The sequence below is a fragment of the Streptomyces canus genome (genome assembly GCF_041435015.1).
Taxonomy (GTDB): Bacteria; Actinomycetota; Actinomycetes; order Streptomycetales; family Streptomycetaceae; genus Streptomyces; species Streptomyces canus_G.
In genome coordinates, this window is sequence record NZ_CP107989.1 from 6,497,206 (window position 1) to 6,554,876 (window position 57,671).

Annotated in this window: 48 protein-coding genes, 1 tRNA gene and 1 pseudogene (2 of these 50 only partly in view); 24 read left to right on the plus strand and 26 right to left on the minus strand. The window is 71.2% G+C overall.

Annotated elements, in window-relative coordinates; all coding sequences use genetic code 11:
* On the minus strand, positions 1-100 hold the 5' portion of the coding sequence (locus OG841_RS29810; RefSeq protein ID WP_328638699.1) for a hypothetical protein. 521 nt of this gene lie to the left of the window's left edge; the window shows 100 of its 621 coding nt (coding positions 1-100); the start codon lies at positions 98-100; its stop codon lies off the left edge, out of view.
* A 600-nt stretch (positions 101-700) separates the two neighbouring features.
* Here OG841_RS29810 and OG841_RS29815 point away from each other — a divergent pair.
* From OG841_RS29815 to OG841_RS29835, 5 genes are all read left to right on the plus strand, one after another.
* Positions 701-1,468 (plus strand): transposase, encoded by a 768-nt coding sequence (locus OG841_RS29815; protein ID WP_328638698.1) that lies wholly within the window; start codon positions 701-703, stop codon positions 1,466-1,468.
* Positions 1,469-1,617: 149 nt separating this feature from the next.
* A complete protein-coding gene (locus tag OG841_RS29820; RefSeq protein WP_266697342.1) occupies positions 1,618-2,994 on the plus strand; it encodes an IS1380 family transposase in 1,377 nt (458 codons plus the stop codon).
* Between the two features lie 225 nt (positions 2,995-3,219).
* Positions 3,220-4,089, plus strand: coding sequence for a hypothetical protein (locus OG841_RS29825; protein ID WP_328638697.1), 870 nt, complete (start codon positions 3,220-3,222; stop codon positions 4,087-4,089).
* Between the two features lie 78 nt (positions 4,090-4,167).
* A complete protein-coding gene (locus tag OG841_RS29830) occupies positions 4,168-4,557 on the plus strand; it encodes a TIR domain-containing protein (protein ID WP_328638696.1) in 390 nt (129 codons plus the stop codon).
* A gap of 3 nt (positions 4,558-4,560) precedes the next feature.
* Positions 4,561-5,364: a RipA family octameric membrane protein gene (locus tag OG841_RS29835; protein ID WP_328638695.1), complete on the plus strand. Its 804-nt coding sequence runs from the start codon at positions 4,561-4,563 to the stop codon at positions 5,362-5,364.
* Positions 5,365-5,695: 331 nt separating this feature from the next.
* Here the strand turns inward: OG841_RS29835 and OG841_RS29840 are convergent.
* Positions 5,696-6,909: pseudogene (locus OG841_RS29840) on the minus strand (IS110 family transposase).
* Between the two features lie 575 nt (positions 6,910-7,484).
* On the opposite strand from OG841_RS29840, the gene OG841_RS29845 reads away from it, so the two are divergent.
* A complete protein-coding gene (locus OG841_RS29845; protein ID WP_365115090.1) occupies positions 7,485-8,039 on the plus strand; it encodes a hypothetical protein in 555 nt (184 codons plus the stop codon).
* A 178-nt stretch (positions 8,040-8,217) separates the two neighbouring features.
* Here the strand turns inward: OG841_RS29845 and OG841_RS29850 are convergent.
* Positions 8,218-8,290: transfer RNA gene (locus OG841_RS29850), tRNA-Arg, on the minus strand.
* A gap of 323 nt (positions 8,291-8,613) precedes the next feature.
* Here OG841_RS29850 and OG841_RS29855 point away from each other — a divergent pair.
* The 9 genes from OG841_RS29855 to OG841_RS29895 all read left to right on the plus strand — a co-directional run bounded on the left by OG841_RS29855 (position 8,614) and on the right by OG841_RS29895 (position 18,553).
* Positions 8,614-10,221: a dynamin family protein gene (locus tag OG841_RS29855; RefSeq protein WP_365115092.1), complete on the plus strand. Its 1,608-nt coding sequence runs from the start codon at positions 8,614-8,616 to the stop codon at positions 10,219-10,221.
* 3 nt (positions 10,222-10,224) lie between these two features.
* A complete protein-coding gene (locus tag OG841_RS29860; protein WP_365115094.1) occupies positions 10,225-12,249 on the plus strand; it encodes a GTP-binding protein in 2,025 nt (674 codons plus the stop codon).
* Positions 12,250-12,490: 241 nt separating this feature from the next.
* On the plus strand, positions 12,491-12,952 hold the full coding sequence (locus tag OG841_RS29865; RefSeq protein ID WP_365115096.1) for a single-stranded DNA-binding protein: 462 nt from the start codon (positions 12,491-12,493) through the stop codon (positions 12,950-12,952).
* A 266-nt stretch (positions 12,953-13,218) separates the two neighbouring features.
* The gene (locus OG841_RS29870; RefSeq protein ID WP_328638690.1) at positions 13,219-14,631 is read left to right on the plus strand and encodes a TQXA domain-containing protein; all 1,413 of its coding nucleotides are present in this window, start codon (positions 13,219-13,221) and stop codon (positions 14,629-14,631) included.
* 33 nt (positions 14,632-14,664) lie between these two features.
* Complete coding sequence (locus tag OG841_RS29875; RefSeq protein WP_371567198.1) at positions 14,665-15,048, plus strand: hypothetical protein; 384 nt, start codon at positions 14,665-14,667, stop codon at positions 15,046-15,048.
* A gap of 189 nt (positions 15,049-15,237) precedes the next feature.
* On the plus strand, positions 15,238-15,573 hold the full coding sequence (locus tag OG841_RS29880; protein WP_371567200.1) for a hypothetical protein: 336 nt from the start codon (positions 15,238-15,240) through the stop codon (positions 15,571-15,573).
* Positions 15,574-15,803: 230 nt separating this feature from the next.
* Positions 15,804-17,468 carry an energy-dependent translational throttle protein EttA gene (gene ettA, locus OG841_RS29885; protein WP_328638688.1) on the plus strand — a complete coding sequence of 555 codons (1,665 nt, stop codon included), beginning with the start codon at positions 15,804-15,806 and terminating at the stop codon, positions 17,466-17,468.
* 6 nt (positions 17,469-17,474) lie between these two features.
* On the plus strand, positions 17,475-17,888 hold the full coding sequence (locus OG841_RS29890) for an acyl-CoA thioesterase (protein ID WP_328638687.1): 414 nt from the start codon (positions 17,475-17,477) through the stop codon (positions 17,886-17,888).
* Positions 17,885-18,553 (plus strand): hypothetical protein, encoded by a 669-nt coding sequence (locus OG841_RS29895; RefSeq protein ID WP_328638686.1) that lies wholly within the window; start codon positions 17,885-17,887, stop codon positions 18,551-18,553. Before OG841_RS29890 ends, OG841_RS29895 begins: the two co-directional genes overlap by 4 nt.
* Positions 18,554-18,560: 7 nt before the next feature.
* Here OG841_RS29895 and OG841_RS29900 read toward each other — a convergent pair whose 3' ends face one another.
* The 4 genes from OG841_RS29900 to OG841_RS29915 all read right to left on the minus strand — a co-directional run bounded on the left by OG841_RS29900 (position 18,561) and on the right by OG841_RS29915 (position 26,164).
* Entirely contained in the window at positions 18,561-19,517 is a 957-nt protein-coding gene (locus OG841_RS29900; RefSeq protein WP_328638685.1) for an ABC transporter ATP-binding protein, read from the minus strand.
* Between the two features lie 64 nt (positions 19,518-19,581).
* A complete protein-coding gene (locus OG841_RS29905) occupies positions 19,582-22,368 on the minus strand; it encodes an FtsX-like permease family protein (protein WP_371567203.1) in 2,787 nt (928 codons plus the stop codon).
* Position 22,369: 1 nt separating this feature from the next.
* Entirely contained in the window at positions 22,370-25,594 is a 3,225-nt protein-coding gene (locus OG841_RS29910) for an FtsX-like permease family protein (protein ID WP_328638683.1), read from the minus strand.
* Positions 25,595-25,750: 156 nt separating this feature from the next.
* Positions 25,751-26,164, minus strand: a complete 414-nt coding sequence (locus OG841_RS29915; protein ID WP_266523589.1) for a globin — start codon at positions 26,162-26,164, stop codon at positions 25,751-25,753.
* A 68-nt stretch (positions 26,165-26,232) separates the two neighbouring features.
* Between OG841_RS29915 and OG841_RS29920 the strand changes: the two genes are divergently transcribed.
* The gene (locus tag OG841_RS29920) at positions 26,233-27,213 is read left to right on the plus strand and encodes a methyltransferase domain-containing protein (RefSeq protein WP_365115104.1); all 981 of its coding nucleotides are present in this window, start codon (positions 26,233-26,235) and stop codon (positions 27,211-27,213) included.
* A gap of 12 nt (positions 27,214-27,225) precedes the next feature.
* Here OG841_RS29920 and OG841_RS29925 read toward each other — a convergent pair whose 3' ends face one another.
* The 7 genes from OG841_RS29925 to OG841_RS29955 form a co-directional block, all read right to left on the minus strand.
* The gene (locus OG841_RS29925) at positions 27,226-28,980 is read right to left on the minus strand and encodes an FHA domain-containing protein (RefSeq protein WP_328638681.1); all 1,755 of its coding nucleotides are present in this window, start codon (positions 28,978-28,980) and stop codon (positions 27,226-27,228) included.
* A gap of 38 nt (positions 28,981-29,018) precedes the next feature.
* Positions 29,019-30,365, minus strand: coding sequence for a vWA domain-containing protein (locus OG841_RS29930; protein ID WP_371567206.1), 1,347 nt, complete (start codon positions 30,363-30,365; stop codon positions 29,019-29,021).
* Between the two features lie 110 nt (positions 30,366-30,475).
* Positions 30,476-31,783 carry a PP2C family serine/threonine-protein phosphatase gene (locus OG841_RS29935; RefSeq protein ID WP_371567208.1) on the minus strand — a complete coding sequence of 436 codons (1,308 nt, stop codon included), beginning with the start codon at positions 31,781-31,783 and terminating at the stop codon, positions 30,476-30,478.
* Between the two features lie 3 nt (positions 31,784-31,786).
* Positions 31,787-34,321 carry a serine/threonine-protein kinase gene (locus OG841_RS29940; protein ID WP_371567210.1) on the minus strand — a complete coding sequence of 845 codons (2,535 nt, stop codon included), beginning with the start codon at positions 34,319-34,321 and terminating at the stop codon, positions 31,787-31,789.
* A gap of 25 nt (positions 34,322-34,346) precedes the next feature.
* Positions 34,347-35,678 (minus strand): hypothetical protein, encoded by a 1,332-nt coding sequence (locus OG841_RS29945; RefSeq protein WP_371567213.1) that lies wholly within the window; start codon positions 35,676-35,678, stop codon positions 34,347-34,349.
* A gap of 56 nt (positions 35,679-35,734) precedes the next feature.
* Positions 35,735-36,799: a glutamate ABC transporter substrate-binding protein gene (locus OG841_RS29950; RefSeq protein ID WP_371567217.1), complete on the minus strand. Its 1,065-nt coding sequence runs from the start codon at positions 36,797-36,799 to the stop codon at positions 35,735-35,737.
* 14 nt (positions 36,800-36,813) lie between these two features.
* Entirely contained in the window at positions 36,814-38,223 is a 1,410-nt protein-coding gene (locus OG841_RS29955) for a hypothetical protein (protein ID WP_365115339.1), read from the minus strand.
* Between the two features lie 272 nt (positions 38,224-38,495).
* Between OG841_RS29955 and OG841_RS29960 the strand changes: the two genes are divergently transcribed.
* Positions 38,496-39,065, plus strand: coding sequence for an AAA family ATPase (locus OG841_RS29960; RefSeq protein WP_328643545.1), 570 nt, complete (start codon positions 38,496-38,498; stop codon positions 39,063-39,065).
* Here OG841_RS29960 and OG841_RS29965 read toward each other — a convergent pair.
* The 7 genes from OG841_RS29965 to OG841_RS29995 all read right to left on the minus strand — a co-directional run bounded on the left by OG841_RS29965 (position 39,053) and on the right by OG841_RS29995 (position 47,063).
* Positions 39,053-40,024: an N-acetylglucosamine kinase gene (locus OG841_RS29965; RefSeq protein ID WP_328638675.1), complete on the minus strand. Its 972-nt coding sequence runs from the start codon at positions 40,022-40,024 to the stop codon at positions 39,053-39,055. The two genes, OG841_RS29960 and OG841_RS29965, sit on opposite strands and share 13 nt — an antisense overlap.
* On the minus strand, positions 40,015-41,280 hold the full coding sequence (locus OG841_RS29970; protein ID WP_328638674.1) for a 6-phospho-beta-glucosidase: 1,266 nt from the start codon (positions 41,278-41,280) through the stop codon (positions 40,015-40,017). Before OG841_RS29970 ends, OG841_RS29965 begins: the two co-directional genes overlap by 10 nt.
* Before the next feature lie 6 nt (positions 41,281-41,286).
* On the minus strand, positions 41,287-42,180 hold the full coding sequence (locus OG841_RS29975; protein ID WP_328638673.1) for a carbohydrate ABC transporter permease: 894 nt from the start codon (positions 42,178-42,180) through the stop codon (positions 41,287-41,289).
* A gap of 2 nt (positions 42,181-42,182) precedes the next feature.
* On the minus strand, positions 42,183-43,151 hold the full coding sequence (locus tag OG841_RS29980) for a carbohydrate ABC transporter permease (protein ID WP_328638672.1): 969 nt from the start codon (positions 43,149-43,151) through the stop codon (positions 42,183-42,185).
* Between the two features lie 2 nt (positions 43,152-43,153).
* The gene (locus OG841_RS29985; protein WP_371567221.1) at positions 43,154-44,497 is read right to left on the minus strand and encodes an ABC transporter substrate-binding protein; all 1,344 of its coding nucleotides are present in this window, start codon (positions 44,495-44,497) and stop codon (positions 43,154-43,156) included.
* A gap of 54 nt (positions 44,498-44,551) precedes the next feature.
* Positions 44,552-45,745: an ROK family transcriptional regulator gene (locus tag OG841_RS29990; protein WP_328638670.1), complete on the minus strand. Its 1,194-nt coding sequence runs from the start codon at positions 45,743-45,745 to the stop codon at positions 44,552-44,554.
* Between the two features lie 214 nt (positions 45,746-45,959).
* Positions 45,960-47,063, minus strand: coding sequence for a mechanosensitive ion channel family protein (locus OG841_RS29995; protein WP_328638669.1), 1,104 nt, complete (start codon positions 47,061-47,063; stop codon positions 45,960-45,962).
* Between the two features lie 282 nt (positions 47,064-47,345).
* On the opposite strand from OG841_RS29995, the gene OG841_RS30000 reads away from it, so the two are divergent.
* A complete protein-coding gene (locus OG841_RS30000; RefSeq protein ID WP_328638668.1) occupies positions 47,346-47,882 on the plus strand; it encodes an HNH endonuclease in 537 nt (178 codons plus the stop codon).
* 89 nt (positions 47,883-47,971) lie between these two features.
* Here OG841_RS30000 and OG841_RS30005 read toward each other — a convergent pair whose 3' ends face one another.
* From OG841_RS30005 to OG841_RS30015, 3 genes are read right to left on the minus strand one after another with little or no spacing between them, the layout of a single operon-like run.
* On the minus strand, positions 47,972-49,360 hold the full coding sequence (locus tag OG841_RS30005) for an FtsX-like permease family protein (protein ID WP_365115118.1): 1,389 nt from the start codon (positions 49,358-49,360) through the stop codon (positions 47,972-47,974).
* Positions 49,357-50,055 (minus strand): ABC transporter ATP-binding protein, encoded by a 699-nt coding sequence (locus tag OG841_RS30010; RefSeq protein WP_365115120.1) that lies wholly within the window; start codon positions 50,053-50,055, stop codon positions 49,357-49,359. The genes OG841_RS30005 and OG841_RS30010 overlap by 4 nt, the downstream gene beginning before the upstream one ends.
* Positions 50,052-50,585 (minus strand): PadR family transcriptional regulator, encoded by a 534-nt coding sequence (locus OG841_RS30015; protein ID WP_328638665.1) that lies wholly within the window; start codon positions 50,583-50,585, stop codon positions 50,052-50,054. Before OG841_RS30015 ends, OG841_RS30010 begins: the two co-directional genes overlap by 4 nt.
* A gap of 152 nt (positions 50,586-50,737) precedes the next feature.
* Between OG841_RS30015 and OG841_RS30020 the strand changes: the two genes are divergently transcribed.
* The 3 genes from OG841_RS30020 (at position 50,738) to OG841_RS30030 (ending at position 53,402) form a co-directional block, all read left to right on the plus strand.
* Positions 50,738-50,950 carry a hypothetical protein gene (locus OG841_RS30020; protein ID WP_328638664.1) on the plus strand — a complete coding sequence of 71 codons (213 nt, stop codon included), beginning with the start codon at positions 50,738-50,740 and terminating at the stop codon, positions 50,948-50,950.
* Positions 50,951-53,005 (plus strand): 4-alpha-glucanotransferase, encoded by a 2,055-nt coding sequence (gene malQ / locus OG841_RS30025; RefSeq protein ID WP_328638663.1) that lies wholly within the window; start codon positions 50,951-50,953, stop codon positions 53,003-53,005.
* 121 nt (positions 53,006-53,126) lie between these two features.
* The gene (locus OG841_RS30030) at positions 53,127-53,402 is read left to right on the plus strand and encodes a hypothetical protein (RefSeq protein WP_266564602.1); all 276 of its coding nucleotides are present in this window, start codon (positions 53,127-53,129) and stop codon (positions 53,400-53,402) included.
* Between the two features lie 103 nt (positions 53,403-53,505).
* Here OG841_RS30030 and OG841_RS30035 read toward each other — a convergent pair whose 3' ends face one another.
* The gene (locus tag OG841_RS30035) at positions 53,506-54,099 is read right to left on the minus strand and encodes a TetR/AcrR family transcriptional regulator (RefSeq protein WP_328638662.1); all 594 of its coding nucleotides are present in this window, start codon (positions 54,097-54,099) and stop codon (positions 53,506-53,508) included.
* A gap of 113 nt (positions 54,100-54,212) precedes the next feature.
* On the opposite strand from OG841_RS30035, the gene OG841_RS30040 reads away from it, so the two are divergent.
* The gene (locus OG841_RS30040) at positions 54,213-55,652 is read left to right on the plus strand and encodes an FAD-dependent monooxygenase (RefSeq protein WP_371567226.1); all 1,440 of its coding nucleotides are present in this window, start codon (positions 54,213-54,215) and stop codon (positions 55,650-55,652) included.
* Here the strand turns inward: OG841_RS30040 and OG841_RS30045 are convergent.
* Positions 55,649-56,161 carry a MarR family winged helix-turn-helix transcriptional regulator gene (locus OG841_RS30045; protein WP_328638660.1) on the minus strand — a complete coding sequence of 171 codons (513 nt, stop codon included), beginning with the start codon at positions 56,159-56,161 and terminating at the stop codon, positions 55,649-55,651. The genes OG841_RS30040 and OG841_RS30045 overlap by 4 nt on opposite strands.
* A 105-nt stretch (positions 56,162-56,266) precedes the next feature.
* Between OG841_RS30045 and OG841_RS30050 the strand changes: the two genes are divergently transcribed.
* A complete protein-coding gene (locus OG841_RS30050; RefSeq protein ID WP_371567228.1) occupies positions 56,267-57,247 on the plus strand; it encodes an EamA family transporter in 981 nt (326 codons plus the stop codon).
* A 261-nt stretch (positions 57,248-57,508) separates the two neighbouring features.
* Positions 57,509-57,671 carry the 5' end (the start) of a sigma-70 family RNA polymerase sigma factor gene (locus OG841_RS30055; protein WP_371567230.1) on the plus strand. It continues 1,148 nt past the right edge of the window, so the window shows 163 of its 1,311 coding nt (coding positions 1-163); the start codon lies at positions 57,509-57,511; the stop codon falls past the right edge of the window.

Genomic DNA, 57,671 nt, shown 5'->3' on the forward strand with positions numbered 1-57,671 from the left:
AGCCTCGAACCTCCTCCCTGAACCCGTACGCGACGGCAAGGAGCACGGCCGGCCACACAAGCACCTTGAGGAAGTCCAGAACCAAACGGGCTATCTCCACCAGATCATCTTGGCTTCCGGGGGAAACGCTGTAAGGCGTTTGGGCAACTTAGTCATAAGGTGCGACGGTCCAGAGGTGGGCGAGAGTCGCGCTATCTGGCCAAACATGCAGGTAGGGGCCCCGTTGCTGCCGACACTGCCAGTTCTCCGGGTGCAGGCATAACCCCTCCAGTGTGGCAGATCAACTCGGGGAGCCCAGGCCAGAGCGGGGTGGGGGTGGTCACCCGTGGGTGCCGTCTGTCAGCGTTGGTCGGCTTCGCACGGCCCAGGGACGGCCCAGGGCTCAACCATCGCGGCCATTGCTGAGTTCGCGGTGCTGCTTCACACGCGGACCTCACTGAGACGGCTGCCCTCATGGACCCACTCGTCGAGTGCGCCTGATCCAGCGGGACAGAAAGAAACACCCCATCTCGTCTGACCGCCAGCCTTGGTTGGTAACCCGTGAGGCAGGGAGCGATTGCTTGCGGCTTCGCCGGTGGCGGCTGTGGCTCGTCTGTACGACGACCCATCGGATCAGATCGCGCTGGTCACCTACCTGCGGCAGCATCTCCGACTAGAGGTTGTCCCGTAACCGGTGGGGTGGTTGGTGCGTTGGCTGGGCATGGGTGGGGTGATTTCAGCTGATGATCCGAAGTGGATCGAGCCGTTCTCCGGGTTGAGCGAGGTGCAGTTCGCCAGGCTGGTGGCGTTGGTGCGGCGTCGCGGGGGTGACGTTCAGCGGGGCCGTCCCTGGCGGTTGCCGCTGGAGGACCGGGTGTTGCTGGTGGCGACGTACTGGCGCACGAACCTGACGTTGCGGCAGGTGGCACCGTTGTTCGGGGTCTCGAAGTCCGCGGCCGACCGTATCCTCGATCACCTGGCACCGCTGTTGGCCATCGCGCCGGCCCGACGTCCGCGCAGGGACACTGTCTACATCGTCGACGGCACCTTGGTGCCTACCCGGGACCGCAGCGTCGCCGCGTCCAGCAAGAACTATCGGTACTCGACGAATCTGCAGGTCGTCATCGACGCCAACAGCCGCCTGGTGGTGGCGATCGGCTTGCCGCTGCCCGGCAGTCGCAACGACTGCCGGGCGTTCACCGAATCCGGTGTGGACCGGGTCTGCCGCGGTGCCCCGACCATCGCCGACGGTGGCTACCAGGGCACTGGCCTTCTCATCCCGCACCGCAGGCGACGAGGCCAGAGACACCTCAGCCCGCAACAGGAAGCAGAGAACGCCGTCCACCGCCGGGCACGGGCACGAGTCGAACACGCCCTATCCCGGCTGAAGAACTGGAAGATCCTTCGGGACTGCCGCCTCAAGGGCAACGGCGTTCACCAGGCCATGCTCGGCATCGCCCGGCTCCACAACCTGGCCCTCACCGGATAGCTCACGCCCCATACGGGACAACCTCTAGCCTCGCGCTTTCACGTGGCAGGGCGTCCGGTAGGTGATCAGAAACGCGGAGAGTGCTCCTGACCTGCAACGATGGGACTTGTCTAGGGTCCAGGTCGTCGCGTGAAAGAAGCACTCTCCAGGTGAAGAAGCGTATCGGGTCCTACCCGTGTGTCCGTACCGAAGGTGGTGGTCGCGGGGTGGTCTCCCAGGCCGGCGGTGTGCTGCTGGTGGAGACGATCCGCAAGACTGGCCTGGACAGGGCGATATCGGCGGCGTTGGCGCCGTGGCGCAAGTCGCGGGCGGTGCATGATCCGGGCAAGGTCCTGCTGGATGTGGCGCTGGCGGTCGCGCTGGGCGGGGACTGCCTGGCAGATGTGGGCATGCTTCGGGCCGAGCCAGCCGTGTTCGGGCCGGTCGCCTCCGACCCGACAGTCTCCCGCCTGATCGACACCCTTGCCGCCTCGGGCGAGAAGGCACTGACCGCAATCCGCACAGCCCGGTCCGAAGTCCGTTGCCGGGTCTGGAAGTTGGCCCGCGACGGGGCTCCGGACGCTGGTGGGCAGGTGACCGTGGATCTGGACGGAGTGCTGGTCATCGCCCACTCGGACAAGCAGGACGCCGCCCCGACCTGGAAGAAGACCTACGGTCACCACCCGCTGATGGGTTTCGTCGATCACGGCTCCGGTGGCACCGGTGAACCTGTCGCGTCCCTTCTCAGGGCGGGCAACGCGGGCTCGAACACGGCCGCCGACCACATCGAGGCCGCCCGCCTCGCCCTCGCTCAGCTGCCCACGAAGTACCGGCGGGGGCGACAGACCTTGATCCGCTGCGATTCCGCGGGCGGCACCCACGAGTTCGTCGCCTGGATCGCCCAGCGCGGGCGCTGGCTGTCCTACTCGGTCGGCATGGTGATCACCGAAGCCATTCACCAGCACGTCCTGAAGATCCCGGCATCGGCATGGACGCCGGCCGTCGAGACCGGCGGCGAGGTCCGCGACGGGGCCTGGGTCGCCGAGCTCACCGGCGACCTGCTTGAGGGCTGGCCGAAGGGCATGCGGCTGATCGTCCGCAAGGAACGGCCGCATCCCGGGGCCCAGTTGAGGATCACCGATGCGGACGGCATGCGGATCACCTGCTTTGCTACCAACACCGCCGGCCGTCCCATCGCCGAACTCGAGCTCCGTCACCGGCTGCGGGCCCGGGCCGAGGACCGTATCCGAGCTGCCCGCGCGACGGGCCTGCGCAATCTGCCCCTGCACGACACCGCGCAGAACAAGGTGTGGCTGGAGATCGTCCAGATCGCACTCGACCTGCTGGCCTGGATGCCCATGCTCGCCCTGACCGGCCAGACCCGTCTCTGGGAACCCCGCCGCCTCCGCTTCCGCCTGTTCTCCGCAGCCGCCCAGCTCGTCACCACCGGCCGGCGCCGCATCCTCCGCCTCGCGGCCCACTGGCCCTGGACCAACGAGATCACAGACGCCCTCGCACGGCTCACACTCCTGCCGAACCCCGGCTGACCAGCAGCTTCCCTACCCCTGCGAGTAGCACCACCCCACCCGGAGCAGTGGAACCCGGCGCCCACCCGACGCGACACTCGGGCCCACGGCCTGCCCGCAATCAGCCACCGAAAGCGAAACGGTCCACCGACTCCCTCGCGGACCGTCAAGAAAGATCGAGGCTAGCTGCCACGCTGGACTCGACTGTGGCACTCTGCCTCGTGCGCCAGAGTGAGGGAGTAGACCATGGCATATCAGGCCACAACTCTGCATCTGCTGATTTCCTGTCCAGGTGATGTCACCAATGAGGACCGGGAAGTAATCCACAGATCAGTTAATCGGTGGAATTTTAACTACGGTCAGCACTTCCAGCTGACAGTTCTGCCGATCTGGTGGGGGGAGCACGCCTCTGGAGAATTTGGCGAGCATCCACAGGATACGATTAACCGGCAGCTCGTCGATAGCGCAGATCTGGCTCTTGCCATCTTTTGGACCCGCTTGGGAACTGGATCGGAACGGGCACTTTCGGGCACCGCTGAAGAGATCGAACGAATGGCTCGCGCCGGCAAGACGGTGACCATTCTGCACTGCACACGACCGGTATCCAACAGTGACCTTGAGCAGCAAATCGCACTGCGCGACTACCTAAGAAGTCTTGAACCGAACGCCTTGGTGATGACTTACACCGATGAGGCTGAGCTGGTGAGCAGGATCGATAACCTGTTGAGCAGACAGGCCACGGTATTTATGACGAAAGCCTCGGGGGCGAAAGCTCATACAGCCGAGGAAGATCCAGGAGTATGGCCGAGTGTCGACTTCAGGGAAACCGTCGACACAGATCGGCAAGGAAGGCTGCGCACTCGCCGGTCACACTTCATCGTCCTCACAAACAAGGGACGCGCTCCAGCGAAGAATGTAACCTTTACCATCGAGCCTGACGATGGAATGGTCCTTCGCAGCGACGATGAGGCGATCGATACAATCGGCCCTGATGCAGAGATTCGGTTTCCGCTCGCATTGAGCATGGGTAGCCCTAGCCAATTCAATTGCACGGTGAAGTGGAAAGGCCCAGATGGGAAGGAAAGAGAAAACGTAGCCACTTTGCGCCCCGTCTAGCCTGAGGTCGCCCCCAGGCCTTCCCCTGGCTGCACCCATACCTTAATGTTACGATGCCTGCCATTAGAGAGGCGAGGTATGAACATAAAGCACCCGAGGGCCTTTATCAGTTTCCGCCTGGAAGATCGCTGGGCTAGGGACTTCCTCAAAGAGCACGCACGGAACTCCGACAACGAGGTCGAGTTCATCGACTACTCCATTCAGGATCCAATCGATTCGTCATGGAGGACGCAATGCAAACTGCGAATTTCCCAGACGAATGGAACGATCGTCTTGATCGGCGCGACCACGTACGAGTCTGAGCCAGTGGAATGGGAGATCAAGCAAACCCTTGAGCAAGGTCACCACATTTTCGGAATACAGGTGATCGACAGAGAGACGCATCCAATCCCCAAAGGCCTCCCTCCGGAAAGCGTGATTCGCTGGGATTTTGAGACGATTTCATCAAGGCTCTCAACATGGATGTGATCAGTGAATTATCTTGAACAGGTAGCGACGTACATTCAAGCCGAGATCCCCGCTACAGCTTTACCGCCTGGCGACGTAGACGACTTGCTAAACATGTATGCGGCCCTCGCTTTGGCCAAGGGTGTGGACGTCATTGCTTCAGACGTACATGATGTCTGGAGTGCCTGGCAGATGAGAACTAACCCATCTCACGCATCTCTGCTCCCTTACGATCAACTCTCGCCATCAGCGCAGCAGCAGGATGCTGTCTACGTTCTGGCTATTCGGAAGGTAGCGGAACGGCTGGCAGGTCAGGATCGGGTTGCTCAGGCCTTGGTTCCGTACGGACCCCCAGCAAGAGAGGAGGATAAGGAGCGGCTCTTCGAATTGTACAAAATCATGGTGGAGAGCTCGGAAGGGCTTGTAAGTCGCCGCCAGGGTGTGAATACTTTCTTCATCACAGCGAACGGCGTGATACTGACCGGACTAGGTTTCTTCATTAAAGCGGGCGGCAGCCAGATACTAAAGTCTATTGGCGTCCTCGTCATTGCCTTGACGGGGCTTATTCTCGCCCACGCCTGGCGAAGTCTTATTGTTTCATTCGGTCAACTGAATACCGGGAAATTCGCTGTAATTAATCGACTTGAGCGATATCTTCCTGCTGCCATCTTTTACTCAGAGTGGGAGGCTCTCGAGCGGGGCCAGAACCCCAAAGTCTACCGTTCCTTCACGTCGCGCGAGATCTGGGCGCCCTACCTACTGACCGCCCTTTATGGTCTCGCGACTGTGGGTGCTTCCCTGGTCGCCCTCGGTCTATGGAAGCCCTGAAGCGAAGGTCGGCGGAGTCTTAATGACCGAGTCAACCCTTTGGGGTGTCGGTGCCTTCTTCCCATCCCCACTCGTGGCGGCAGTCAGCGCAGGTGAGGTATGTGGGCACTGACTCTGACGTGCTGTGCGCTATGCGGAAGAGCTCGTCCTCGTCTGTGGTGGTGCGCACGAACACGGTCAGGACGCGGTCTGTTGCTGCGCCGCAGCGAGGGCATGGCGTGGGCGGATGAGGGCGTGGACGCATGATCACCTGCTCGGTTGGCTGCTCGAACAAGGTAGTCAATGCCCTGTGAGCGCTGCAGGTGATCGGGAGGGTGAGCTTCATCCCGGGTCAGGCCGCTGTGTTTGTCTGGGCCTGCGGTGGTGGCGCGGTGGTGAAAGGGCGGTTGTCGCGGAGGAGGGCCCACAGGACGTCGACGCGTCGGCGGGCGAGGGCGATGACGGCGGAGATGTGTTGGTGGCCCTCGGCTCGTTTCTTGAGGTAGTAGGTGCGGTTGGGGCCGTCGCGGATGATGCTGGTCTGGGCGGAGAGGTAGAAGACGCGGCGTAAGCGGCGGCTGTAGCGCTGCGGGCGGTGCAGGTTGCCGGTGCGGCGTCCGGAGTCCTTGGCGACCGGGACCAGACCGGCGGCGGAGGCGAGGTGACCGGCGTCGGGGTAGCTCGCCAGGTCACCTGCGGCGACGAGGAACTCAGCCCCCAGGATTGGTCCCATGCCGGGCATCGACTCGATGATGGCGGCCTGCGGATGGGCGTGGAAGGCGTCGCGGATCTGCCGGTCGAGTTGCTTGAGCCGGTCGTCCAGGGCCAGGACCTGTTGGGCGAGGTCTGCGGTGATGCTGGCCGCAGTGCCCTGGCCTGGGAGGGTGATGCGCTGGGCCTGGGCGGCTGTGAGAGCGGTCGTGGCCACAGTGTCGGGGTGGCGTACGCCCCGGGTGGCGAGCCAGCGAGTGAGGCGGGTTTGGCCGCAGCGGCGCAGGGCGGCGGGGGTCTGGTAGCCGGTGAGCAGGACGAGGGCGCCCTTGTGGTCGCGTAGTCGACGGCTGCTTCCAGGGCCGGGCTGATGCCGGTGAGTACGTCGTGGAGGCGGTTGAGCAGGCGAACCCGGTCGGCGATCAGGTCGGACCGGTGCGCGGTGAGCAGGGCCAGGTCTGCGACCGGGTCCGTTCGCACCTCGACGGGGGTGAAGTCCCGTCGCAGACGGGCGGTGTCGGCGATGACGTAGGCGTCGCGGGCGTCGGTCTTGGCCTCGCCGCGGTAGGCGCCGGCCATGAGGTTGACCGTCCGGCCGGGCACGTAGACGACCCGTTGGCCGTGCGATGCGAGCAAAGCAAGCAGCAGAGCGGAGGGGGTGCCGGTGATGTCCACGGCCCAGTCCACGCGGTCGGCCAGGCGGAGGACTTCATCGAGGCCGGCCAGGAGATCAGCCTCGTCGTTGCGGATCTTCTTGTTCCACACCGCTGTTCCGGTGTCGTCGACGGCGACCCACCAGTGGTGGGCCTTGCTGGCGTCGATCCCGACCCATAAACGTGGCAACCGCGTGGTCATGAGCGTCTCCTCGGCTTCGGGTGCGTGCCGGTCCGGTCCGAGGAACACCCGCCGTCAGCTCCGTAAGCAGCGATCAATGCGCAGATCTCAATCAGCGGCCAGGCGTCCCGAAGAGCGGGGCGGCCACTCCACCGGAGCCACCGGGGGCAAGCGACTTTAGAGCCACACCCCACTCTTCCGGACCGCCAAACAACTTACGGAGCGACTTTGGCCGGGAGCTGCTTTGGCGCGAGTGATCATGGCCCCGTAAGCTTCCGGCGAGTCGGGCAGTCTGTGGACCTGCCCGCTAAAGCACGACGTTGGGGCCATGATCTTAGAGGCTCGCCCCAAAGTGGCTGCCTAATCCGTGGAGCCGACCGCCCAGCCACAGAGGGTGTCTCCTACCTTCTGCCCACAGCCGCCGAGCGCGCCGCAGAGGCGGCGCGCGCCCGCGCCGTGCGCGGTCCTTGCTGAATGCGGACCAGGCGGCGGCTCTCCTCGACTGGGTCCGGCGCCGGCCGCGTGGAGGAAGGCGGCTGCACGCGTTCTTCGCCACGCTGTACTACTGCGGTCTGCGGCCGGAGGAAGCCGTAGCCATGCGAGTGGAAGACGTGACGATTCCCGGCCCCGACGCCCAGGATCAGTGGTGCGAGCTGCTGATCCACACGGCGACTCCGGAGGTCGGCAAGCAGTGGACCGACACCGGAGAGATCCACGAGGAACGTGACCTGAAGGGCCGTGCCGAAGGCGAGACGCGCACCGCGCCGGGGCATCCCGCCCTGACGCGCATCCTGCGACAGCACATCGAGGACGAACAGCTCAAGCCGGGGGATCTGTTGTTCCAGGGGGAGACGGGCGGCATCCTCGCGGGTTCGGTCATCCGCCGGGCCTGGCGCAGTGCGCGCAAGGCCGTCTTGCCCCCGCACGTCTTCGAGTCGCCCACGGGCAAGCGGGTGTACGACAACCGGCACACCCGCCTTACCAAGTGGCTTAACGACGGCATCCCGCCCGCCCAGGTGGCCGAGTGGGCCGGCAACAGCGTCCCCGTGCTGCTTGCCACCTACGCCCGGTGCGTCGACGGGCAGCTGCCGGACTTGAAGAAGCGTCTCGAAGCCGCCGGAGACCTCCCCGAGCCGCCCGACGCTGGTTGATCTTCAGCCAAATAACTTCGACACGTATTCGACACGGCCACCCGCAAAAACCCGGTGACAGCCGGACAGCCCCGGAGCCCTCCCATGATCGTCAGGGGAGTGCCCGGGGCTTTGTCGTACCGAGCGATACTCGCTCTGAGCAGCAAAAACGCCCTCCCGATGGGAGGGCGGAGACTTGCGCCCCCGGCAGGACTCGAACCTGCGGCCAAGCGCTTAGAAGGCGCCTGCTCTATCCACTGAGCTACGGGGGCCGGGTGTGGTGGCCTCTGTCTTGGGGTGCCCGGGTGTGGGCCGGTCCGTGACGCTGCCGGGGACAAGGATAGGGCTCCCGCGTCCTTGTCCCTGTTGCTTCGCCTCCGTGGCTCGATGTGGAGGTTCAGTGAAGCGGTCCTGATAATCGCAGGCAGGTACGAATCGTGCACCGCTTTTGGCGCCTTGCGCCCCGGGTGTTGTGCACTCGTTATGCCTGGACTGTGCCCGTGTCCCAGTCGCCCCTTCCGTCCGATGTGTTCCGTCGGCGCGCAGACATGCTCATATGCTTCAGAATTCCCCTAAAATTGGGCATTCTTCACATGTGGTGACCTTGGACGTACGGCCTCAGCTGCTCGACGCACTTTCCGCCCTGCGCGACCGTGTCGCCGCCGCACGCTTTCCGCTGCCCCTGCCGGGGGCCCCACGCGCGCGTGCCAACCGCGACGAACTGCTCGCCCAGCTCGACGACTATCTGGTGCCCCGGTTGAGGGACCCCGAAGCGCCGCTGCTGGCCGTGGTGGGCGGTTCCACCGGCGCCGGCAAGTCGACCCTCGTCAACTCCCTTGTGGGACGGCGGGTGAGCGAGGCGGGCGTGCTGCGGCCGACCACGCGGACACCCGTGCTGGTCTGCCATCCGGAGGACCATCACTGGTTCAGCGGAATGCGCGTACTGCCCGACCTCACGCGCGTGTGGGTGCCTCAACAGGAGGCGGGGGACGAGCTCCTGCTGCCCGGCGAGGACCCCACGCGCGTGCTCCGCATCGAGACCGCCGACACCCTCCCGCCAGGCCTCGCACTCCTGGACGCCCCCGACGTCGACTCCCTGGTCGCCGACAACCGCGTCCTCGCCGCAGAGCTGATCTGCGCGGCGGACGTCTGGATCATGGTCACCACGGCCGCCCGCTACGCCGACGCGGTCCCCTGGCATCTCCTGCGCACCGCCAAGGAGTACGACGCCACGCTGGTGACCGTGCTCGACCGGGTGCCGCACCAGGTCGTCTCCGAGGTCTCGCGGCAGTACGGCGCCCTGCTCACCAAGGCGGGCCTCGGCGACGTGCCCCGGTTCACGGTGCCGGAGCTGCCCGAGTCGGCCTGGGGCGGCGGGCTGCTGCCGGCCACCGCCGTGGCGTCCCTTCGGACCTGGCTCGTCCACCAGGTGCAGGACCCCGCGGCCCGGCGGTACGCCGTCGCCCGTACGGCCCGCGGTGTGCTTGCCTCCCTCAAGTCCCGGATGCCCGAGCTGGCCGGCGCGGCCGCCGCCCAGTACGCGGCCGCGCTGCGGCTCACGGCCGCCGTCGAGGGGGCGTACGACAGTGAGTACGCTCGCGTGCGGGGGCGGCTGCAGGCCGGTGCCGTGCTCGCCGGTGACGCCCTCAAGCGCTGGCGGGCCTTCCCCCTGGACTGCACCGCCGCGGAGCTCCTGGACGCCCTCGTGGAGAGCCTGGGCGCCCTGCTGCTGTGCTCGGTGACCGCCGCCGACGAGCGCGTCGACGAGGCCTGGCGGCGCGAACCGGCCGCGGCCGCGCCGGAACTGACGGGCCGCGACCCGGCCCCGGAGAGCGCCGAGCACCGGATCGGGATGGCCGTACGGCGCTGGCGGCGGGAGCTGGAGGAGTACGCCGAGGAGGAGATCCGCGACCTCGACCGCGGGGTCGCGCCCGACCCGGAGACGGTTGCCGCCCTCGTCGCCACCGCGCTGCTCGGCGGACGCCGGGCGCGGGTCGCCGGTGAGGGGCTCGCCGAGCGGATCGGCGCCCACGGAGCCCTGCGGTTGCGCGACCGGGGCGGACGGCTGCTCGCCGAGCACCTCGACCGGGTCGTGCACACCGAACGCGAGCGCCGGCTCGCCCCGCTCGACGCACTCGACGTACACCCCGAACCCCAGGCCGAACTCATCGCCGCGCTGTCCGTACTGCAGAAGGAGAGGTGACCGATGACCGCCGTCACGGATCAGGACCACACGGAGCAGGCGGGGAACGCCGTATCGAGGCAATCGGGGGAATCGGTGGACGGGGGGAAGCCGGTCGAGGAGCCCTTGCCGGAGGCCGATGTCGAGGTGGAGCCGGAGGGCGAGGACGAGCACGCACGCGTGGAGACGGTGTCGGGGCCGGAGAGCGGTCCTGAGCAGGACCAGGAGGGGAACGTGAGCGAGGCTCCGGGTCGTGCGCCCGCCGACGGTCACGCGCGCGTGGGGGCGGGGCGCGATCGTAGGGAGGCCGGTAGCGGCTCCCCGGAGCCGGTCGACGCAGCTGCCCCCGCTGACGGCGACTCCGCGGACGCCTGGGACGACGGGCTCATCGCGCGCCGGGTCACCGCCGAGACCGAGCAGGCCGCCGTGATGGAGGCCCGTGGGCTCAACGCACCGCCTGCCGCCCCGCTCACCTACGACGGCCCTCTGCATTCCCGTCTGGACGCGCTGCGGGAGCTGGTCGGGCTCTCGCGGGCCCGACTCGACAGCCGCACGCTCGCCGAAGCCGGCCAGGTCCTGGACGAGGCGGCTGCCCGGCGCCGGCTCTCCGGGCAGCACACCGTCGTCGCCATCGCCGGTGCGACGGGCAGTGGCAAGTCGCAGCTGTTCAACTCGCTCGCCGGAGTGGCCATCTCGGAGACCGGCGTACGCCGGCCCACCACGGCCGCGCCGATCGCGTGCAGTTGGAGCGACGGTTCGGCCAGTCTCATCGAACGGCTCGGCATCCCGCCCCGGCTGCGGCGGCGCCCTGTGCAGAGCGCCGAGTCGGAGGCCCAGCTGCGCGGGCTCGTCCTGGTCGACCTGCCCGACCACGACTCGGCGGCCGTCCAGCACCGCGAGCACGTGGACCGGATCCTGGCGCTCGTCGACGCCGTCATCTGGGTCGTCGACCCCGAGAAGTACGCCGACGCGATCCTGCACGAGCGCTATCTGCGGCCCATGGCGGGCCACGCGGAGGTCATGTTCGTCGTCCTCAACCAGGTCGACCGGCTGCCCGGGGAGGCCGCCGAGCAGGTCCTCGACGATCTACGGCGGCTGCTGGACGAGGACGGGATCGCCCTCGGGGAGTACGGCGAGCCGGGCGCCACGGTGCTCGCGCTGTCGGCGCTCACCGGGGACGGCGTCGGTGAACTGCGGGAGGCACTCGGCCACTTCGTGACGGAGCGCGGAGCTCCCGCGCGGCGGATCGCGGCCGATGTGGACGCGGCGGCGTGGCGGCTTCGGCCCGTCTACGCGACGGGCCGGCGCACCGGGCTGAGCGAGCAGGCGCGCGACGACTTCGCCGCCCGGCTCGCGGACGCGGTGGGGGCCACCGCGGCGGGCGAGGCGGCCGAACGCGCCTGGCTGCGCAACGCCAACCGCGCGTGCGGGACACCTTGGTTGCGGCTGTGGCGCTGGTTCGAGGACCGCCGCGAACCTTCCACGGGACGGATGCCGGTGCGTGCCCAGCCCGACGAGGAGGCGACCGCGCGCCAGCGTGTGGAGCAGGCCGTACGGACGCTCGCCGACCGGGCCTCGGCGGGGCTGCCCGCGCCGTGGGCGCAGGCGGTGCGCGAGGCGGCCGTACGTGGCTCCCAGGGGCTGCCCGAGGCGCTGGACCAGCTGACGGCCCGAGCCGGGCTGCCACCGGGCCGCCCGCCGCGTCCGGGCTGGTGGCCGGTGGCCGTACTGGCGCAGGCGTCCATGACGCTCCTTCAAATCGTCGGCGGGCTCTGGCTGGTGGGCCAGATCGTCGGGTTCATGGCGCCGAACCTGGGGGTCCCGGTGCTGCTGATGGTGGCCGGCATCATCGGCGGCCCGATCGTCGAGTGGAGCTGCCGGATGGCGGCACGGGGGCCTGCGCGGCGGTACGGCGTGGAGGCGGAACGGCGGCTGCGGGAGGCGGCGTCCGGGTGCGGGCGGGCGCGGGTGCTGGATCCGGTGGCGGCGGAGCTGCTGCGCTACCGGGAGGTCCGGGAGCAGTACGGCAGGGTCGTCGGGGTGGGGTGAAGGGCGTGACGGCAGTGGGGTGAGGGGTGAGGGGTGACGGGTGACGGGCGGGTCTGTGGACCCGTTCCCTCGTTCGGGTGGCGGAGTTCTCCACAAGCCGTGGACCGTCCACAGGGCCCAGCGGGCTCGGCCCGGCGGAGGCAGTCTGGCTTCGCGGCCATCGCGGTGACGCGGTCGGCACGCAGACAGCAGCAGCCGTACGGGACGGGCCCGTACGCATGTCCGGGAGGGGATCCCAGCGATGAACGAGACGATGATCTGCGCGGTGGGCAACGTGGCGACACAGCCGGTGTACCGGGAGTTGGCCACGGGCGCGTCGGTGCGGTTCCGGCTGGCGGCGACCGCGCGCTATCTGGACCGCGAGAAGAACGAATGGACGGACGGGCACACCAACTTCTTCACGGTGTGGGCCAATCGCCAGCTCGCCACCAACGTGTCGGGGTCGATCAACGTGGGTGATCCGGTGGTCGTCCACGGCAGGTTGAAGGTGCGCTCGGAAGGGCGCGAGGGGCAGCCGGCCTGGACCTCGGCCGACATCGACGCGGTGGCGATCGGCCACGACCTCGCGCGCGGCACCTCGGCCTTCCGACGCACACAGCGGCCGGAGAACACCGGCGCGTGTTCGTCCGCGCAGCCCGAACCGGTCTGGGAGACACCGCCTGGTGAGACCGCGGATCGACAGGAGGCGGTCGCGGTGACGTGACGTCGGTCGAGGGCGCGGAGACGCCGACCGAAGTGCGGCTTATCGGCGAATGGTTCGGGATTCCTTCGGTCGATTTGTCGATAAGCCCTGCGTGTGGAAGCGCTTGGCGATAACGATTCCGAGTCGGATCGATCTTCCGGCCGCATCCCCGGGAAGAGGGGGGCGGCCGCGTCCCTAGGATGCCGAACACAGCTCCCGGGGTCACTGATTCTGCTGGTGGGACCGCCACCCCGCTCGTCAACGGGTCCTGTTCGAAGGGGAATTCCGTGTTTTCTGCGTTCTCTGCGCTGTCCGTGCGCGGACGGGGGGCGGCTCGCCTCGCGGCCGTCACGTTCGTCTCCGGCCTGCTCGCCACCGGTGCGACGGTGGCCGTCGCCGGCACGGCGTCCGCGGACGAGGCGGCGCAGAGCCAGAGAGGGGCGACCGCCACCATAGAGGGCCTGAAGACCTACGGTGACGCGGTGATTCACGACACCGACAGCGATCTGCGGGTGCCGGCCGGGCTGTTCGAGATGTCCGTCGAGGGCGGCGGCACTCTGCAGACGTACTGCGTCGACCTCTACAACCCCACGCAGAAGGACGCCAAGTACCACGAGACCGACTGGAGCGGCACCTCGCTGGGCGCCAACAAGGGGGCAGGCAAGATCCGTTGGATCCTGCAGAACTCCTATCCCCAGGTCAACGACCTCGCGGCGCTCGCCGCCAAGGCCGGTATCGCCTCGGGGCTGACCGAGCAGGACGCGGCGGCCGGCACCCAGGTGGCGATCTGGCGCTACTCGGACCACGCCGACGTCGACGCCGTCGACCCGCGGGCCGAGAAGCTCGCGGACTACCTGGAGAAGAGCGCCCGTGACCTCGTGGAGCCGGCGGCGTCGCTGACGCTCGACCCGCCCGCGGTCTCCGGCCACCCCGGCGAGCTGCTCGGCCCGGTCACGGTGCACACCAACGCGGTCGGCGTGACGGTCACCCCGCCGGCGGACGCTGCCACGAGCGGCGTGCGGATCGTCGGCAAGGACGGCAGGCCGGTGACCTCCGCGGGCAACGGCAGCGAGCTCTACTTCGACGTTCCCGAGGACGCGGCGGCGGGCTCGGCCGACCTCACCGTGCAGGCGTCGACGACTGTGCCGGTCGGCCGTGCGTTCGCCTCCGAGAGCCGGAGCCAGACGCAGATCCTCGCCGGCTCCAGCGAGTCGACGGTCTCGGCGACGGCGGGCGCGACCTGGGCGAAGGAGGGCGCCGTACCGGCCCTCTCCGCAGCCCGGAACTGCACCGAGGGCGGCCTGGACATCACCGCGGTCAACCAGGGCGACGAGGAGTTCGCGTTCGAGCTGATGGGGACGGAGTACGCCATCGCGGCGGGCGAGTCCCGCACGGTGACGGTCCCGCTCCAGGAGGACCAGGCGTACGACTTCACGATCACCGGCCCCGACGGTCTCGCGAAGCGCTTCACCGGCGTCCTCGACTGCCGCACCCGCAGCAGCGAGACGGGCGCCACGACCCAGACGCTCAGCGAGCCCAGCCCCGCCACGGTGGCCGTCCCCACCACCGACGTCAACCTCGCCGAGACCGGCGGCTCGGCCACGACCCCGCTGATCGCCGGCACCGCCATCGCCCTGGTGGTGATCGGGGGCGCGGCCCTGGTCCTCACCGGCAGGAAGCAGAACCGGGCACAGGACTGACCGCGGCGCGTCGGTGACGGGCACAATGGCGTCATGACCAAGCCATCCGCATCGCGGGCGCGTCACACCTCCTCGGACTCGGTGCTGTCCCTGTGGTCGCAGGACTCGGTGCTGTCGATCGGCTCGGTGGGCTCGGTCCTGTCCATCGGCTCCGTGGGCTCGGCGCTCTCGGTCGGCTCGATCGGCAGCGCCCTGTCCGTGGGCTCGATCGGCTCGGCTCTGTCCCTGATCTCGGCGGGGTCCTGGCTGAGCACGGGGTCGCTGCTGTCGGCGCAGTCGAAGTGGTCGGTGCTGTCGTGGCGCACGTCCCACGGGCTGATGCGGTCCGCAGGGGCGGTGGGGGCGGTGGGGGCGGTGGGGGCGGTGGCCGTGGGCGCCGCCGTGTTGCTGGCGGTGCGGGGCGGTTCCGACACCTAAGGGCTGCCCGGCGGGATTTCCGGGGCGGCTCGCGTGTCGGCGAACCGGGTCACGAGAGGCTGGGCGGCGCCGAGAACGACGGCCCGCGCAGCGCGCTGCGTGCCGACGCCGAGATCGCTCGGACCGGGAGCGCCCGCGTCCATCGTTCAGGAGGCCGGCGTAGCCGCGGGCCTGTTCGGAAGCGTTGCGGTGCCAGTCGGACTGGGTGCGGTGTTCCTCGGCCAGGGAGGGCTCGGCGGTGACGAGCTGGTCGCAGACGGCGGTGATCTCCGCGTGGACGGCCGCGATGGCGGGCCGGTAGGCGCGGACGGCCTCCGCATGTCCGCGGTGGCCGTCGAGGGCGAGGGGGTCGTCCCTGATGGGCGCGTGGGCAGGGCCGTGCGCATGCAGCGTGCTGTACGCCTCGTGGAGCTTCGTGGCGCGCGCGTCCGGTTTCGTGCGCCGGGCGTGCAGGGCGGACCCGCGGACCCGCAGGCCGGCCTCGTAGGCGTGGGAGCGGGGAAAACGGACGGCGTCCAGCCCTGAGGTGACCGCGTGCGGCCGGTCGGGACGCAGCCGGGCGTACCGGGCGTCGGCCTCGGCGGCGACCTCGAGTGTCTTCAGGCGTGGCGGCAGGACAGTCGAGCGACCACCGGTGACAGAGAACCCCCAGGTCACAGCCCCCCGACCAAACGGGTTACCACCCAAGGGTGGACCTCAGGCAAGATGGGGTGTATCTGCCCACTGCCAGATCTCAAGTTGCCGGACGGTTTCTCTTGGCTGAGTACATCTACACCATGCGCAAGACGCGTAAGGCGCACGGCGACAAGGTGATCCTTGACGACGTGACGCTGAGCTTCCTGCCCGGCGCGAAGATCGGTGTGGTCGGACCTAACGGTGCCGGTAAGTCCACCGTTCTCAAGATCATGGCGGGCCTTGAGCAGCCGTCGAACGGTGACGCGTTCCTGTCGCCCGGCTTCAGCGTCGGCATCCTCATGCAGGAGCCGAAGCTCGACGAGTCCAAGACGGTCCTGGAGAACGTCCAGGACGGCGCCGCCGAGATCATGGGCAAGCTGAACCGCTTCAACGAGGTCGCCGAGCTCATGGCGACGGACTACTCGGACGCGCTGCTGGACGAGATGGGCAAGCTCCAGGAGGACCTGGACCACGCCAACGCCTGGGACCTGGACGCGCAGCTGGAGCAGGCCATGGAGGCGCTGGGCTGCCCGCCCGGCGACTGGCCTGTCACCACCCTCTCCGGTGGCGAGAAGCGCCGCGTCGCGCTCTGCAAGCTGCTGATCGAGGCCCCGGACCTGCTCCTCCTCGACGAGCCCACCAACCACCTGGACGCCGAGTCGGTGAACTGGCTGGAGCAGCATCTCTCGAAGTACGCGGGCGCTGTCGTCGCCGTCACTCACGACCGGTACTTCCTGAACAACGTCGCCGAGTGGATCCTCGAGCTCGACCGCGGTCGCGCGATCCCCTACGAGGGCAACTACTCCACGTACCTGGAGAAGAAGGCCACTCGCCTCAAGGTCGAGGGTCGCAAGGACGAGAAGCGCGCCAAGCGCCTCAAGGAAGAGCTGGAGTGGGTCCGCTCCAACGCCAAGGGCCGCCAGACCAAGTCCAAGGCCCGCCTGGCTCGTTACGAGGAAATGGCGGCCGAGGCCGACAAGATGCGGAAGCTGGACTTCGAGGAGATCCAGATCCCGCCGGGCCCGCGTCTGGGCTCCATCGTCGTCGAGGTCAACAACCTCTCGAAGGCGTTCGGCGACAAGGTCCTGGTCGACGACCTCTCGTTCACGCTGCCGCGCAACGGCATCGTGGGCATCATCGGCCCGAACGGTGCGGGCAAGACCACGCTGTTCAAGATGATCCAGGGTCTTGAGCCCGCGGACTCGGGCACGGTCAAGATCGGCGACACGGTCAAGATCAGCTACGTCGACCAGAGCCGCGCCAACATCGACCCCAAGAAGACCCTCTGGGCCGTGGTGTCGGACGAGCTGGACTACATCAACGTGGGCCAGGTCGAGATGCCGTCGCGGGCCTACGTCTCCGCCTTCGGCTTCAAGGGTCCGGACCAGCAGAAGCCGGCCGGCGTCCTGTCCGGTGGTGAGCGCAACCGCCTGAACCTGGCGCTCACGCTCAAGGAGGGCGGCAACCTGCTGCTCCTCGACGAGCCCACCAACGACCTCGACGTCGAGACCCTGTCCTCGCTCGAGAACGCTCTGCTCGAGTTCCCGGGCGCGGCTGTGGTCATCTCCCACGACCGCTGGTTCCTGGACCGGGTCGCGACCCACATCCTCGCGTACGAGGGTGACTCCAAGTGGTACTGGTTCGAGGGCAACTTCGAGTCGTACGAGAAGAACAAGATCGAGCGGCTCGGCCCGGACGCGGCGCGTCCGCACCGCGCCACCTACAAGAAGCTGACCCGGGGCTGATCGATCTTGCGCTACGTCTACCGCTGTCCCCTGCGCTGGTCGGACATGGACGCCTACGGCCATGTCAACAACGCGGTCTTCATCCGCTACCTGGAAGAAGCCCGTATCGACTTCCTGTTCCGCCCGGAAAAGGACTTCAAGCAGGGGTCCGTGGTGGCGCGCCACGAGATCGACTACAAGCGGCAGCTCGTCCACCGGCACCACCCGGTGGACATCGCGCTGTGGATCACGGAGATCAGGGCCGCGTCCTTCACCATCACCTACGAGGTGAAGGACGACGACCTGGTCTATGTACGGGCCTCTACGGTGGTCGTTCCGTTCGACTTCGAGGCGCAGCGGCCGCGCAGGATCACCTCGGAGGAGCGGGAGTTCCTCGAGGGGTACCGCGACGACGACGAGGAGGAGGCCGTCGCCGCATGACGGTGCTCCACCTCGCCGACGAGGGGGAGGCCGCGGACCTCGCCGCCTTCCTCTCCCGGCTGCTCCACTACGACCGCTCCGCCGCGGTCCGGCTCCAGGGGGCCGGGACCGCGCTCGCCGTCTTCGGGCGTCCGCCGTCCTTCGAGGTGCTGGCGATCCGGGCGGCGCGGCTGGCCAAGCCGTACGAGAACGGGCTCGACGTCACGCTCGACGTGACCGTGTCCGCCGGGGAGCTCCTCGAGTCCGTCGACGAGGGCGCGGGCACGGCTGTCGTGCCGCAGGCGGTGACCGGCCCGCCGTGGGCCGGAGTACTGCCGCCGCGCGGCGGGTGGCAGGCGGTGGCCGGGTTGCCGGGGCCGGAGGCGCTGCGAGCGCTCGTCCACGCCGGGGTCGCCGAATTCCGGGCCCGTACCGAGGAGTTGGGCCCGGAGGCGCGTACCCGGGCCGAACTCGACCGGCTCGGGCGGGAGATCTGGTCCCGCACCGTGGCGGACACGCGGCTTCCCGTGCGGGCCGTGCACGCGGCCCAGTCCCTGGGATTCCTGCGGTCCGGCGGGGAGTTGGCGCTCTTCTCGTCGGGGGCGTGGCTGCGGCTTCGTACGCCGTACGGCTCGATCGCCGTACGGCAAGGGGGACTTGGGACCCTCGGAGTCAGCGTGCGCTGATCGGCCGTCAGTCCCGGTCGCCGGCGTCCGGCCAGACGCCGATGTGGTCCGGTTCCAGCTCGAGCGCCACCCTGTCGCGCATGCCCAACGCCTCGGTGTACTCCTTCGGGAGCTGGAGGCGGCCCGCGCGGTCCAGCATCGCGTACTCACGGGCGACCAGGGTCTCGTGGCCCGTCGTCGCGTCCACCTCGCTGCGGCGCAGGACCTCCGTGGACGTACGGCCGTCCCTGATGGCCACCGTCCGGCGGACCTCTCCGGCCACCGCCTGGTCATGGGTGACGATGACGATCGTCGTGCCGAGCTGTTCGTTGGCGGTGCGGAACGCGGCGAAGATCTGTTCCGCGGTGTGGGAGTCGAGTTCGCCCGTCGGCTCGTCGGCGAGAAGGACCGCAGGGCTGTTGGCCAACGCCACCCCTATCGCCACGCGTTGCTGCTGGCCGCCGGACATCTGGTGGGGACGGCGGTTGCGGCAGTCGGCCACCTCCAGCAACTCCAGGAGTTCCAGGGCGCGTTCGGTGTGGGCGCGACGGGGTGTCCTGGCGCCCGAGAGCTGGATGGGAAGGGTGATGTTCTGGGCCGCGGTGAGATAGGGGAGAAGGTTGCGGGAGGTCTGCTGCCAGACGAAGCCGACCGTCGTGCGGCGGTAGGCCAGGCGGTCCTTCGCGGTCATGGTGAGGAGGTCGTGGCCCGCGACTCTGGCCGCGCCGGCGGTGGGGGTGTCCAGACCGGCGAGGATGTTCATGAGGGTGGACTTGCCGCTGCCGGACGCGCCCACGAGGGCGAGGAGTTCGCCCTCGCGGACGAGGAGGTCGAGGCCCTGGAGGGCTTGGACCTCCACGCCGTCCGTGGTGAAGATGCGGACGAGCCGGTCGCAGGTGATCAGGGCGTCGTGGCCGTAGGCGGGGCGGTTGCGGGCGGCGGTCGCCTTCTGGGCCAGGTCCGTGAGGGTGGGGTTCGTCGTCATGGGCCGTCTCCTGGACTGTGGTCCGGCGTCAGGGCTGTTCGGGAGGTGGGGCTTCCGCAACGGGTCACCGGGTCTCACCCGCTCTCAGTTCCCGCACCGACCCCCGTCTCCCCGACCACCACGCCTGTCCGACCCCCACTCCCACCGCCAGCAGCAGCACCGCAAGCGCCGGCACTGCCAGGGACAGGGCGTCCATGCGCAACTGCACTGCTCCCGCGTCGGGTTGGGCCGAGGGAAGGGCGATGGCGGTCAGGTCGATTCCGGGAGAGAGGAGGCGGATTGTGGCCCAACCCGTGAGGGTGCCGCCCAGGGCGGCCAGGACCGCCTGGGGCAGGGACTCCAGGATCAGGAGGCGGCGGCCCGCCGCCCGGGTGAGGCCCATCGTGCGGAGGCGGGCCAGCAGGGCCGTGCGTTCGGGGGCCGTGCGGAGCAGGGTGAGGAGGAGGGCCAGGACTGCGTATCCCGTGCCGGCCGCCACCGCCGTCGTGTAGACGCGTTCCGCGCCGGTCTGGAGTGGGGAGTCGATGTAGCGTTCCCGCTCCTCGGACTTGAGGCGCACGGACGCATCCTTCGGGGCCGCCTTGCGCAGCGCGGTCCCGTCCAGGTTCTCGCCCGTCAGCAGCAGTGTGGTCGGCCGGGCCGCCGCCGCGCTCAGCGCCGCGCGGTTCACGACCAGGAAGTCCGTGCCCGCGACCGCCGGGGTGCGTTCGAGGACGGCGGTGACGCGGACGGTGAGGTTGCTGCCGTCCGGGAGGAGGACCGGGAAGGGGCGGGTGCCGTACGTCCGGGCGGTGGCCGTGGAGGCCAGGGCGGGGAACGCCCCGCCGGAGGGCTGCGCCTTCAGCCGGGCCTGTGCGAAGGAGCCCAGGCCCGTTCGTGTCGACAGGGCCGCGTAGTCGGCGGGGTTCACCCCGACCAGCGGCACCGACTGTGCCCCGTCGGCCGGCTTCGCCTCGAAGCTGACGCTCACCGCGGACAGGTCGCTCACCCCGGGAGTGCGCCGCACCCGGTCCGGGAGCCCGGACGGGAGCGAGGCCGCCGTCTCCACGCGGGCGTCGGCGCCGACCGACAGCAGGGCCGCGTGGTCGCGGGCCTCCCGCACTCCGGCGAGGACGGAGCCGCCGAAGGCCGCCGTGGTCAGGGCGGTCAGCAGGGCGAGGAGGGGCAGGACGGCGGAGGCCGAGGTGCGGCCCGCCCGGGCCACGGACAGATGGGCCACCGCCCCACGAAGGCGGGCGGCGGGGCGGGCGAGGCCCCGCAGCGGCAGCGGGTACAGGCGGACCAGGAGCAGTGCCGCGATCACCCCCACCAGCACCGGTGCCAGGGAGACGAGATCGCCGGACGAACCCGAGGTACCTCGGCGGCGCAGCGACTCCACCGCCCCCGCCGCCAGCACCAGCAGCGTCAGCTCGGCGACCGTACGGCGCGGGGACGGCCGTACGGCGGAGACGTCCTCGCGGCCGGTGTGGACGCGGACCAGACGGTGGGCGGCCGCGGCGCGCAGGGGGAGGGCCACGCAGGTGACGGCGGTGACCGCGACCGCGGCCCAGACGGCGTGGCCGGCTCGGCCGCCGGGGATCGCGAGCACCGCGGCGGCCAGGCCCGCCGCCCCCGCGGGGACGGCGGCGGCCGCCGTCTCGGCGCAGAGGCGGGCCGTGATTCCCCGCAGGGAGGCGCCCCGGGCGCGCAGCAGGGTGAGTTCGGAGCGGCGGCGGTCGGCGGTGAGGCCCCCGGCCATCAGCAGGACGACGGCGGCGACCGTGCCGGTGCCGACGGCGGCGACGGCGACGAGCGGGGCGACGCCCGCACGGAGCCGGTCGTAGGCGATGAAGACCTCGTCGAGGTCGGTGGTGACCTCGGTGCTGCCGTACAACTCCGCGAACTCCGTCGACGGACCGTCGACCTCCCGGCGCACCTCCCGCAGCGCCGGACCTGCCTCGAGGGAGGCGATCGCGGACCGCAGGGCCGGCAGGTCGCGGGCCCGCAGGGTCCGCACCTCGGGGGCCAACTGCCAGTAGCGCTCCGGCTTTCCGGAACCGGCGAGCAGAGCGGGGGCAGCCTTCGGGGAGAGCAGCAGGGCGCCGACCCAGTACATGTCGGTGGACGGTATGGGTTCGCGGAGCAGGGCCGGGGTGCGCAGGATGGTCTTCTTGGACCAGTACGCGCCCCGGGGGTCGCGCGGGGTGACGATGCCGGTGACCCGGACGGTATAGCTGCCGGCGTGGATCACCGAACCGACCTTGATATGCAGGGACTTGGCCGTCTCGGCAGTGACCGCCGCCTCCAACTGGCTTGTCCTGGAGGTCACTTGGTCGTCTGCGCGCGGCAACCGCCCCTGTGTGACGGAGGAATGGCCGACGAGATCCGACTGCGCGACCAGCGTCACCTGCGGGGGCTTGCCGGTCGGCATCGGCAGCCACGGGTCCGGCGCCTCGAGGTTCTCGCTGGTGCGCACACCGTACGACGACTGGTCCCGGTCGACGACGAGCGGGGCGGGGACCTGTGCGCGGATCTCGGCGTACTGCGAAGCCAGCGCCTGGGGGCGCAGGGCGTCCTCGCGCATGCGGGTGGTGTCCATCGGCGAGGGCGGCGGGGCGTACACCTCGATACCGGACCGGTCGGGGCGGGCCTGTTCGGCGGCCCGGCGCAGCCCGGTGTCCTCGTAGCGGTCGACCGCGCGGGGGAACGCGGCCGCGAGGCACGCGGTCAGCCCGACCAGCAGTGCGAGCGCGCACGCGGCGCCGGGTGCGGTCCGCAGCCGGGTACGGACCCAGGGCACGCTCACCCTGGCCCCGGCCCCTGGCTCCGTCCTTCCGGGGCTCTTTGCCTCACCCCTCCTGAAGAACCTCATCTCACTCGACCCCCTCACGCAGCGCCCGCGCCGGATCCGCCCGCCGCAGCGCCAGCGCCGCTGTCACCAGGAGCGGGGCCAGTGCCACCGCCGCCAGCAGTGCGGCCACCCGCGTGAGCGGGAGCTGGACCAGGACCGTGGGGACCGGCCGGGTCGCCTCGTCCGTGAGCACGATCAGCGGGACCACCGCCCGGGTCAGCACCGTGCCCAGCAGGGCGCCCACCAGCAGAGCCAGCGCCACCAGGACGCTCTGTTCCAAGGCCACCGCCCGGGCCACCCGCCGACGCGGGGCCCCCAGCGCGCGCAGTACGGCGAACTCGCCGCCCCGCTCCCGCAGCGAGCCCGCCGCGCTCACCGCGAACCCGACCGCGGCCAGCGCCGCCGCCACCCCGGCCGCCGCCGTGAACGCGGCCTCGGGGCCCGCGCCGAACGGGTCGTCGCGCAGCTGCCCGGCGAGCTCGTCCCGCGCCACGATCTGCGCGGGGTCCATGTCGGGCCAGGCCTGCAGTGCCGCGGTGACGCGGTCCGTGGCGCCCGGCGCGGTGGTGAGCCACCACTCGGTCGGCTCCACGCCCTGGGAGTACTGCTCCTGCAGCAGCCGGTTCACGGACCGCAGATCGACCAGCAGGGCCCCGCCGTTCTCCGTGGCGGTCGGCAGCTCCCGAACGGTGCGCACGATGCGCACCGGCAGGTTCTCGCCGCCCAGCGGTACCTGCAGGCTCTCCCCGACCGAGGCGCCCGCCGAGGTCAGGAAGCGCTCGGTCGCGACAGCCGTGATGCCGACCGCATTCGGCTGCGGGGCCTTCATCCGGACGGTGAGCACCCCCACGCTCCAGGTGTCGTCGAGCGGGATGAACCCGGTGGCGTAGTCCACCGACAGCCTCCTGGATCCCGAACTCATGCGCGGTGGGGCGGGTTTGTTCTTGTCGTCGGGACTCGATGTCACCCCTTCGCTCCGCGAGGTGACCTTCCAGGAGGTGGGCAACGGCAGTCGGCGCACCGTCCCGTCGGTGCTCTGCGCCGTCAACTCGCTCACGGTGAAGCGGTGTCGTTCGGCCTTTCCCCTGGGGACGGGCACGGCCAGCTCCAGGTCCGTCAGGGTCAGCGGGACGCCGGGCAGGTCGATGTCCAGCGCATGGGCCCGTCCGTCGTCGGGGAGTTGGCCGAGCGGGATCCGGTAGGGGGTGCCGTAGTGGTCCTCCAGGGTGACGGTGGCCGGCACCGTCATGCCCGGGACGGGACTGCGCAGGGTCGCCGTCAGCCGCAGCCTGGCCGTGCCCGCGGGCACCTCGACGCCCTCCGTCGCGCCGTTGGGGCCGAGTCCCTGGAGGAACGGCCCGGAGTGCAGGTCGGAGCGGATCAGCATCGAGGCGCGCGAGGTGTCCAGCGCCAGCACCGTCGCCACCCGGCCTCCGGACAGTGGCAGTTCGGACCGGGCGGCGGGCGCGGTCCGCCGTACACCGGAGACGGCCGCGAACTGCTCGGTGCGGCCGATCCCCCCGTCGCCGGAGGCCAGGACCCGCACCGCCACCCCGGCGCGGAAGTCCGCCTGGTCGGACTGCGAACGGTTCCAGGAGGCGCCCTGTCCGATCGCGAGCATGCCCAGCGCCACCGCGAGGACCAGGAGCAGCACCGGGCCCGCGCCGCGCATCGGGCGGCGGGCGATCTGCCAGCCCGCCAGGGCCGCGCTCAGCCCGCGCCCGCCCGCCGCCCGGCGTTCGGCGAGCCGGGCCAGCGGCGGCAGCAGCCGCAGCGTCAGCACGGTCCCGGCCAGCAGCGCCAGCGCGGGTGCCGCCACCAGCAGCGGGTCCACGCCCAGCACGCCGGAGCTGTCGTCGTTCACGGCACCGGAGGTCTGGCGGCTGAGCTGGAAGTACGCCACCCCGGCCACGGCGAGCAGTCCGACGTCCGCGCCCGCGCGCACCGTACCGGGCAGGGCCCCCGCCCGGCCGCGCGCGAAGGAGGAGGTCAGTGCGGGCAGCGTCACCGCCAGCGCACACCCGAGCGCGATGCCCGACGCGACCAACCACACCCCGGGCCGCCCGTCCCACGGCACCTCCAGACGCAACCCGATCCGGGCCAGCGGGCCCCGCCCTGCCAGCAGACGGGTCAGCGGGCGCGCCAGCAGCGGGGCGCAGAGCAGCGCGGGCAGCGCGAGCAGCAGCGCCTCCAGGGCGGCGAGGCTCGCGATCCGGCCGCGGGAGGCGCCGCGCGCCAGCAACAGTCTGCTCTCACCGCTGCGTTCGCTGCTCAGCAGCCCCGCCACCAGCAGCAGGGCGCAGCCCGCGAGCAGTACCAGCTGGAGGGCCACGATCAGGAGGGTGGAGCGGGACAGCAGCAGGGAGCGGTCGGTGCGGTCGAGGACCTCGGGCAGCGAGGTCGACGCGGTCGTGGCGCCGCTGAGGGAGGGCTCCTTGCGCAGCGCCGCGTTCCCGGCGAGTGCCGTCTCGCGCAGCGTGTCGGTGCGCGCGCTCGTCACCGTCGCGAAGTCGGCGGACGCCAGCCATCCCGCCGACCCGGCGCTCACCGTCCCGTCGGTCAGCACACCGGGATCGGCGAGCAGCGGGCCGTACGTCGTGAAGTCGAGCTTGTTGATGCCCCGCCCATGCAGGTCGTCGAGGAGCCAGTACGGGTCGTCGACGCGCACGGGCCGGTACACGCCGGTCACCGTGACCCGCACCGAGGGGCCGCGCAGCCGGTCGGTGAGGAGGAAGCGGGCGCCGGGGGCGAGGCGGAGGGCGCGGGCGGCGGTCTGCGGGAGCGCCACCTCGACGAGCCCGTCCGCAGCGCGCGGTAGCCGCCCCTCGACCACCCGCACCCGCCCGCGGTCCAGCGCCGCGAAGTGCGTCAGATCCGGGTCCCCGGACCGCCGCGACTCGGGCTGCAGCGACCGCGGCAGCGCGTACGGACCCGACCGCAGGAACGTCCGCACGGTCACCGGCAGCCCGTCGAACGTCTGCCGCGCCACCTCGCGTACGGCGGTGTCGGCGGCCGTACGACGATCCTCAGGGACGTCGGCCTTGACGACCAGCGCGGTGTCGGCGGCGTTGCGCGTGTCCTTGAGGGCGTGGCGCAGGGCCGCGTCACCGATCGCGCCGGAGTAGGCGGTGAGGGTCGCGAGGACCGCGGTGGTGAGCAGGACCGTGAGCAGGGCGGCGGCGAGCAGCAGCCGGTGCGCCCGCGCACGCAGGACGACAAAACGTGCGATTCCCCCGAACCCCGTCACCCGGCCCCCCGCCGTGTTGTGCAGATCTCCGGGCGAGGATGTCAGAGGTGATGGTCACGGGTAAGCGCTTGTAGCGCGGGCTTGACCGGATTGTGACCGGAATCCGGCGTCGGGCCACCGGAAAGCGACCGGAATCCGACGTTCAGTGAGAGGTGATCAGTCGGCGGTGTTCACCATCGAAGCGGCCGCGTACGTCAGGTAGTTCCACAGCTGTGTCTCGTGCTCCTCGGACAGGCCGAGTTCGTCGACGGCGTCCCGCATGTGCCTCAGCCACGCGTCGTGCGCCTCGCGATTGACCACGAAGGGCGCGTGGCGCATACGCAGCCGGGGGTGGCCGCGGTTGTCGCTGTACGTCGTGGGGCCGCCCCAGTACTGCATCAGGAACAGCGCGAGGCGCTCCTCGGCCGGGCCGAGGTCCTCCTCGGGGTACATGGGCCGCAGGACCGGGTCCTCGGCGACTCCCTCGTAGAAACGGTGGACGAGGCGGCGGAAGGTCTCCTCCCCGCCGACCTGCTCGTAGAAGGTCTGCGTCTGAAGCGTGCCGCGCCGGATCTCTTTCACGTCAACCATGGTCTCAGACGGGGTGGAGGAGGACTCAAGGCTTAGGACCTCCGGGGCTCAGGGTGCAGAGTGGAGGTATGGGCGCGCACGCTCTCGACAGGGATCTCACCGAACTCGCCGCCTCGGCGCGGACCGCGCTGGTGCGGGAGATCGACGCGAGCGGGGCCTGGGCCGCCGACCCGGTGTGGCGGGAGGCCTTCGAGGCGGTGCCCCGGCATCTGTTCGTGCCCTACTACTACGTGGGCGTCAGGGGAGGTTACGAGCGGCGCTGGGGCGAGAGCTCCGACCCGCGCGCCCGGGAGACGTGGGTGCGCGGGGCCTACGCCGACGCCCCGCTCGCCACCCGGCTGCGCGACGGCGAACTGGTCTCCTCCAGCAGTCAGCCCTCACTGATGGCGATGATGCTGGTCGCACTGCGGGTACGGGACGGCGACCGGGTCCTGGAGATCGGCGCCGGCACGGGCTACAACGCGGCCCTGCTCGCGCACCGGCTCGGCGACGACCGCGTCATCACCGTCGATCTGGAGCCGGAGATCACCGAGGCGGCGCGCAGGCATCTGGCGGCCGCCGGGTACCACCCTGCCGTCGTCACCGGCGACGGCGCCCGCGGGGTGCCCGAACGTGCCCCCTTCGACCGGATCATCGCCACCTGCACCCTGGCGTCGGTGCCGGTCGGCTGGCTCGCTCAGTGCCGCCCCGGCGCACGGATCCTGGGCCCGCTCGCCACCGGGCTGATCGCCCTGACCGTCCGGGACGCCGGACACGCGGAGGGACGGTTCCTGCACACGCCCGCCTACTTCGTGCCGTTGCGCGGGGCGGACCGGCACGAGGAGGGGTTCGTCGACTGGGGCGGGGTGCCGCGCCGGGCCCGGGAGAGCGAGCTGTTCCGCTTCCTGCTGGCGCTGACCCGGGACACCCTCGCACCCCGGGAGGCGTACGCACTGTGGCAGCACGAGGGGCAGCCGCGCCGTGAGCGGTACGGCATCACGGTCAGCGGAGAGCGGGAATGGGCGTGGCTGGACGACCCGGAGGGGCCGCACGCATGGCCCCTCCGGTGACGCGGCCGTTGGCTAGCCGCGGCGGATCGTGATCGTCGTCCAGGCGCCGACGTGCACCCGGTCGCCGTCCTGGAGCGGCACCGGCACGAAGGGCGTGATGGGCTCCTCGGCGCCGTTCACGGTGGTGCCGTTCGTCGAGTTCTGGTCGACGACCGCCCAGGAGCCGTCCGGTTGCTGGACCAGCACCGCGTGCTGGTGCGAGACGCCCGGGTCCTCCGGCGGTACCGACAGGTCGACGTCGGGGGTGTCGCCGGTGGAGTGCCGGCGGCGGCCGATGGTGACCTGGTTGCCGGTGAGCGTGCGCTGCTGCTCGGGGGAGTACGCGGGCAGGTTCAGGCCCGCGGCCTCGGGGCCGGAGCGCTGCATCATCGCCAGGAAGTAATCGCGGTCCGGGCCGATGGTCGCCGTCCAGGTCGCCGGCTGCTGCGGGAAGGACGGGCCGGGGGGCGCGGGCGGAGCCTGGGTGGAACCGGGCTGCGGGTAGCCGTAGCCGCCGGGTCCGCCAGGACCGCCGGGACCGCCGCCGGGGGCGGTGGAGGACGGCGGGGACAGGACCCAGTCGTCGGCGCCGCCGCCGAAGGACTGGCCGCCCGGCTGGGGCCGGTTGGTCTCCTGCGGGAAGGCGGGCGGAGCGCCCTGCGCCTGGAAGCCCTGCGGAGCGCCGCTCGTGGCACCGGGGCCGGCGGGCGGGGTCGGTCCGGGGGGCGGCGGGACCGGGCGGGAGGGGTCGGCGCCGAAGTTCGGCGGACCGCCCGGGGCGCCGCCGGGTCGGGACGGGTCGCCGGGGAAGCCCTGCTGGCCGCCGGGGGCGCCGGGACCCGAGGGACCGGGTTGCGTGGGGTGGCCGCCGTAACCCTGCGGGCCGCCGGGGCCGGAGGATCCGGGCGGGCCGGGCGGGGCCTGGGTGGGGCCGGGCTGCGGGTAGCCGTAGCCACCCGGTCCGGGGTTCCCGGGGCCGCCCTGCCGGGAGGGATCACCGGGGAAACCGGAGGGGCCGGGGCCGCCCTGGCGGGAGGGGTCCGATGGGAAACCGGAGGGGCCGGGTGCGCCGGGGCGGCCGAGGTCGCCCGGGAATCCCTGCGGACCACCGGGGCCGGAGGGGCCCGGCGCACCGGGCCGCGACGGATCGCCGGGGAAACCGGAGGGACCGGGGCCACCAGGGCCGCCAGGCCCGCCGGGGTAACCGGAAGGACCGGAGGGGCCGGGTGCGCCGGGGCCGCCGGGGCGCGAGGGATCACCGGGGAAACCGGACGGACCGCCGGGGCCACCGGGGCCGCCCGGGCCCGAACGGCCCGACGGCTCCGAGCCGAAGGGGATCGGTTCTGCGGGGCGGTTCACCTGGGACGGGCGGGAGCCCTGGTACTCGTACGAGTCACCGCCGCCGAAGGACGGACCGGGCCCCGCCTGCTGCTGGAAGTGCGAGGGCGGGCCGCCGGAGCCGGCCGGCGGGCGCGGGGCGGCCGGGGTGTACGAGGTCGCCGTGTTGGTCAGGAAGTTCCACCGGCACTCCTCGCAGAAGGGCGCACCGCCCTCACGAGGGGTACGGCACTGCGGGCAGAGCTCCGGCTCGGCGTCCGGTACGGCGGACAGATGCGGACGTCCACCGGGCTGGCCCCCGGGACCGCCGGGCGGCGGGAAGCCGTATCCGCCTCCACCCGGACCGGGCGGCGGCGGAGGGGGCGGAGGTACGGCACCGGCCATGCGGTGACCGCAGACCTCGCACCAGTCGTCGGAACCCGACTGGTGTCCGTTCGGGCAGGTCGGCATGTCGGCGCTTCCCCCTCTCGGATCAGGGAACTACTACGTCACTTCTTTACACGAACAGTCTTTGTCGACCGGGTCTCGAGAGTCATCTCGTCGGCCTCCTCGACCTTCGCCTTCAGTCGCACAGTACCTGTCGTGGCGTCGACGACGTCGACCACCTTCGAAAGCAGTTTCGCAGTATCGGCGTTCCCGGAGTTGTTCGCGAGCTGGACGGCCCGGCCCAGTTTGGCCGTTGCTCCGTCGAAATCGCCCGCCTTGCGCAGATCGAGCCCTTGCTGGATGGCTTGTGCCAGTTCGGCCTGGCCGGTGTAGTGGGCGACTTGGGGGTTGATCGACGTCGAGGCGACCATGTCGTCGGTCCACACGGCCCTCACGAGACCCTGCGCGCCCAGGTTCTGCGTCGTGCCGTCGGGCTGCGGGACGACCAGGGAGACCCGGGCCGCGAGCATCTCCTGGCCGATGTTCGCGGCCGGGACCTCGACGCAGACGTGGTAGTCACGGGACTCGTCTCCCCAGGAGCCGGTGGGGTAGTCCCCGGCGCGCGGACCGGCCTCGGTGCGGCGGCCGGTGAGCTCCTCGACGGTGGGCGCGACCTGCTTGACGAACTTGATGGTGGTGCCGACCGGGGTCCACACCCTGAGGGCGACGTCCGCGACCTCCTTGCCCATGGCCGCCTCCATCATCTGCGTGAAGTCCGCGGCGAGCCCTGCCGGGTCGGCGACGATGTCGACGGTGCCGAGCAGGGCGGAGGCGATCCCTGTGACTTCTTTCACTTCCCAGTCGGTGCCCACGCCGCGGGCGTCGCAGGTGAAGCGCCCCGCGCAGGCGTCGAGGGAGGCCTTGAGGTCCTCCGGCGACTCGTGTTCGTTGCGGCCGTCGGTGAGCAGGATGCCGTGGCGGATGGCGACCTCCGCCGAGGACAGCAGCCGGTCGGCGAGGCGCAGCCAGGTGCCGATGGCCGTACCGCCGCCCGCGCTGAGCTTGCGCAGCGCCTGCTTGGCCTGGTCGCGGGTGGTGGCGTCGGCGACCGCGAGACGGCCGTTGCCCGGATACACCTCCTTGGCCACGTGCGTGCCGCCGATCACCGCGAAGTGCACACCGTCGCGCAGGGTCTCGATCGCGGCGGCGGTGGCGTCGCGGGCGTTGCGCATCTTGGTCGGCGGGTAGTCCATGGAGCCCGAGCAGTCGACCATGATCGCCACCGCCGCCGAGGGTCCCTGCTCCGCCGACCAGAGGTGCGGGGCCGCGACCGAGCTTCCGATCGTGCCGCCGCCGGTCGAGGTCACCGTGACGATCGCGTTGACCTCGCGGCCGCCCTCCGGCAGGTACTCGTTCTGGTAGACGTCCATCGAGAACTGCGGCGCGTTCGACTTCGAGAAATTGGCCATGCCTACTCAAATCCCCCTCGCGAACCCCACATCCGTGGGGCGATGACTGATCGCGGACCGGTCCCCTCCGGTCCGGCGCTGCTGCCGCGGCGCATTCCCCGTGTGCGGCCTCAGGCCGATCCTGCCCCCTGCGGAGGGATCGGGAACGGCACGACGGCCACTGTTACGTTGTCGTGGCCCCCGCCGTCCAGGGCGTGGCCGACCAGAACCCGGGCGGTGTGCAGCGGACGCGCCGCGGCGTCGGCCGGTACGGCCTCCGCCATCTCGTCGGCCGCCTCCGCGTAGTTCCACAGGCCGTCGGTGCACACCACCACCACACCGGGCCGGTCCGGCTTGAAGGAAGCGGTGTGCGGGTCGAGTTCGTAGGCGTCCGCGCCGAGCCAGCCGGTGATCGCGTGGGCGCGCTCGTCGGCGTACGCCTCGGCCTCGTTCATCAGGCCCGCGGCGACCATCTGGGCGGCCCAGGAGTCGTCCTCGGTGAGCCGGGCCGGGGGTGAACTGCGGTCCGTCGGCACCCAGTAGACCCGGCTGTCGCCGACCCAGCCGACGACCAGCAGGCTCGGGGTGACGATCGAGCCGACGATGGTGCACGCCGGGGCGTTCTGGTGCGGCTGGTGCTCACGGGCCGTGGCGGGCTCCGCGGCGAGCGAGTTGACCGCGCGGGAGGCGGCGACGATCGCCTCGTGCATCGCCTGTTGGGGGTGCGTGCCCTGCGGCAGCGCGGCCAGCAGCGCGTCGGCCGCGGCCCGGGACGCGGCCAGGGAGGCGTCGTCGGGGCGGGTCGCGGAGGACACGCCGTCGCAGACGACCGCGAAGGTGACCGGCGAGCCGTCGGGCAGCACGCTGGTGCCGAGGGTGAAGGCGTCCTCGTTGCGGTGGTGCCGCAGGCCGCGGTCGCTGACGGCGGCGATCGGACCGGCCTCCTGCTCCATGTGGTCGCGCTCACGCGGCTGGGCGTGCCCGCAGTTCTCGCAGTAGCCGTCGTCGTCGACCCGGCCCGCGCGGCAGGCCACGCAGACCGTCGACGGTGCGGTGCCCTCGGCCGGGGTGGGCGGTCCGGCGGCCATCCGCGGGTCGGGCGCCTGAAGGACGTACTCGTCGGGCTCCGGCGAGCGGTCGAAGCGCACGCCGGAGACGGGGGAGACCGGCGAGCCCACGACCGGTCCCGACGGAGGCGGTGCCTGTTCGCCCGACTCGGTGCCCCGCAGGTCGGCCGGCAGATGGACCTCCGCCGGCGGGTGCGGGACCTCGGGCCAGGGGCCGCCGGGGGGCGCGCCGTTCACGGCGATGGTCGGGCTGTCGTCCGGCCGTGCCGGCACGGCGGACAGGTCGTATCCGCACGCACCGCAGAAACGGTCGCCCGATTCGAGCGGCCACTCGCAGCTGGGGCAGGCTGACAGCTGGGGCATCTGCGACATCAACTACACCCACGTCCGGGGGCGGTAACGGTTGGCTCGTTCCACCAGGTCGATCCTCTCCTCGCCGCCCTGCGCGAGCCGGGCCAGCGTGCGGTACGAACGCTCCAGGCCGAAGCGCAGTCCTCGCTCGTCCAGTCCGCTGCCGAGCAGCGCCCGTCCCACGGCGGCCGGGGCGACGGAGTCCTGGCCACCGGAGAGTATCCAGTCCAGGGCCGCGCCCAGCACCTCCGCCGACAGCTGCTCGCGGCGCGCCGGATCCAGACCGTACGCGTCCAGCGCCTCGACCTGCCCGGCGGCGGCGGTCAGGTCGTCCAGGAAGGGTACGTCGCCCGCGGTCGTGGTGCGTCCACGCAGCCGCGCGCGGACGGCGGCCACGCGGGCGGCGGTGTAGTGGATGGAGGACTCCGGCACCGACTCCAGCGTGTTCACCGCGCCACGGTGGTCCCCGGTCGCGAGTTGCACGCGCGCGAGGCCGAAGGCGGAGCTCACATAGCTGGGGTCGGTCGACCAGACCAGGCCGTAGTACTCGGCGGCGTTGTCGAGCTGCCCGAGCACCTCCGCGCACAGGCCGAGGGCGAGCTTGGGGGCAGGTTCGCCGGGGAAGGCGTCGTAGATCGCGTCGAAGGCGAGCGCGGCGGCCTCGTGGTCGCCGGTCACCAGCGCGGCGACGCCCCGGTACCAGACCACCCGCCAGTCGTCGGGCCGTTCCTCCTCCAGCCGCCGCAACGACTCGTCCGCGGTGTGCGCGTCGCCGTTCTCCAGCCAGGCCCGCACCTGCCGCAGGCGCGTCTCCGCGGATGCCGCCGGCGCGGCCGAGAGGGCGCCGAGCAGCTCCGCGGGCGCGGTGGTCATGAGCCCGGCGAGGAAACCGGCGTTGGGGTCGGAGGGGTCGACGTGGGGGACGGGGAGCGCCAGCGCGGCGGCGGGGGCGACGGCGGACTTGACGAGGGCGGTGACGGCTCCGCCGCCGGGCCGCTCGGGACCCGGGGTGCCGACCGGAAGAACAGCGGAGGTGGGAGCGGCCGTCCTGGGACTCCGCCGCCCCGCCGGAAGCACCCGCGTCCCCAGCCGCGACACCTCCCCGTCCAGCTTCGGGAACAACTCCGTGTCGGTGACGCGCACTTCGGGGCCGAAGAGCGTCGACAGGGAGGGCCTGGCACGGCCGGTCTGCAGGGAGACGACCTCGCGCAGGACCCCGGTCAGCTGCTCCGACATCTCCTGCGCTGAGGCGAAACGGCGGGCCGGATCCGGGTCGGTCGCCCGCACCAGCAACCGGTAGAACGACTCGTACTGGCGGAAGACCTCGATGTGGTCGGGGTCGGGCAGTGAGTCGACGAAGACGTTGGTGTAGCCCTGGAAGTCGAACGTCAGCACCGCCAGGGTGCGGGCGACCGTGTACAGGTCGGAGGCGACCGAGGGACCCACCTCCGCGACCTCCGGAGCCTGGTAGCCCACCGTGCCGTAGATGGCCGACTCCTCGTCGTCCATCCTGCGCACCGCGCCCATGTCGATGAGCTTGAGCTGGTCCTCGGTCTGGATGGCGTTGTCGACCTTGAAGTCGCAGTACAGGAGGTTGCGGCTGTGGAGGTGGCCGAGCGCCTCCAGGGCCTCGATGCCGTACGCGCACGCCTGCTCGACCGGCAGCGGGTCCCGCTTCCCGCCGGTGGTGCGGCGGTCGTTGGCGATCTCCTTGAGCGACTTGCCGCCGACGTACTCCATGACGATGTAGCCGTCGAGCGAGCCGGTGCGCTGGTCGAGGTGTTCGACGAAGTTGTAGATCCGCACGATGTTGGAGTGCTCGATCTCCGCGAGGAAGCGCCGCTCGGAGATGGCGGCTGCCATGGCGTCCTGGTCGCCGGTGTCCAGCAGACCCTTGAGGACCACCCAGCGGTCGGACACCGCGCGGTCCACGGCGAGGTAGACCCAGCCGAGACCGCCGTGCGCCAGACAGCCCGCGACCTCGTACTGGCCGTGCACGACGTCACCCGACTTCAGCTTCGGCACGAAGGAGTACGGGTGACCGCACTTCGTGCAGAAGCCCTCCGTGCGCCCGGACCGCTCCCCGCGCGAACGCCCCACCGGGGCCCCGCAGTCGGAGCGCGAGCAGAACCGCTTGCGCTCGGGCACCTCGGGGTTTTCCAGAACCATCTCGCGCGGGTCGGGCCGCGGCACCCCGGGCACCTCGACGAGGCCCGCTCCGAGCCGGCCGCGCCCGCTCGAACCGGTACCGGAGCCGGAGCTGCGCACCGACACCGAACGGCCCGTGGACTTCCCGGAGACCGAGCGCGACAGCCGTCCCGACACCGAGCGCCGGGACTTCGACGACTGCGAGGACGTACGCGAGGACGCGCGGCCGGTGGCGCGCGACGTGCCGCTGCCCTGCGAGCCCCTGCCGGTGGGCGCCGAGCCGGCCCGGCCTCCCTCAGCCGAGACGACCGGCGCCAGGCCGCAGGTGTCGCAGTACAGCTCGCCGCCGCCCATGTCCTCGTACGTACCGTCGCAGCCGGGCCGCTGGCAGGGCTGCTGTTCCTGACTCATGACGTCGCCGCACCCCCTTGGTCGCTCACGTTCCGGGCCCCCCACGGTCTTCGGGACCGCTCTGCTGCGGTACTCGCGGGGCTCCCAGCAGTTCGGCGGCCGCGTGCTGGTAGCGCAGCACGGCCTGTTCGGCGACCCGCAGGTCGCAGGGCGCGCTCCACAGCATCCGCCGGGCCGCGTCGTAGCGCTCGATCAGGAACGGGTCCTCGGCCAGGCCGTGCCGTGCGACCTTCGCCTTGTACGCGTCGAGACGGCCGCGCAGCTCCGCGCGGACCGCCAGCGGGGCGGTGACCGCGGTCAACGACTCGCGGGCGCGCAGCAGTTCGTCCTCCGCCTTCTCCTCCAGGGACTCCAGGAGCGGGGACAGGCGGTGCCACTGGGCGTGTCTGCGGTACTCGGCGGCCGTCGCCAGCTGCTCCTGCAGCACGGTCGGCGGACCGCTGACCACCGGCACCTCCGTGGCGGCGATCTTCGCGAGGACCTCACCGCGCGCGGTGCGGGCCTCGGCGAGCGTACGGTCCGCGCGGGAGAGCACGTCCCGCAGCCTGACCAGCCGGGCCTCCGCGTCCTGCCGGACGGTGAGCACGGCGTCGATCTCCCGGCGCACGTCCTCCAGGGCGCGCGCCTCGCGGTCGTACGCCGTGGTGTCCGGCTTTCCGCCGCCGGGCGCCGAACTGCCCTGCGCCTGCCGCCAGAAGGCGAGCGGGTCGGAGATCACCTGCTCGCGCAGTGAGGTGAGCGCGTGGGTGATGCGCTCCAGGTCGTCGCCGGCCGGGTGTTCCCCGGGGCGCACGCCGACGGAGTGCGCGAGCCGGCGGGTGCGCTGGAGTTCGGCGGCCAGTAAATCTATCCGCGCGGGCAGCGCCGACCAGACCGCGTCGGCGGCGACGACCATGTCCAGGCTCGACGCGTACAGGTCGTTCATCCGCTCGACGAGCGTCACCAGCGAGAACCGCTCGCTCAGCTTGCCCGAATTGCCGTGCAGAGTGGGTGCGTTGGCCGTGGCGGTCGCCGAGCCCGCGACGGTGACCGACTCGCCGCGCAGCAGCTCGGTCAGCTCCACCAGGTCCTCGCGGCTGGACCAGCGGCGGCGGGAGCGGATCTCGCGGGCCGAGCGCAACGCGTCCGCGTACGCGTCGAAATACGCCCACAGCAGGGTGATCGAGGCGTCGGCGGACGTCCAGCGCTCCTTGGTGACGCCGGTCAGTTCGGCGCCCTCGAGGAGCCTGCGGCCCGCGTGGTCCTGCAGGGCGAGGAGCGAGGTCTCGATCGCCTCGTGCTCCGCGCCGAGCCGCGCCAGCGCACAGTCCACCTCGTCCCGGTCCATCACCGGCCCGGGGGGTCCCGTGACGCCCATCGATCACCTCTCGCTGCTGAAGGGTTGCTGAGTGGTTGTCTGTCCTTGACGATCCGTCAGTTCTTGCGCAGGTACTTCGGTGGCGGTGGCTTCGACTTCGCCGAGCTCTCGTTCAGTGTGGCCGACAGCCACCTGTCGTACGACGCCTGCCAGCCGTCGGTGGTGTCCTTGCGGTAGTCCACCAGGATCTGGTTGACCCGGCGTACCAGATCGTCGGCGTCGCTCCTCATCGCCACGCCGTAGTACTCGGTGGTGAAGGGGGAGCCCTTCAGTTCGACCGTGGGGTCCTGGGCGGCCTGGCTCGCGGCGAGCGCGCCGTCGGTGACCACGGCGTCGACCTCGCCGAGCTGAAGCCTGACGAGACAGTCGAGTTGGTTGGGGACGGTGGTGCCGATGTTCGCGGAGGCGACGAGCTTCCCCGACTTCTTGTCCTCGTCCAGCTGGCTGAAGGCGGTCGAACCCTCCGCCGTGCAGATCTTCTTGTTCGCCAGCGTGCCGTCGTAGCCCTTGATGCCCGAGGACTTGGGGGCGAGGACCTGCTGCCCCGTCTTGAAGTACGGCGCGGAGAACGCCACGTCGGCCAGGCGCTTGCAGTTGATCGTCATCGTGCGCACCACCATGTCGACCCGGCCTTTCTGGATCGCCGGGATGCGCTGGTTGGTGGGGATCGCCTTGAACTGCACGGCGTTCGGGTCGCCGAGGATGTCCTGCGCGATCCGGTGCACCAGGTCGATGTCGAAACCCTCCAGGTCGGCCGTCGGGCCGCCGTTGGGGTTGCGGTAGCCCCAGCGGTAGCTGTTCTGGTCGACGCCGACGATCAGCTTGCGCTTCTCGCCCTGCCGGGCCTTGATCTTGTCTATGGTCGGGCCGTCCGCGCTCGAGGGGGCCAGCGTCTGGTCCTCCGGGTGCAGCTTGATCGCCGGGTTCAGGCAGGGGTCGTCGTCCGCGATCTGATCGGCGCGCGTCACGCCCGGGCCGCCGGTGCCCGTGCTGCCGTCGCCTTGTGACCGGGCCACCGGCAGGAGCAGCGCGAAGGCGAGCACCAGGCCGCAGACGACCGCCATCGCCCCGACACCGCCCCAACCCTTGAGACCGGTCCGCACACGTCCGCGCATCCGCATCGTCACGCCCCCTCTCACCGGTACTCCGACAGCCTGCGCCCGATGCCCAGCACCGCGCCGGCCGCGCCGAGGACGGCCAGGACGGCGGCGCCCACCGGCAGTCCGGTCATCGCGCCCAGGCCGTCACCGGCGGACCGCGCGAACTCGGCCTCCTCGTGGGTCAGGGCGTGGGCGAGGTTGTCGTCGACACTGTCGAAACACTCGCCCGTGGCGCCCTTGCTCCCTATGACCCGCTTCAGCGCCTCTTCGTAGTTGCCGTAGTCGTCCTGCTCGCGGGCCGCGGAGTGGCGCTGCTTCCACACCGCCATATTGCCCTCGGCCGCGGTGACCGGCTTCTTGCCGTTGCTGTCGTCGGCGAGCTTCGACGCCTCGGCCAGGCCCTTGCCGAGGGTGTCCATGTCCTTGTCGAAGTCGTAGTCGTAGGCGTCGTAGGTGACCTTCTGGCCCTGGGCGTTCTTCACGGTGACCGTCTCGGCGCCGCGGGCCACCAGGGTGAGGTTCTCGTTGCCGCGTGCCTTCAGGGAGGCGATCCGGGCGTCGTGCAGGACGTTGAGCGAGCGCACTCCGTGGTCGTAGGAGTCGTCGAGCCCCGCGCGCGCGACGGTGTGGCCGACGACCAGCCACAGCAGCACCACGGTCGCCGTCGCGGTGGCCGCGACCAGGCCGTGGTTGAGAACCCGGTTGGTGCGCCGGTAGTTGCGGTGCTGGGCCCAGGCGAGCCCGGCGAGGGCCAGGACGCCGAGGCCGATCGCGGCCCACGGGTAGGGCGTGGCGTCGGCGTAGTCGGCGCGCAGCCGCTGGTTCTCGCTGGTGTAGAGGTTCTGCGCCTTCGGGAGCATCTCCTCCTGCATCTTCTCGTTGGCGTACCGCAGATAGGCGCCGCCGACCGGGAAGCCCTGGCGGTTGTACGTACGGGCCCGCTCCACCAGGCCCTTGTACTCCGGCAGCAGGGTGTTGAGCTCGGCCACGGTCCTCGCGGCGGGGGAGTCCGGGTCGGAGTTCGAGGCGGCCTTGACCAGACCGGCCGCGGCCTTGTCGATGTCCTTCTCGTACCGGTCGCGGGAGCCGGCCGTCTCCTGGCCGCCGGCGAGGAAGCCGCTGGAGGCCGTGGTGTTGGCGTCGGCCAGGTAGCGGTAGATGTCGGCGGCGGCGCTGCTGAGCGGCTGGCTCTTGTGCAGCACGTCGTCCGCGGCGGCGGCCCGGTCGTTGGTCTGCCAGGCGGTGACCGCGCCGAAGAGGACGACGAGCAGGGCGAGCGCCGCGCCGATGATGCGCAGCCGGCCCGGTTCGGTGGTGGCGGCCGCGCGCACCTGGTCGAAACCCTCGGCGAAGGCCGTACGGCGGGCGGGCACCCGGTCCGGCGCGGGGGCGGGCGGGGACGCCTGCGGGGCCGGGGGTCCCGGCTGCGGCGGTACGGCCGGCATCGTGGGCACGCCGGAACCCGGTGGTGCCGTGCTGCTCTTCGGCGGGTGTGTCACTGTTTGACCTCCCCCATGGTCATCCCTCGCCGCAAGTATCGCTGCCGGGACCGACATCCGCACCGGGCTTCACTGGATCTTGATCGAACCGCAGCGGATCACCTGCGACGCCCGGCCATGCCCCCGCACCACCCCTTGCCCATGAATACGCCACCGGAATCGGTTCGGTTCCCCCGGGGGCGCGTAGGGTCGCCCTCGTGCGCGGGGTGCGAGTGGTGATGATCGGCGGAACGTCCCATACCGGCAAGTCCACGGTCGCCGGGGAGCTGGCCGACCGGCTCGGCTTCGAGCATCGGTCGACGGACCTGCTGGCGAGACACCCGGGGCGTCCCTGGCGCACGCCGGAGCGGGAGGTGCCGCCGCATGTGGCCGAGCACTACGCGACGCTCGCCGTCGACGAGTTGATCGACTCGGTCCTCGCCCACTACGAGCGGCTCTGGCCCCGCATCGAGGAGCTGGTCAGGACGCACGCCACCGGACCGGGCCTGGTCCTGGAGGGCTCGGCGCTCTGGCCGGAGCGGGTCGCGACGCTGGACGTGCCGCACACGGCCGCCGTATGGCTCACCGCCGACGAGGACGTCGTTCGCGCCCGCATCCGTGCGGCCGGGCGCTACGACGGAGCGACGGAGGAGGAACGGTTCCTGATGGACAAGTTCCTGGCCCGCAGCGTGCGTTACCAGTCGCTGATGGTGGAGGCGTTGGGCCGGCTGGGGCTGGCCCGCGTCGGTGTCGGGAAGGGCGTGTCCGTCTCCGAGGTGGCCGACGCGGTGCTCGCTCAGGCCTCGTAGTACGCCCGCGTCCTCGCCTGGATCTCCGCGGACGCCCCGGCCCGGTCGAGGCCGAGGAGTGCCGCGCCCAGGACCGGACTCGCCGTCACCACCCGGGGTACGGCCTTCGGGGCGCGCGCGGCGAGGAGTTCCCGCACGCCGTCGTCCAGTTGGGGGTGCCGGGCGGCCAGGACGCTGCCGCCGAGCAGGACCGGAGTCTCCTCGTCGAGGAGGTCGAGGCGGGTCAGGGCCACCGTCGCCATGGACACCACCTCGTCGGCCAGGCGGTCGACGAGCGAGCGGGCCACCGGGTCGCCGGCGGCGGCCGTGGCGAACAGCACCGGCGTCAGTTCGTGGCGGCGGGCCGGGGCGATGTCCTCCAGGTGCAGGGCCTCGATGAGGGCGTACATGGAGGGCAGCCCGAAGTGCCGCGGGAGCACGCGCGCGAGGTCGGTGTCGACGCCCCGCCCGTCCTCCGCGCGGGCCGCGTGCCACAGCGCCTCCTCCGCGAGGCCCCAGCCGCCGCCCCAGTCGCCGGAGATCCGGCCGAGCGCGGGGAAGCGGGCGGTACGGCCGTCGGGGCGCATGCCGACGCAGTTGATGCCCGCGCCGCACACCACGGCGACCCCGCGCGGTGCGGTGACGCCCGACCGAAGGATCGCGAAGGTGTCGTTGCGGACCTCCACCTCCGCGCCCCACGCGCGCGCGTGCAGGGCGGCCGCCAACTGCTGCTCCTCGACGGGGAAGTCGGCGTTGGCCAGACAGGCCGAGACATGGTCCACCGACCCGACCCCGGCCGCGGTGAACGCCTGCTCCACCGCGTCGGCGATCACGTCCACCGCCGCCTCGACACCCACCACCGGCGGCCGGAACCCACCGCCGCGGGCCGTGGCGAGGACGCTTCCGTCGGCCGCGACGACCGCGACGTCGGTCTTGCTGTTGCCCGCGTCGACGGCGAGGACACATGCGGTCAGGCCCACGCGAGATGCTCCCGGTTGTGTGCGATCAGTCGGTCGGTGAGGCCCTCGGCGTACGCGTACTGGCCGACGAGGGGGTGGGCGAGCAGCGCCTTGAAGACCCGGTCCCGGCCACCGTGCAGGGCCGCCGTCAGCGCCAGGTCCTCGTACGCCGTCACGTTCGCCATCAGGCCCGCGTACAGCGGGTCCACGGCGGGTACCGCCAGCGGGGTCGGCCCCTTCGGGCCCACCGCCGCCTGGACCTCGATCACCGCGTCGTCGGGCAGGAAGGGCAGCGTGCCCCGGTTGAGGGTGTTGACCACCTGGTAGGGGCTGCCGCCCCCGCCGAGGAGCCCGGCGGCCAGGTCGACCGCCGCCTCCGAGTAGTAGGCGCCGCCCCGCCTGGCGAGCAGCTCCGGTTTCTCGTCCAGGGCCGGGTCGCCGTACATCGTGAGCAACTGCCGTTCCATCTCGGCCACTTCGGCGGCCCGGGACGGCTTGGTGCCGAGTTCCCGTACGACCTCGTCGTGCGCGTAGAAGTAGCGCAGGTAGTACGACGGGACCACGCCGAGCCGGTCAAGGAGCGGGCGCGGCAGGTGCAGGTCGCCGGCGATCGTGTCGCCGTGCTCGGTGAGCAGCTCGGGCAGGGCGTCCTCGCCCTCGGGGCCGCCGAGCCGTACCGCGGTCTCCCAGGTGAGGTGGTTGAGGCCCACGTGATCGAGGTGGATGTCGGAGGGGCTGACGCCGAGGAGCCCGGCGAACTTCCGCTGGAAGCCGATCGCCACGTTGCACAGCCCGACCGCCTTGTGCCCGGCCTGGAGGAGGGCGCGGGTGACGATCCCGACCGGGTTGGTGAAGTCGATGATCCAGGCGTCCGGGTTGGTGCGGCGGACGCGTTCGGCGATGTCGAGGACCACCGGGACCGTGCGCAGCGCCTTGGCGAGGCCGCCCGCGCCGGTCGTCTCCTGGCCGACGCAGCCGCACTCCAGGGGCCAGGTCTCGTCCCGCTCGCGGGCGGCCTGGCCGCCGACGCGGAGCTGCAGGAGCACCGCGTCGGCGCCGTCCACGCCCGTGTCCAGGTCGTCCGTCGTCGTGATCCGGCCGGGGTGGCCCTGCTTGGCGAAGATGCGCCGGGCGAGCCCGCCGACCAGCTCCAGGCGCTCGGCGGCCGGGTCGACCAGGACGAGTTCCTCGACGGGCAGGGTGTCCCGCAGGCGCGCGAAACCGTCGATGAGTTCGGGGGTGTAGGTCGAGCCTCCGCCGACCACGGTGAGTTTCATACGTGGTTAACCCTTCACTCCGGTCAGCGTGACGCCCTCGACGAACGCCTTCTGCGCGAAGAAGAACACGAGGATCACGGGGGCCATGACCAGCACGGTCGCGGCCATGGTGAGGTTCCAGTCGGTGTGGTGCATGCCCTTGAAGGACTCCAGGCCGTAACTCAGCGTCCAGGCGTTCTGGTTCTCCGAGGCGTAGATCTGCGGGCCGAAGTAGTCGTTCCAGGCGTAGAAGAACTGGAAGAGGGCCACCGCGGCGATCCCGGGCCTCGCCATGGGGATCACCACCCGTATCAGGGTGCGGAAGTCGCCGCAGCCGTCGACCTTCGCCGCGTCCACGTACTCGTTCGGGATCGTCATCAGGAACTGCCGGAGCAGGAAGATCGAGAACGCGTCCCCGAACGCCATCGGGATGATCAGCGGCCACAGGGTGCCCGACAGGCCCAGCTGCTTCGCCCAGAACAGGTACATCGGGATGATGACGACCTGCGGCGGCAGCATCATCATCGAGATGACCAGCATCAGGGAGAGATTGCGGCCCCGGAAGCGGAACTTGGCGAGCGCGTACGCCACCGGGATCGACGACACGACCGTAAGGACTGTTCCCAGTCCCGCGTAGATCAGCGTGTTGCGCCACCAGGTCAGAAAGCCCGGGGTGTCGAAGACCCGCCGGTAGTTGCCCCATTCCCAGGTGTGCGGGATCAGATCGCGGCTGAGGGCCTGGGTGTCGCTCATCAGCGAGGTCAGGAACACGAACACGAAGGGCAGCGTGAAGAAGAGGGCCGCGGCGAGGCCGAGGGAGTGGATCGCGACCCACTCCAGGGCGGCCTTGCGCCGGGCGGTGCGCTGTGCGGGCGAGGCCGGGGTCTTCAACTCCACCGGCCGGTCCAGTACTTGGGTCATGGTCAGTCACCTGCCTGGATGAGACCGCCCCGGCGCCGCATCAGGAACGCGGTGAACACCATCGACAGGGCGAAGAGGACGAGGGCGACGACACACGCGGAGCCGTAGTCGAAGCGCTGGAAGCCAAGGTTGTAGACGAGCTGGGGGAGGGTCAGCGTGGACTTCTCCGGATAGCCGGGCTCGAACTGCGTGCCCGCGCCCTGGATCACACCCGAGGCGACCTTCCCGGCGATGAGTGGCTGTGTGTAGTACTGCATCGTCTGGATCACGCCGGTGACCACGGCGAACATCACGATCGGCGAAATGTTGGGAAGGGTGACGAACCGGAACCGCTGCCACGCCGACGCCCCGTCCAGCTCGGCGGCCTCGTACTGCTCCTGCGGCACGTCGAGCAGCGCGGCCATGAAGATGACCATCAGGTCGCCGATGCCCCACAGGGCGAGCAGGGTGAGGGCCGGCTTCGACCAGGTGGGGTCGTTGAACCAGCCGGGGGCCGGGATGCCGACCTTCTCCAGGACCGAGTTGACCGGTCCCGTACCGGGGTTGAGGAGGAACGCGAAGGCCATGGTGGCCGCGACGGGCGGGGCCAGATACGGCAGGTAGAAGAGCGTCCGGAAGATCCCCGTACCCGTCTTGATCTTCGTGATGAGCAGACCGACCCCGAGGCCGAAGACGACCCGGAGGGAGACCATCACCACGACCAGCCACAGGGTGTTGCGCAGGGCGGGCCAGAAGAAGGGGTAGTGCTCGAAGACGTAGGTCCAGTTCTTCGTCCCGCTCCAGGTCGGCGGCTTGAAGCCGTCGTAGTGCATGAACGAGAAGTAGACGGTCGAGAGCAGCGGATAGGCGAAGAAGACCGTGAAGCCGATCAGCCAGGGTGACATGAAGGCGGCCGTGCGAAGTGCTTGTTTCCGCCGCTTCGCAGCGAGGCCGGACCCGCGGCGCTTCGACGCCAGAGTGACGGTGCTCATCGCTACTTCGCCTGCGCGATGTCTGTGTCGATCTGCTGTGCCGTGTCGGCGAGGCCCTTGTCCAGGTCGGTGACCTTGCCGCTCTCGTAGTCGTAGCCGAAATTCTGGATCGTGGCGAGGTAGACACCGCCGTTGATCGACGCCGGTGACGAGGACGAGTTCGGGTTCGCCGCGATGTCCAGGAACGTCTTGAAGCGCGGGTCGTACTTCAGCTTCGGCGACTTGAGGGCGGCCAGTGTGGACGGCACGTTGTGGATGTCGTTCGAGAAGCCGACGACCGCGTCCGTGTCCGTGGTGATGTACTTGACGAACTCCCAGGCCGCGTTCTGCTTGGTGCTGTTCGCGGCGATGCCGGCGATCGTGCCGGTGATGTAGCCCTTGCCGTACTGGTCCGTCTGGTTGTCGGGGACGGGCAGCGGGGCGACACCGATCTCGAAGCCGGGCTTGGCGTCCAGGGCCATGCCCAGCCGCCACTCACCGTCGAGCTGCATGGCGACCTGGCCGGTCTGGAAGGGGTGCTTGGGACCCCACTCGTCGCCCAGCGTGGCGCGGAACGTATCCAGCTTCTTGTAGCCGCCGAGGTCGTCGGCCAGCTTCTTCTGGAGGGTGAACGCCGCCTTGAACGCGGGGTCCTTGGCGACGTTCGACTTGCCGCTGGAGTCGAAGTACGTCGGCGAGAACTGGCCGAGGTAGTGCTCGGTCGTCGTCTCCCAGCCGTGGTAGTTCGGCATGAAACCGAGCTGCTTGTACGTGCTGCCCTGTGTGATCGTCAGCTTCTTGGCGTCCGCCTCGAACTGGGACCAGGTCTTGGGCGGCGAGGTGATGCCGGCCTTCTCGAACGCGGTCTTGTTGTAGTAGAGCCCGTACGCGTCGCCCAGCAGCGGCACGGCACAGCGGTCGCCGTCGAACTGCGTGTACTGGTTCATCGCGGCCGGGAAGGTCTTCTCCGGGTCGACGCCCGACTTCTTGAAGAACGGGTTGAGGTCGACCAGCGCACCCGAGGAGCAGAACTTGCCCACGTTGTTCGTGGTGAACGACGAGATGACGTCCGGGGCCTTGCCGCCGCCCGTGCGCAGCGCCTGGTTGATCTTGTCGTCGGTCATGTTGCCGACGACGTTGACGTGGATGTTGGGGTGCGCCTTCTCGAAACCGGCGACCAGCGTCTTCACGGCCTTGACCTCGGAGTCCGCGCTCCAGGCGTGCCAGAAGTTGATGGTCGTCTCCTTCGAGGCGTCGTCCTCGGCGCCGGAGGAGGACTGGCCGGTACAGGCGGTGGTGACGAGCACCACGGACACGGTCAGGGCAAAGGCCGCGTTTCGGGCGACTGAGGGTATGGCTGTGCGCATGACGGGATCTCCCAGGGACGGGACGGCGTGGAAGAGGGGGGTGGGTACGGGGGTTCAGCGTGAGGTGTCGAAGACCTCGTCGCGGGTGGCCGCGAGCGCGCTCTCCAGCGCGCCGCGCAGCACGGGGTGTTCATGGACGTCGCCGACGACCAGCCGGGGGCGGGAGGCTGCCAGTTCCTCCAGCTCGTCCTGGACGAGGGCGCGCAGGGTGTCGCCGCCGGCGGTGAGCGAGGCGCCGCTGAGGACGACGAGTTCGGGGTCGAGGACGGAGACGAGGGAGGCGAGACCGGTGGCCAGACGGGTGGCGTAGGTCTCCAGGAGCAGCCGGTTCAGGACGGTGTCCTCGGTGGTGGCACGCTCGACGAGGGCGGCGGCGACCTCGGCGTACGGCCCCGAGGGGATGTCCGTCATGCCGAGCTCACGGGCGAGGTGGGGGATGGCCTGGGAGCCCGCCAGCTCCTGATAGCCACCACTGTTGGCTTTCCTCACCTGCCGCACCAGGGGTGCTCCGGGAACCGGCAGGAAACCTACCTCTCCCGCGCCGCCGGTCCAGCCGCGGTGCAGCCGTCCGCCGAGGACCAGGGCGGCACCGAGACCGCCCTCGTTCCACAGCAGCACGAAGTCCTCGTGCCCGCGGGCCGCCCCGAGCCGTTGTTCGGCCACGGCCACGAGGTTGACGTCGTTCTCGTACTCGACCGGCATGGGCAGGGCGGCGGCGAGTTCACCGAGGAGGGCGGGGGTGTGCCAGCCCGGCAGGTGGGAGGCGTAGCGCAGTCGGCCCGTGCCCGGGTCGAAGGCGCCCGGGGTGCCGATGACGAGCCGATGGACGTCGCCGCGGGCGAGTCCCGCCGCCTTGACCGCACCGTCGAGGGCGTCGGTGACCTGCCGGACGACGGGCTGGGCGGGTCGGCGTCCCGGGGTCGGCAGTGCGAAGGAGCCGACCGTGCGGCCGGTGATGTCGGCGACCGCGGCGAGGATGCGTTCGGGGGTGACGTCGAGCCCGGCGGCGTACGCGGCGGTCGGATCGACCTCGTACAGCTGGGCGTTGGGACCGGGTCTGCCCTCGGTGGTACCGGTGGCGAGTACGAGGCCGGACGCCTCCAGGCGGGCCAGGAGCTGGGACGCGGTCGGCTTGGAGAGGCCGGTGAGCTTGCCGATCCGCGTACGGGAGAGGGGGCCGTGCTCCAGCAGGAGGTCGAGCGCGGCACGGTCGTTCATGGCGCGGAGTGTGCGTGGTGTGCCTGCCATGGGTGCCCCTCTCCGTGACTGCCGGACGACTGTACTGTCCGGCAACTGTTAGGAAGGTTTCCTATTGGATGCATCGGAACATAGGTCTGGACCACCTGTCCGTCAAGAGGGGAACGACAAACCGCCCCCGCAGGAAACGGAGTCGTTACCTGCGGGGGCGGTCGAGGGGCGGGAGTGGGCGCCTACCTGACGTCGATGGAGTCGCCGGCGGGCACTACTTCGCCGCCGGACGCTGAGCCGGTGCCTGCGCGAGCGGGGAGGCCGTCGCGGCCTGCGGGGACTCGGAGTTGGAGAAGACCGACGGTGCCGCGACCGCCGCGGTCGGGTCGGCGGCCTCTTCCTCCGGGGGGACCGTCGCCCCGCCGACGATGCGGATGTCCGCCGCGTCGAAGGCGCGTTTGATGCGCCAGCGCAGCTCACGCTCGACCGTGAGGGACTTGCCGGGCATCGTCTTGGCGGAGACCCGCACGACCATGGAGTCCAGCAGGACGCTGTCCAGGCCGAGGACCTCGATCGGGCTCCACAGGAGCTCGTTCCAGGGCTCTTCCTTGCTCATCTTCTCGGCGACCTCGCCCAGCACTTGCTTCACGTTGTCGAGGTCCTCGGAGGCCCGCACGGTCACGTCCACGCCGGCCGTCGCCCAGCCCTGGGAGAGGTTGCCGATGCGCTTGACCTCGCCGTTGCGGACGTACCAGATCTCGCCGCTGTCGCCGCGCAGCTTGGTCACCCTGAGGCCGACCTCGATGACCTCGCCGGACGCCACGCCCGCGTCGATGGTGTCGCCGACGCCGTACTGGTCCTCCAGGATCATGAACACGCCGGAGAGGAAGTCCGTGACGAGGTTGCGGGCGCCGAAACCGATCGCCACACCCGCGACACCGGCCGACGCGAGCAGCGGGGCCAGGTTGATCTCGAAGGCGGCCAGGACCATCAGGGCGGCGGTGCCCATGATGATGAAGCTCGCCACCGAGCGCAGCACGGAGCCGATGGCCTGCGAGCGCTGCCGGCGGCGCTCGTTGTTGACGAGCAGACCGCCGATCGCGGTGCCGTCGACCGCCTGGGCGGTGCGGTTCATCCGGTCGATGAGCTTGGTGATGGCCCGCCGCACGACCATTCTCAGCACCCCGGCGATCACCAGGATCAGCAGGACGCGCAGGCTGATCGCCAGCCAGGTCGACCAGTTCTGCTCGACCCAGCTCGCGGCGTTCGTCGCGCTCTCCTGGGCGTCCTGGAGACTCGGCACGGCCGGCGTCGAGGTGTCCGAGGGGGACGGCGACGGCGACGGACTCGCGGCCAGTAGGACGGCGGACAAGGACACGGCAGGTACCTCCAGGTGCTGCGTCTGCCTTCCGGTACGGCGGTCAAGGTCACGAAAAGGTCACCGGTAAAGCAGGCTCACCACACTAACGGTGCATCGTGTGTGGATCGTTGCAATGTCCGGGGGAGAGACAGCTCTCACCTGGGGATGAAGAAAGGTGTGGTCGAAAACACTCCCAGCCCGTTACCGGGACATGGTGGCGTTTCTCCCGGCAGAGAGGGGAGACTGACCTCAGATCGTCCCGGCGCGAGCCACGTGCCGCCGACGCCCAAGGAGGCATCCGTGCCGCATGTCCTGGTACTCAACGCGTCGTACGAGCCCCTCGGCGTCGTACCGCTCCGCCGCGCGCTCGTCCTCGTCCTGGAGAACAAGGCGGTCTCCCTCGAGGAATCCGGCGCCTTCATGCACAGCGCGACCGTCACGGTCCCCGCTCCCAGCGTGGTCCGGCTCAAGCGATTCGTCCGGGTTCCCTATCGGGGGCCCGTTCCTCTCACCCGCAGGGCGCTCTTCGCCCGTGACGGGGGCCGGTGCATGTACTGCGGTGGCGTCGCAACCAGCGTCGACCACGTCATCCCGCGCAGCCGCGGGGGCAAGCACGTCTGGGACAACGTGGTGGCGTCCTGCCGGCGCTGCAACCACGTGAAGGCCGACCGGCACCTGTTCGAGATCGGCTGGCGGCTGCGCCACAAACCCGCCCCGCCCACCGGTCTGGCCTGGCGCATCATCGGCACCGGGCACAGGGACCCACGCTGGATGCCGTACTTGCAACCGTACGGCGCCGAAGACGCCATGGCCCGGATCGACGGCATCTCTGCCTGACGACGATCCGGGCCTTTGTGTTGCCGCACGCGGCGGCTCGGACCGGTCCCGGAGGCCCCCCGTACCTCCGGGACCGGAGTATCACCTGCTCACGTGTGCCTGAGTTCCGCCGGGCGGACCGAGCGGCGCAGCAGCGGCAGTGACGTGGCGGCGGCCAGGAGGCAGGCCGCGTACACCGCGACGGGGACCAGCAGAGCGGCGTACGGCAGGCCCGTGCCCGAGTGGTGCGTGGTCAGCGAGGCGTACCAGGCGCCGATCGCCGTACCGCCCACACCCGCCACGGCGACCGCGGGGGCCAGCGGCAGCGCGGTCTCCAGGAGCAGCGCCCTGGCCAGCACCCGGTACGGCACCCCGGCGGCGACCTGGGCGGCCAGGCCCCGGCGCCGGGTGGCGAGGGACTCGACGGTGCCCACCGCCAGCCCCGTCACGGTCAGCGCGAGGGCGACGAGGATCGCGGCGGCCGTCAGGTCGATGCCGGTCGTGTAGTACGCCATGTCCGTCCCCAGCGTCCCCTCGCGGTGCATGGTGTCCAGGACCGCCAGCAGCACCTGACGCACGCCCACGAACCCCGCCCCCACGACTGTCACCAGCAGCACCGCGGCGTGCGTACGGGCCGCGGCCCGCGGGTCGTCCCGCAGCCGTTCCGCCGCGATCAGCAGCGCGGGGCTCTGGGCGCGGGCCGCGAGAAACCCGCCCAGCCGCCGGGCCGCCGTACCGGCCAGCGACACCGTCGCGGCCCCGACGACCAGGACGACGGCGAACAGCGCGAGCGGGCCAAGGGCGAGACGCACGGGGCCGCCGGTGAACGACGACAGGCCGAGGAGCAGTGCCGCGACCCCGAGCAGCACGATCACCGCCCGCAGGGTCCGCCCCGGTCCCCACACGGGCCGTACCCGCCGGACCCAGCCCAGCGGTGAGGCCACCACGCGCCGCAGCGAGAGCGCGCTCACGGCCGCGCCCAGCACCGGCACGGCCACGGCGACCAGGGCGACACCGGTCCAGGCGAACGCGGTGGGCCGCGCCCACAGGTGCAGCAGCAGCGGTACGGACACGGCCGTGGCCGTCAGCGAACCGGCCAGGCAGGCCGGCCCCGACTCCAGCGCCGCGATCCGCCGCACCTGCCACGCACCGGCCCCCGCCAGCCGCAGGGCGGCCAGCCGCCGGTCCCGGTGCACCGCGCCGATACGCGCGCACTGCCCGAGAAACCCGAGCACCGGGACGAGCAGCAGCCCCATGACGACACTCACGTTCCGCCGGTCGCTCGCGGAGTCGAGCAGGCCGGCCCCGAAGGACACGGAGTAGTACCCGTCCAGGGAGTTCAGCGCGGCCACCGCCAGCCCGATCCCCGTCGCGAGCGCCGCCCCGACAGCCGTGAGCCCGATCCGCCACCACTCCCGCCGGTCGGAACCGCGGGTGAGCAGCCAGGCCAGGCGGAGATCGGTGACCAGGACGCCGTTGGTCCTGAGGTCGTTCGTCACGCCGTCACCCCCACCGGGGCCACGGCTCCGTCGGCCATCCGCACCTCGCGGTCCCCGTACGCCGCCACCTGGGCGTCGTGGGTGATCAGCAGGACCGCCGCGCCCGACTCGCGGGCCGTGTGGACCAGGGCCGTCATGACCTGCTCGGTCGCCAGGGAGTCCAGCGCGCCCGTCGGCTCGTCCGCGAAGACGACCTTCGGCCGGGTGATCAGGGCGCGGGCCAGCGCGGTCCGCTGGGCCTGGCCGCCGCTCATCTCGCCTGGCCGGAGACCGGCCTGGCCGCGCACCCCGAACCGCTCCAGCCACTCACCGGCCCGCGTGTGGGCGTCGGCGCGGGAGACGCCCGCGAGCAGCAGCGGCAGCGCCACGTTGTCGACCGCCGTCAGCTCGGGGATGAGCTGCCCGAACTGGAAGACCACGCCGAACTCCGTACGGCGCAGCTCGCTCAGCCGCTTCTCGGGCAGCTCGTCGAGGCGCTCACCGCCGTAGGACACCGAACCGGCGTCCGGCCGCACGATCCCGGCCAGGCAGTGCAGCAGCGTCGACTTCCCGCTGCCGCTGGTGCCGGTGACGGCGAGGATCTCGCCGGCGTCCAGCCCGACCGAGGCGCCCCGCAGGGCCTCGGACCTGCCGTACGCCTTGACGAGGTCGCGGGCCGCGAGGAGCGGCACCGGGTTCTCCCCCGTGGTGTTCATGCTGAGTCGACCTCCGCGGTCAGAGTGGTGAGCCGGGCCGCCGTCGTGTTCATCCAGCGGAGGTCGGCGTCGAGGTGGTTGAGGGCGTAGTCCGCCGAGAGCACGGTCGCGAGGTCGGCCCCATGGGCGGTCTTGACCGCCGTGAGCTCCCGCATCCGGGCCATGTGGGCGGCGCGCTGGTCCCGGAGATAGGCGTCCGGGTCGCCGCCGGCCAGGATCGACACGACGACCTTGGCGAAGATCTCGTTGGTCACGAAGGGCGCGGGCGGGGCGATCTGCCCGGCCCACTGGGTCAGTTCACGCGTCCCCGCCTCGGTCGAGCGGTACCTGGTGCGCTCCGGGCCGCCGTCCGAGTCGGTGCCGTCGACCTCGGCGAGGCCGTCCCGGACCAGGCGCTGCAGGGTCGTGTAGACCTGCCCGTAGGCCAGCGGACGGGCCTCGGGGAAACGGTCGTCGTGGCGTCGCTTGAGGTCGTAGCCATGGCTCGGCCCTCCGGCGAGCAGCCCCAGCAGGATGTGGCGGGTGCTCATGGGGATCAGTATGCATCACGTATATGTATTGAGTGAATAGTGATCGTCGGACCATGACGAAGAGCACGTTCTCCCCTCAGGTACGTCTGCCGTCGCGTCCTGTGGGTAGGCCTGCGATAACCCCCGTCGTCGTACTCGACAAGGAGGCCCCCGTGGCCGCATCGGCACCCCTTCTGCTCTCGGCCCTGTCCAAACCCGAGGCGCCCGCTGAACACTTCTGTGTCTTCAGCGCCGAGGGCGCCTGCACGGAGACCCCGCTCACCAGCGAACCACCCCTGCCCGACGCCGAGCCCCTCACCAGCGAGCCGCCGCTCGCCGACGCCGCCCCCCTGACCAGCGAGTCCGACGCATACCTGGAGCCGTAGATGACGGCGCCCCCCGGTCCGGAGCTGTCCCGCCTCGCCGAGTCGTACGGCGTGGCCACCTCCTACCAGCCCTCTCCGGACCGTACGGTCGCCGCCTCCGCCACCGCCGTCACGCTGACCCTGGCCGCCCTCGGCGTCGACGCGGGCGACCCGGCCGCCGCGCTCGCGGCCCGTGAGCGTGAGCTGCGCGAGCGCCTGCTGCCGCCGACGGTGGTGTGCTGGAGCGGCAGCCCGCCCGCCTTCGTGGCCGGTCTGCCCGAGGGCACCCGGCTGCGTATCGCGACGGAGCAGGGCGAGACCCGCTCCGCCGCCGACCAACTCCTGCCCGGCGTCCACCGGCTGACCGCCACCGCCCCCGACGGCCGTACCGCCGACGCCCACCTGATCGTGGCCCCGCCCCGGCTGCCGGCACCGCCCGGGCGGTCGTACGGCCTGCTCGTCCAGCTGTACTCCCTGCTCTCGCACCGCTCCTGGGGCATGGGCGACCTCGGCGACCTCGCCGAACTGACCTCCTGGGCGGGGCGCGCCCTCGGCGCCGGGTTCGTCCAGGTCAACCCGCTGCACGCGGCGGTGCCCGGCGCCCCCACCGACCCGTCCCCCTACCGGCCGTCCTCGCGCCGCTTCCCCGACCCCGTGCACCTGCGGATCGAGGACATCCCCGAGTACGTCCAGGTCGCGGACCCCGACCGGCTGCGGGCCCTGCGCGAGCGGGCCGAGCGGCTGCGTGAAGCGGTGCTGGAGAAGGATGCCTTGATCGACCGGGACGCGGTGTGGGAGCTGAAGCGGGAGGCGCTGGAACTCGTCCGCGAAGTCCCTCTCGGACCCGGCCGTCGCGCCGCCTACGCCGACTATCTCGCCGAGGGCGGCGAGGCCCTGGAGGACCACGCGACCTGGTGCGCGCTGGCGGAGGTGCACGGCTCGGACTGGAGCCGCTGGCCGGCCGGCCTCCGCGACCCGCGCTCGGCCGAGACGGCCCGTGCCCGCGGCGAGTTGATGGACCGCGTGGACTTCCACTCCCGTCTCGCCTGGCTCACCGAGAGCCAGCTCGGCGCCGCCCAGCGGGTCGCGCGGGAGGCGGGGATGCCGGTGGGTGTCGTCCACGACCTCGCGGTGGGCGTGCATCCCGAGGGCGCGGACGCGTGGGCCCAGCAGGCGTACTTCGCGGCCGGGATGTCCGTGGGAGCGCCTCCGGACGCCTTCAACGCGCGCGGCCAGGACTGGGGGCTGCCGCCGTGGCGCCCGGACCGGCTGGCGGAGTCGGGGTACGCGCCGTACCGGCAGTTGCTGCGGGCCCTGTTCCGGTACGCCGGCGCGCTGCGCATCGACCATGTCATGGGCCTGTTCCGGCTGTGGTGGGTCCCGCAGGGGCGGCCGCCGACGGAGGGTACGTACGTCCGCTACGACGCGGAGGCGATGCTCGCCGTGCTCGTCCTGGAGGCGTCGCGGGCCGGGGCGCTGGTGATCGGGGAGGACCTCGGCACGGTCGAACCCGGTGTCCGGGAGGTGCTGCGCGAGCGCGGGGTGCTGGGGACGTCGGTGCTGTGGTTCGAACGGGACTGGGAGGGCGACGGGCGTCCGCTGCCGCCCGAGCGGTGGCGGGCGGACTGTCTGGCGACGGCGACCACGCACGACCTGCCGCCGACGGCGTCTCGTCTCACCGGGGAGCATGTCGAACTCCGGGACGGTCTCGGCCTGTTGACCCGGCCGCTGGACGAGGAGCGCGCGGAGGCCTCGGCGGACGCGGGGGAGTGGCTGGAGCTGCTGGCCCGTCTCGGTCTGCTGCACGGCACGGGGGGTGGCGCCGACCCCTCCTCGGAGGAGGCCCGGATCCAGGCCGTCCACCGGTTCCTGCTGCGTACCCCGGCCCGGATGGTGGGCATCTGGCTGCCGGACACGGTGGGGGACCGCCGGCCGCAGAACCTGCCGGGGACGTGGGACCAGTATCCGAACTGGCGGTTGCCGATCGCGGACGGGGAGGGGCGGGTGATGACGCTGGAGGACTTGGCGGCGTCGCCGCGGTTGCATGCGCTGGTGGATGTGCTGCGGGCGCCGTAGGGGCGGGCTGCGGGCGTCGGGGGCGCTGCGGGCGCCGTAGGGGCGGGCGCTCGCACGGCGCGGGCGCCTCATACGGCACCCCGGGCGCGCGGCCCGAACCGCGGTTGGATACTTTGACTCCGTGGACAAGAAGAACGCCCTGCGCGCCGGCGCCCTGGTGGCCGGTACGACGCTGATGATGCTGCTCATGTCGTCCCCCGCCTCCGCGCTGGTCCGCGACGACGGTGACGACCCCGGCTCGGGCCTGAGCGTCATCGAGACGCTGGGCCTCTTCGTCGTGGCCCCGATCGCGCTGTTCGCGGTCATCGCCGGCCTGGTGATGGTCCTGGACAAGTCCAAGGCGGAGCACCGCGTGCTCGCCCCCAAGAGCAAGCCCAAGGCCGCCTCCAAGGCCTGACCCCACGTCGCCTGGGCGCCGACCCCGCCACTCGTACGCGCGTCTGCCGTACGTGGGCGAGGCCGGCGCCTTCGGCATGTCCGGGCGGATCCGGTGGCCGGGGTCAGGGGCTCGGCGCGGTGAGGTACCGCTGCACCGTGGGCGCGAGCCACGCCACGATCTCCTCGCGCGTCAGTGCCACGGTCGGCGGAAACCGCAGGACGTACCGGGTCAGCGCGAGCCCCAGCAACTGCGTGGCGGCCAGCGCGGCTCGCGCGGGAGCCTGTTCGGGGTCCGGACACACCCGCAGGGCGACCGGCATCACCTGCTCCCGGAAGATGCCCTGCATCCGCTCGGCCCCCGCCTGATTGGTCGCGCCGACCCGCAGCAGCGCGGTGAGCACCTCGTTCTCCTCCCACAGGTCGAGGAAGCGCGACACGAGTGCGCGGCCGATGTCGTGCCGGGGCAGTGAGCCGGGCTCCGGCAGCTCCAGTTCGACGGAGACGGCCGCCGCGAACAGGCCCTCCTTGTTGCCGTAATAGCGCATCACCATGGACGGATCGATGCGCGCGTCCTTGGCGATGGCGCGGATGGTGGCCCGCTCGTAGCCGTCGGCGGCGAAACGCTCACGGGCCGCGGCCAGGATCGCGGTGCGAGTGGCGTCGGAGCGGCGACGCACGCCTGTGGAGCCGGAGTCTGCGCTGTTGCTGCCGTTCATGCCGGTTAGCCTATGCCAACGTCCGTTGGCCAACAAGTGTTGACGTGCTGTGGACCCCGCGCTACGTTTGCCAACGATCGTTGGCAAACAAGCGTTGGCAACAGGAGGCCACCATGAACGGCACCCCCGTGATCGTCGTCGGCTCCGGCCCCACCGGCCTGCTCCTGGCCGGCGACCTGGCCACCGCCGGTGTCCCCGTCACCGTCATGGAGAGGCGTCCGCACGGGATCAGCAACCTCTCCCGCGCCTTCGTCCTGCACGCCCGCACCCTCGAACAGCTCGACGCCAGGGCCTTGGCCGACGGCCTGGAGACGCTCGGACAGCGCCTGGACAAACTGCGCCTGTTCGGCCGCCTGACCATCGACCTCGACGGCCTCCCCTCCCGTTTCCACCACCTCCTGGTCCTCCCGCAGTACGAGGTCGAGAGGGCCCTGGAGCGGCGGGCGGTGGAGGCGGGCGTCGACTTCAGGTACGAGACCGAGGTGACGGGCCTGTCCCAGGACGGGAACGGCGTGACGGTGGAGGTAAGAGGCCCGGACGGGTCCACGGAGTCCCTCCGCGCCGAGTACCTCGTGGGTGCCGACGGCATGCGCAGCGCCGTACGCGACGCGATCGGCCTGCCCTTCCCCGGTCACTCGGTGATCCGCTCGGTGGTCCTCGCGGACGTGCGCCTCGCCGAGCAGCCCGAGACTCTGCTCACGGTCAACGCGGTGGGGGACGCCTTCGCCTTCATCGCGCCCTTCGGCGACGGCTACCACCGCGTCATCGCCTGGAACCGCGCCCGCGACGTCCCCGACAGTGAGCCCCTCGACCTCGACGAGATCAAGGAGGTCACCCGGCTCGCCCTGGGCCGCGACTTCGGGATGCACGACGCCCGCTGGATGTCCCGCTTCCACAGCGACGAGCGCCAGGCCCCCGCCTACCGGGTGGGCCGGGTCTTCCTGGCCGGAGACGCCGCCCACGTCCACACCCCGGCGGGTGGCCAGGGCATGAACACCGGCCTCCAGGACGCGGCGAACCTGAGCTGGAAGCTGGCCCAGGTGATGGGCGGCCACGCGGGCCCCGAACTCCTGGACACCTACCAGTCCGAACGCCACCCCGTCGGCAGGTCGGTCCTGCGCAGCAGCGGCGGCATCGTCCGCCTCGCGATGGCCAAGCGCCCCTGGGAACTGGCCCTGCGCGCCACCGTCACCACCGTCCTCGACCACGTCACCCCGGCCCGCCGTCGCATGCTCGGCCGGCTCACCGGCATCGGCTACACGTACCCGGCCCCCCGCGGCTCCCACCCCCTGACCGGCACCCGTGCCCCCGATGTGGCCCTCGCGGACGGCGGCCGCCTCTACGAGTCCCTGCGCGGCGGCCACTTCGTCCTGATCGCCCCCGAGGACTACGACGACCGGGGCGCCCACAAGGGCCGCCTCGCGGTGGAACGCTGGGCTAGCGGACGCCGCACGACTGTGCTGGTGCGGCCTGACGGGTATGTGGGGTGGGCGACGGAGGGCGCGGACGAAGCGGCCGTGAAGGCGGCGCTGGCCGCCCACGTTGGTGACTAAGGCTGCTGTGATCCCTGGGTGCCCGCGAGCAACTCCCGCAACAGGTCGGCCAGTTGGCCGGCCTGTTCGTCGTCGAGGGTGGACAGGGCCGCCGTCTGGGCTGCCAGGCCCGCTCCCACCGCCTCGTCGATGACGGTCAACCCCTTCTCCGTCAGGGTCACTTGGAGGCCCCGGCGGTCGTGGGGGTCGGGGGAGCGGCGGAGGAGGGCGGCGCGTTCCAGTTTGTCCAGGCGGCCCGTCATGCCGCCCGTGGTGAGCATCAGCGTCGAGGAGAGCTGGCGGGGGGAGAGGGTGTACGGCTCGCCGGCGCGGCGGAGGGTGGCGAGGACGTCGAATTCGCCGCGCGAGATGCCGTAGGGGGCGTACGCCTTCTCCGCGCGGTCGCCCATGGTGCGGGAGAGGCGGTAGATCCGCCCGAAGACCTCCATGGCCCGGGTGTCGAGGTCGGGCCGCACGGCCGCCCACTGGTCGATGATCGCGTCGACGGCGTCCTTGTGCTGTGCACTCATGTGCCGAGTATCCGCAGGCTTCGGGTCACATGCAAGAAAGTGGCTTGCGGAAAAGTAGCTTAGAGGTAAGCTACTTGCTGCCAAGTCAGTAATGAGGGGGGAACCGTGAGTACACCGACCGCGAACCGAACCGCCACCGTCCTCCTCACCGCACTCGCCCCCGTCTCCTGGGGCACCACCTACGCCGTCACCACCGAGTTCCTCCCCGCCGACCGTCCCCTGTTCACCGGGATGATGCGCGCCCTGCCCGCCGGACTGGTGCTGCTCGCCCTCGCCCGGGTGCTGCCGCGCGGGGTCTGGTGGGGGAAGGCGGCCGTGCTCGGGGCACTGAACATCGGGGCCTTCTTCCCGTTGCTGTTCCTGTCGGCGTACCGGCTGCCGGGCGGGATGGCCGCGGTGGTCGGGTCGGTCGGGCCGCTGATCGTCGTCGGGCTGTCGGCGGTGCTGCTGGGGCAGCGGCCCACGGCCAGGAGTGTGCTCACCGGGCTGGTGGCCGCGTTCGGCGTCAGCCTGGTCGTGCTCAAGGCGGCCGGGGCGCTGGACGTCGTCGGCGTGGCGGCGGCGTTCACCTCCGCTGCCTCCATGTCCGCCGGCACCGTACTGACCAAGCGCTGGGGCCGCCCCGACGGCGTGGGCCCGCTCGCCCTCACCGCCTGGCAGCTCACCGCCGGCGGCCTGCTCATCGCGCCCCTCGCCCTCCTCGTCGAGGGCGCCCCGCCCGCCCTCGACGGCCGAGCGGTCGGCGGCTACCTCTACCTCGCGCTCGCGAACACGGCGGTGGCGTACTGGCTCTGGTTCCGCGGCATCGGCCGTCTCACCGCCACCCAGGTCACCTTCCTCGGCCCGCTGTCCCCGCTGACCGCCGCGGTCGTCGGCTGGGCGGCACTCGGGCAGACCCTGACACCGGTCCAGCTGGCGGGCATGACGCTGGCCTTCGGGGCGACGGTGGCCGGACAGCTGGGGGTGCGGCCCACTGCCGGCAGGACGTTCGGCCCAGCTGAAAGCAACCGCCGAGAGTGCTTCAGCCGATCTGGCGGGTCCGGCGTTGCGGCGGACGTGACGGGTCCGGCGCTGCGGCAGACCTGACGGGTCCGGCGCCGCGATGGCAAGGCCGCGAGGGCGCCGGAAGCGCTGCGGGTCGGGGGTGCGGATCACTGTCGGCCGGACGTTCGGCCCCGGTGAAAGCAGCCCCCGAGAGGCAGGCCTGAGGAGTACGGGGCTGCGGCAGACCTGACGGGTCCGGCGCCGTGATGGCATGGCCACGACGGTGCCGAAAGCGCTGCGGGTGGCGCCAGGGGCGTTATAGCGTCACCCCGATCCCGCGTTACGCAACTCCCGGAGGCGCGCGTGGCCGCAGACGTCTGTCCGGTGTGCGGGAAACCGCTCGCCGCGCGAGCCGGGCGCACGGGCCGCGGCTCGGTGTACTGCTCCGCCGCCTGTCGGCAGAAGGCCTACCGGGAACGGCGGCAGCCGGAAGGCCTCACCGTGCAGGGACTCATCGACGACATCG

Coding starts and splice junctions, on each gene's coding strand:
- OG841_RS29815 (WP_328638698.1), top strand. CDS start 701: ATGGGTGGGGTGATTTCAGCTGATGATCCGAAGTGGATCGAGCCGTTC.
- OG841_RS29825 (WP_328638697.1), top strand. CDS start 3,220: ATGGCATATCAGGCCACAACTCTGCATCTGCTGATTTCCTGTCCAGGT.
- OG841_RS29830 (WP_328638696.1), top strand. CDS start 4,168: ATGAACATAAAGCACCCGAGGGCCTTTATCAGTTTCCGCCTGGAAGAT.
- OG841_RS29845 (WP_365115090.1), top strand. CDS start 7,485: ATGCGAGTGGAAGACGTGACGATTCCCGGCCCCGACGCCCAGGATCAG.
- OG841_RS29860 (WP_365115094.1), top strand. CDS start 10,225: ATGACCGCCGTCACGGATCAGGACCACACGGAGCAGGCGGGGAACGCC.
- OG841_RS29865 (WP_365115096.1), top strand. CDS start 12,491: ATGAACGAGACGATGATCTGCGCGGTGGGCAACGTGGCGACACAGCCG.
- OG841_RS29875 (WP_371567198.1), top strand. CDS start 14,665: ATGACCAAGCCATCCGCATCGCGGGCGCGTCACACCTCCTCGGACTCG.
- OG841_RS29895 (WP_328638686.1), top strand. CDS start 17,885: ATGACGGTGCTCCACCTCGCCGACGAGGGGGAGGCCGCGGACCTCGCC.
- OG841_RS29900 (WP_328638685.1), bottom strand. CDS start 19,517: ATGACGACGAACCCCACCCTCACGGACCTGGCCCAGAAGGCGACCGCC.
- OG841_RS29905 (WP_371567203.1), bottom strand. CDS start 22,368: ATGAGGTTCTTCAGGAGGGGTGAGGCAAAGAGCCCCGGAAGGACGGAG.
- OG841_RS29915 (WP_266523589.1), bottom strand. CDS start 26,164: ATGGTTGACGTGAAAGAGATCCGGCGCGGCACGCTTCAGACGCAGACC.
- OG841_RS29920 (WP_365115104.1), top strand. CDS start 26,233: ATGGGCGCGCACGCTCTCGACAGGGATCTCACCGAACTCGCCGCCTCG.
- OG841_RS29925 (WP_328638681.1), bottom strand. CDS start 28,980: ATGCCGACCTGCCCGAACGGACACCAGTCGGGTTCCGACGACTGGTGC.
- OG841_RS29930 (WP_371567206.1), bottom strand. CDS start 30,365: ATGGCCAATTTCTCGAAGTCGAACGCGCCGCAGTTCTCGATGGACGTC.
- OG841_RS29935 (WP_371567208.1), bottom strand. CDS start 31,783: ATGTCGCAGATGCCCCAGCTGTCAGCCTGCCCCAGCTGCGAGTGGCCG.
- OG841_RS29940 (WP_371567210.1), bottom strand. CDS start 34,321: ATGAGTCAGGAACAGCAGCCCTGCCAGCGGCCCGGCTGCGACGGTACG.
- OG841_RS29945 (WP_371567213.1), bottom strand. CDS start 35,678: ATGGGCGTCACGGGACCCCCCGGGCCGGTGATGGACCGGGACGAGGTG.
- OG841_RS29950 (WP_371567217.1), bottom strand. CDS start 36,799: ATGCGGATGCGCGGACGTGTGCGGACCGGTCTCAAGGGTTGGGGCGGT.
- OG841_RS29955 (WP_365115339.1), bottom strand. CDS start 38,223: ATGCCGGCCGTACCGCCGCAGCCGGGACCCCCGGCCCCGCAGGCGTCC.
- OG841_RS29960 (WP_328643545.1), top strand. CDS start 38,496: ATGATCGGCGGAACGTCCCATACCGGCAAGTCCACGGTCGCCGGGGAG.
- OG841_RS29970 (WP_328638674.1), bottom strand. CDS start 41,280: ATGAAACTCACCGTGGTCGGCGGAGGCTCGACCTACACCCCCGAACTC.
- OG841_RS29975 (WP_328638673.1), bottom strand. CDS start 42,180: ATGACCCAAGTACTGGACCGGCCGGTGGAGTTGAAGACCCCGGCCTCG.
- OG841_RS29980 (WP_328638672.1), bottom strand. CDS start 43,151: ATGAGCACCGTCACTCTGGCGTCGAAGCGCCGCGGGTCCGGCCTCGCT.
- OG841_RS29985 (WP_371567221.1), bottom strand. CDS start 44,497: ATGCGCACAGCCATACCCTCAGTCGCCCGAAACGCGGCCTTTGCCCTG.
- OG841_RS29990 (WP_328638670.1), bottom strand. CDS start 45,745: ATGGCAGGCACACCACGCACACTCCGCGCCATGAACGACCGTGCCGCG.
- OG841_RS30010 (WP_365115120.1), bottom strand. CDS start 50,055: ATGAACACCACGGGGGAGAACCCGGTGCCGCTCCTCGCGGCCCGCGAC.
- OG841_RS30015 (WP_328638665.1), bottom strand. CDS start 50,585: ATGAGCACCCGCCACATCCTGCTGGGGCTGCTCGCCGGAGGGCCGAGC.
- malQ (WP_328638663.1), top strand. CDS start 50,951: ATGACGGCGCCCCCCGGTCCGGAGCTGTCCCGCCTCGCCGAGTCGTAC.
- OG841_RS30035 (WP_328638662.1), bottom strand. CDS start 54,099: ATGAACGGCAGCAACAGCGCAGACTCCGGCTCCACAGGCGTGCGTCGC.
- OG841_RS30040 (WP_371567226.1), top strand. CDS start 54,213: ATGAACGGCACCCCCGTGATCGTCGTCGGCTCCGGCCCCACCGGCCTG.
- OG841_RS30045 (WP_328638660.1), bottom strand. CDS start 56,161: ATGAGTGCACAGCACAAGGACGCCGTCGACGCGATCATCGACCAGTGG.